The organism is Allobosea sp. FG18, from assembly GCF_057809495.1.
The window spans coordinates 109,020-153,586 of the sequence record NZ_JBMDKB010000017.1; the positions used below are offsets into that span (position 1 = coordinate 109,020).

General features: G+C 66.1%; 60 protein-coding genes, 1 tRNA gene and 1 pseudogene (1 of these 62 only partly in view). 12 read left to right on the forward strand and 50 right to left on the reverse strand.

Annotated features, from left to right (window positions below):
• Both ACODTJ_RS18940 and ACODTJ_RS18945 read right to left on the reverse strand, forming a co-directional pair.
• Window positions 1–144, reverse strand: the 5' end (the start) of a protein-coding gene (locus tag ACODTJ_RS18940) for a cation efflux transmembrane domain-containing protein (protein WP_454656634.1). 573 nt of this gene lie to the left of the window's left edge; only the first 144 of its 717 coding nucleotides appear in the window; it begins with the start codon at window positions 142–144; its stop codon lies beyond the left edge, outside the window.
• Between the two features lie 107 nt (window positions 145–251).
• Window positions 252–1,013, reverse strand: a complete 762-nt coding sequence (locus ACODTJ_RS18945; protein ID WP_454656633.1) for an SDR family oxidoreductase — start codon at window positions 1,011–1,013, stop codon at window positions 252–254.
• Between the two features lie 153 nt (window positions 1,014–1,166).
• Here ACODTJ_RS18945 and ACODTJ_RS18950 point away from each other — a divergent pair, with 153 nt between their 5' ends.
• Window positions 1,167–1,964: a Kelch repeat-containing protein gene (locus ACODTJ_RS18950; protein WP_454656632.1), complete on the forward strand. Its 798-nt coding sequence runs from the start codon at window positions 1,167–1,169 to the stop codon at window positions 1,962–1,964.
• A 116-nt stretch (window positions 1,965–2,080) separates the two neighbouring features.
• On the opposite strand, the gene ACODTJ_RS18955 is transcribed toward ACODTJ_RS18950, so the two are convergent.
• The 3 genes from ACODTJ_RS18955 to lipB all read right to left on the reverse strand — a co-directional run bounded on the left by ACODTJ_RS18955 (window position 2,081) and on the right by lipB (window position 4,773).
• On the reverse strand, window positions 2,081–3,688 hold the full coding sequence (locus ACODTJ_RS18955) for a carboxyl transferase domain-containing protein (RefSeq protein ID WP_257735166.1): 1,608 nt from the start codon (window positions 3,686–3,688) through the stop codon (window positions 2,081–2,083).
• A 112-nt stretch (window positions 3,689–3,800) separates the two neighbouring features.
• Window positions 3,801–4,004 (reverse strand): hypothetical protein, encoded by a 204-nt coding sequence (locus ACODTJ_RS18960; protein WP_454656631.1) that lies wholly within the window; start codon window positions 4,002–4,004, stop codon window positions 3,801–3,803.
• A gap of 70 nt (window positions 4,005–4,074) precedes the next feature.
• A complete protein-coding gene (lipB, locus tag ACODTJ_RS18965; RefSeq protein WP_454656630.1) occupies window positions 4,075–4,773 on the reverse strand; it encodes a lipoyl(octanoyl) transferase LipB in 699 nt (232 codons plus the stop codon).
• A 137-nt stretch (window positions 4,774–4,910) separates the two neighbouring features.
• Between lipB and ACODTJ_RS18970 the strand changes: the two genes are divergently transcribed.
• The 5 genes and pseudogenes from ACODTJ_RS18970 to ACODTJ_RS18990 all read left to right on the forward strand — a co-directional run bounded on the left by ACODTJ_RS18970 (window position 4,911) and on the right by ACODTJ_RS18990 (window position 8,761).
• Window positions 4,911–5,180 (forward strand): FliM/FliN family flagellar motor switch protein, encoded by a 270-nt coding sequence (locus ACODTJ_RS18970; protein ID WP_454656629.1) that lies wholly within the window; start codon window positions 4,911–4,913, stop codon window positions 5,178–5,180.
• 126 nt (window positions 5,181–5,306) lie between these two features.
• A tRNA-Leu gene (locus ACODTJ_RS18975) sits at window positions 5,307–5,391 on the forward strand.
• A 217-nt stretch (window positions 5,392–5,608) separates the two neighbouring features.
• A pseudogene (locus tag ACODTJ_RS18980) lies at window positions 5,609–6,382 on the forward strand (glycoside hydrolase family 25 protein); the annotation flags it as partial.
• Window positions 6,383–6,703: 321 nt separating this feature from the next.
• A complete protein-coding gene (locus ACODTJ_RS18985) occupies window positions 6,704–7,672 on the forward strand; it encodes a glycoside hydrolase family 25 protein (RefSeq protein WP_454656628.1) in 969 nt (322 codons plus the stop codon).
• A gap of 96 nt (window positions 7,673–7,768) precedes the next feature.
• Window positions 7,769–8,761: a CorA family divalent cation transporter gene (locus ACODTJ_RS18990; protein ID WP_454656627.1), complete on the forward strand. Its 993-nt coding sequence runs from the start codon at window positions 7,769–7,771 to the stop codon at window positions 8,759–8,761.
• Here the strand turns inward: ACODTJ_RS18990 and ACODTJ_RS18995 are convergent.
• Complete coding sequence (locus ACODTJ_RS18995; RefSeq protein WP_454656626.1) at window positions 8,758–9,249, reverse strand: ABZJ_00895 family protein; 492 nt, start codon at window positions 9,247–9,249, stop codon at window positions 8,758–8,760. The genes ACODTJ_RS18990 and ACODTJ_RS18995 overlap by 4 nt on opposite strands.
• A gap of 230 nt (window positions 9,250–9,479) precedes the next feature.
• Here ACODTJ_RS18995 and ACODTJ_RS19000 point away from each other — a divergent pair, with 230 nt between their 5' ends.
• Both ACODTJ_RS19000 and ACODTJ_RS19005 read left to right on the forward strand, forming a co-directional pair.
• Window positions 9,480–10,652 (forward strand): isovaleryl-CoA dehydrogenase, encoded by a 1,173-nt coding sequence (locus ACODTJ_RS19000; protein WP_454656625.1) that lies wholly within the window; start codon window positions 9,480–9,482, stop codon window positions 10,650–10,652.
• Window positions 10,653–10,775: 123 nt separating this feature from the next.
• A complete protein-coding gene (locus ACODTJ_RS19005) occupies window positions 10,776–11,294 on the forward strand; it encodes a gamma-glutamylcyclotransferase family protein (RefSeq protein WP_454656624.1) in 519 nt (172 codons plus the stop codon).
• A 160-nt stretch (window positions 11,295–11,454) separates the two neighbouring features.
• On the opposite strand, the gene ACODTJ_RS19010 is transcribed toward ACODTJ_RS19005, so the two are convergent.
• The 3 genes from ACODTJ_RS19010 to ACODTJ_RS19020 all read right to left on the reverse strand — a co-directional run bounded on the left by ACODTJ_RS19010 (window position 11,455) and on the right by ACODTJ_RS19020 (window position 14,177).
• Complete coding sequence (locus tag ACODTJ_RS19010; RefSeq protein WP_488849578.1) at window positions 11,455–13,254, reverse strand: ABC transporter ATP-binding protein; 1,800 nt, start codon at window positions 13,252–13,254, stop codon at window positions 11,455–11,457.
• A 325-nt stretch (window positions 13,255–13,579) separates the two neighbouring features.
• Complete coding sequence (locus ACODTJ_RS19015) at window positions 13,580–13,753, reverse strand: hypothetical protein (protein ID WP_291657084.1); 174 nt, start codon at window positions 13,751–13,753, stop codon at window positions 13,580–13,582.
• Between the two features lie 10 nt (window positions 13,754–13,763).
• Complete coding sequence (locus tag ACODTJ_RS19020; protein ID WP_454658979.1) at window positions 13,764–14,177, reverse strand: rhodanese-like domain-containing protein; 414 nt, start codon at window positions 14,175–14,177, stop codon at window positions 13,764–13,766.
• A 134-nt stretch (window positions 14,178–14,311) separates the two neighbouring features.
• Here ACODTJ_RS19020 and ACODTJ_RS19025 point away from each other — a divergent pair, with 134 nt between their 5' ends.
• A complete protein-coding gene (locus tag ACODTJ_RS19025) occupies window positions 14,312–15,004 on the forward strand; it encodes a DUF599 domain-containing protein (protein WP_454656622.1) in 693 nt (230 codons plus the stop codon).
• Complete coding sequence (locus ACODTJ_RS19030; RefSeq protein WP_454656621.1) at window positions 15,001–15,267, forward strand: DUF3253 domain-containing protein; 267 nt, start codon at window positions 15,001–15,003, stop codon at window positions 15,265–15,267. The genes ACODTJ_RS19025 and ACODTJ_RS19030 overlap by 4 nt, the downstream gene beginning before the upstream one ends.
• A gap of 160 nt (window positions 15,268–15,427) precedes the next feature.
• Here the strand turns inward: ACODTJ_RS19030 and ACODTJ_RS19035 are convergent, their stop codons facing one another.
• From ACODTJ_RS19035 to crcB, 9 genes are all read right to left on the reverse strand, one after another.
• Complete coding sequence (locus tag ACODTJ_RS19035) at window positions 15,428–16,243, reverse strand: YdcF family protein (protein WP_454656620.1); 816 nt, start codon at window positions 16,241–16,243, stop codon at window positions 15,428–15,430.
• Between the two features lie 77 nt (window positions 16,244–16,320).
• On the reverse strand, window positions 16,321–16,827 hold the full coding sequence (locus ACODTJ_RS19040) for a lysozyme inhibitor LprI family protein (protein WP_454656619.1): 507 nt from the start codon (window positions 16,825–16,827) through the stop codon (window positions 16,321–16,323).
• Between the two features lie 50 nt (window positions 16,828–16,877).
• Window positions 16,878–17,498: a glutathione S-transferase family protein gene (locus ACODTJ_RS19045; protein WP_454656618.1), complete on the reverse strand. Its 621-nt coding sequence runs from the start codon at window positions 17,496–17,498 to the stop codon at window positions 16,878–16,880.
• A 132-nt stretch (window positions 17,499–17,630) separates the two neighbouring features.
• Window positions 17,631–19,631, reverse strand: coding sequence for an acetyl-CoA carboxylase biotin carboxylase subunit (locus ACODTJ_RS19050; protein ID WP_488849579.1), 2,001 nt, complete (start codon window positions 19,629–19,631; stop codon window positions 17,631–17,633).
• A 261-nt stretch (window positions 19,632–19,892) separates the two neighbouring features.
• Window positions 19,893–20,345, reverse strand: coding sequence for a hypothetical protein (locus tag ACODTJ_RS19055; RefSeq protein ID WP_454656616.1), 453 nt, complete (start codon window positions 20,343–20,345; stop codon window positions 19,893–19,895).
• A gap of 275 nt (window positions 20,346–20,620) precedes the next feature.
• Window positions 20,621–21,298 (reverse strand): HAD-IA family hydrolase, encoded by a 678-nt coding sequence (locus ACODTJ_RS19060; RefSeq protein WP_454656615.1) that lies wholly within the window; start codon window positions 21,296–21,298, stop codon window positions 20,621–20,623.
• Between the two features lie 74 nt (window positions 21,299–21,372).
• Window positions 21,373–21,873 (reverse strand): hypothetical protein, encoded by a 501-nt coding sequence (locus tag ACODTJ_RS19065; RefSeq protein WP_454656614.1) that lies wholly within the window; start codon window positions 21,871–21,873, stop codon window positions 21,373–21,375.
• A gap of 105 nt (window positions 21,874–21,978) precedes the next feature.
• Window positions 21,979–23,247, reverse strand: a complete 1,269-nt coding sequence (locus ACODTJ_RS19070) for an RluA family pseudouridine synthase (RefSeq protein WP_454656613.1) — start codon at window positions 23,245–23,247, stop codon at window positions 21,979–21,981.
• A complete protein-coding gene (gene crcB / locus ACODTJ_RS19075; protein ID WP_454658978.1) occupies window positions 23,244–23,627 on the reverse strand; it encodes a fluoride efflux transporter CrcB in 384 nt (127 codons plus the stop codon). Before crcB ends, ACODTJ_RS19070 begins: the two co-directional genes overlap by 4 nt.
• A 126-nt stretch (window positions 23,628–23,753) precedes the next feature.
• Between crcB and ACODTJ_RS19080 the strand changes: the two genes are divergently transcribed.
• The gene (locus ACODTJ_RS19080) at window positions 23,754–24,104 is read left to right on the forward strand and encodes a hypothetical protein (protein WP_454656612.1); all 351 of its coding nucleotides are present in this window, start codon (window positions 23,754–23,756) and stop codon (window positions 24,102–24,104) included.
• 279 nt (window positions 24,105–24,383) lie between these two features.
• On the opposite strand, the gene ACODTJ_RS19085 is transcribed toward ACODTJ_RS19080, so the two are convergent.
• The 3 genes from ACODTJ_RS19085 to ACODTJ_RS19095 are packed head-to-tail and all read right to left on the reverse strand — an operon-like array spanning window position 24,384 to window position 27,267.
• A complete protein-coding gene (locus ACODTJ_RS19085) occupies window positions 24,384–24,563 on the reverse strand; it encodes a hypothetical protein (protein WP_454656611.1) in 180 nt (59 codons plus the stop codon).
• A gap of 2 nt (window positions 24,564–24,565) precedes the next feature.
• A complete protein-coding gene (locus ACODTJ_RS19090; RefSeq protein WP_454656610.1) occupies window positions 24,566–25,873 on the reverse strand; it encodes a replication-associated recombination protein A in 1,308 nt (435 codons plus the stop codon).
• The gene (locus ACODTJ_RS19095) at window positions 25,870–27,267 is read right to left on the reverse strand and encodes a Do family serine endopeptidase (protein ID WP_454656609.1); all 1,398 of its coding nucleotides are present in this window, start codon (window positions 27,265–27,267) and stop codon (window positions 25,870–25,872) included. Before ACODTJ_RS19095 ends, ACODTJ_RS19090 begins: the two co-directional genes overlap by 4 nt.
• 186 nt (window positions 27,268–27,453) lie before the next feature.
• Here ACODTJ_RS19095 and ACODTJ_RS19100 point away from each other — a divergent pair, with 186 nt between their 5' ends.
• Window positions 27,454–27,873: a BLUF domain-containing protein gene (locus ACODTJ_RS19100; RefSeq protein ID WP_454656608.1), complete on the forward strand. Its 420-nt coding sequence runs from the start codon at window positions 27,454–27,456 to the stop codon at window positions 27,871–27,873.
• A 213-nt stretch (window positions 27,874–28,086) separates the two neighbouring features.
• On the opposite strand, the gene rplQ is transcribed toward ACODTJ_RS19100, so the two are convergent.
• From rplQ to ACODTJ_RS19245, 29 genes are all read right to left on the reverse strand, one after another.
• The gene (rplQ, locus tag ACODTJ_RS19105; RefSeq protein ID WP_047582390.1) at window positions 28,087–28,503 is read right to left on the reverse strand and encodes a 50S ribosomal protein L17; all 417 of its coding nucleotides are present in this window, start codon (window positions 28,501–28,503) and stop codon (window positions 28,087–28,089) included.
• Between the two features lie 114 nt (window positions 28,504–28,617).
• Window positions 28,618–29,634, reverse strand: a complete 1,017-nt coding sequence (locus ACODTJ_RS19110; protein WP_454656607.1) for a DNA-directed RNA polymerase subunit alpha — start codon at window positions 29,632–29,634, stop codon at window positions 28,618–28,620.
• Window positions 29,635–29,728: 94 nt separating this feature from the next.
• Window positions 29,729–30,118, reverse strand: a complete 390-nt coding sequence (gene rpsK / locus ACODTJ_RS19115; RefSeq protein ID WP_043237079.1) for a 30S ribosomal protein S11 — start codon at window positions 30,116–30,118, stop codon at window positions 29,729–29,731.
• 114 nt (window positions 30,119–30,232) lie between these two features.
• Window positions 30,233–30,601: a 30S ribosomal protein S13 gene (gene rpsM / locus ACODTJ_RS19120; protein ID WP_262333099.1), complete on the reverse strand. Its 369-nt coding sequence runs from the start codon at window positions 30,599–30,601 to the stop codon at window positions 30,233–30,235.
• A gap of 350 nt (window positions 30,602–30,951) precedes the next feature.
• Window positions 30,952–32,151 carry an ABC transporter substrate-binding protein gene (locus ACODTJ_RS19125; RefSeq protein ID WP_454656605.1) on the reverse strand — a complete coding sequence of 400 codons (1,200 nt, stop codon included), beginning with the start codon at window positions 32,149–32,151 and terminating at the stop codon, window positions 30,952–30,954.
• A 239-nt stretch (window positions 32,152–32,390) separates the two neighbouring features.
• Window positions 32,391–32,984 carry an adenylate kinase gene (locus ACODTJ_RS19130; protein ID WP_454656604.1) on the reverse strand — a complete coding sequence of 198 codons (594 nt, stop codon included), beginning with the start codon at window positions 32,982–32,984 and terminating at the stop codon, window positions 32,391–32,393.
• Window positions 32,985–34,322, reverse strand: a complete 1,338-nt coding sequence (gene secY, locus ACODTJ_RS19135) for a preprotein translocase subunit SecY (RefSeq protein ID WP_454656603.1) — start codon at window positions 34,320–34,322, stop codon at window positions 32,985–32,987.
• A gap of 258 nt (window positions 34,323–34,580) precedes the next feature.
• The gene (gene rplO / locus ACODTJ_RS19140; protein ID WP_454656602.1) at window positions 34,581–35,057 is read right to left on the reverse strand and encodes a 50S ribosomal protein L15; all 477 of its coding nucleotides are present in this window, start codon (window positions 35,055–35,057) and stop codon (window positions 34,581–34,583) included.
• A gap of 12 nt (window positions 35,058–35,069) precedes the next feature.
• The gene (gene rpmD, locus ACODTJ_RS19145; RefSeq protein ID WP_454656601.1) at window positions 35,070–35,264 is read right to left on the reverse strand and encodes a 50S ribosomal protein L30; all 195 of its coding nucleotides are present in this window, start codon (window positions 35,262–35,264) and stop codon (window positions 35,070–35,072) included.
• 10 nt (window positions 35,265–35,274) lie between these two features.
• A complete protein-coding gene (rpsE, locus tag ACODTJ_RS19150) occupies window positions 35,275–35,838 on the reverse strand; it encodes a 30S ribosomal protein S5 (RefSeq protein ID WP_047582054.1) in 564 nt (187 codons plus the stop codon).
• A gap of 145 nt (window positions 35,839–35,983) precedes the next feature.
• Window positions 35,984–36,346: a 50S ribosomal protein L18 gene (gene rplR, locus ACODTJ_RS19155; protein WP_454656600.1), complete on the reverse strand. Its 363-nt coding sequence runs from the start codon at window positions 36,344–36,346 to the stop codon at window positions 35,984–35,986.
• Between the two features lie 11 nt (window positions 36,347–36,357).
• Window positions 36,358–36,891 (reverse strand): 50S ribosomal protein L6, encoded by a 534-nt coding sequence (rplF, locus tag ACODTJ_RS19160; protein ID WP_454656599.1) that lies wholly within the window; start codon window positions 36,889–36,891, stop codon window positions 36,358–36,360.
• 38 nt (window positions 36,892–36,929) lie between these two features.
• Window positions 36,930–37,328, reverse strand: a complete 399-nt coding sequence (gene rpsH / locus ACODTJ_RS19165) for a 30S ribosomal protein S8 (RefSeq protein WP_047582049.1) — start codon at window positions 37,326–37,328, stop codon at window positions 36,930–36,932.
• Between the two features lie 14 nt (window positions 37,329–37,342).
• The gene (gene rpsN, locus ACODTJ_RS19170; RefSeq protein ID WP_199085556.1) at window positions 37,343–37,648 is read right to left on the reverse strand and encodes a 30S ribosomal protein S14; all 306 of its coding nucleotides are present in this window, start codon (window positions 37,646–37,648) and stop codon (window positions 37,343–37,345) included.
• Window positions 37,649–37,684: 36 nt separating this feature from the next.
• Window positions 37,685–38,251 carry a 50S ribosomal protein L5 gene (rplE, locus tag ACODTJ_RS19175; RefSeq protein ID WP_454656598.1) on the reverse strand — a complete coding sequence of 189 codons (567 nt, stop codon included), beginning with the start codon at window positions 38,249–38,251 and terminating at the stop codon, window positions 37,685–37,687.
• Entirely contained in the window at window positions 38,244–38,561 is a 318-nt protein-coding gene (rplX, locus tag ACODTJ_RS19180) for a 50S ribosomal protein L24 (protein ID WP_454656597.1), read from the reverse strand. The genes rplE and rplX overlap by 8 nt, the downstream gene beginning before the upstream one ends.
• Window positions 38,561–38,929 (reverse strand): 50S ribosomal protein L14, encoded by a 369-nt coding sequence (gene rplN / locus ACODTJ_RS19185; RefSeq protein WP_038365406.1) that lies wholly within the window; start codon window positions 38,927–38,929, stop codon window positions 38,561–38,563. The genes rplX and rplN overlap by 1 nt, the downstream gene beginning before the upstream one ends.
• A gap of 209 nt (window positions 38,930–39,138) precedes the next feature.
• On the reverse strand, window positions 39,139–39,381 hold the full coding sequence (gene rpsQ, locus ACODTJ_RS19190) for a 30S ribosomal protein S17 (RefSeq protein ID WP_199085553.1): 243 nt from the start codon (window positions 39,379–39,381) through the stop codon (window positions 39,139–39,141).
• A gap of 10 nt (window positions 39,382–39,391) precedes the next feature.
• The gene (gene rpmC / locus ACODTJ_RS19195) at window positions 39,392–39,604 is read right to left on the reverse strand and encodes a 50S ribosomal protein L29 (protein WP_047582036.1); all 213 of its coding nucleotides are present in this window, start codon (window positions 39,602–39,604) and stop codon (window positions 39,392–39,394) included.
• A gap of 11 nt (window positions 39,605–39,615) precedes the next feature.
• Window positions 39,616–40,029, reverse strand: a complete 414-nt coding sequence (gene rplP / locus ACODTJ_RS19200) for a 50S ribosomal protein L16 (RefSeq protein ID WP_038365403.1) — start codon at window positions 40,027–40,029, stop codon at window positions 39,616–39,618.
• A gap of 18 nt (window positions 40,030–40,047) precedes the next feature.
• The gene (gene rpsC / locus ACODTJ_RS19205) at window positions 40,048–40,779 is read right to left on the reverse strand and encodes a 30S ribosomal protein S3 (RefSeq protein ID WP_454656596.1); all 732 of its coding nucleotides are present in this window, start codon (window positions 40,777–40,779) and stop codon (window positions 40,048–40,050) included.
• A 10-nt stretch (window positions 40,780–40,789) separates the two neighbouring features.
• Window positions 40,790–41,173 (reverse strand): 50S ribosomal protein L22, encoded by a 384-nt coding sequence (gene rplV, locus ACODTJ_RS19210; protein WP_377838321.1) that lies wholly within the window; start codon window positions 41,171–41,173, stop codon window positions 40,790–40,792.
• 3 nt (window positions 41,174–41,176) lie between these two features.
• Complete coding sequence (rpsS, locus tag ACODTJ_RS19215) at window positions 41,177–41,455, reverse strand: 30S ribosomal protein S19 (protein ID WP_047582029.1); 279 nt, start codon at window positions 41,453–41,455, stop codon at window positions 41,177–41,179.
• Window positions 41,456–41,463: 8 nt separating this feature from the next.
• The gene (gene rplB / locus ACODTJ_RS19220; RefSeq protein WP_488849580.1) at window positions 41,464–42,306 is read right to left on the reverse strand and encodes a 50S ribosomal protein L2; all 843 of its coding nucleotides are present in this window, start codon (window positions 42,304–42,306) and stop codon (window positions 41,464–41,466) included.
• 10 nt (window positions 42,307–42,316) lie between these two features.
• Window positions 42,317–42,628, reverse strand: a complete 312-nt coding sequence (locus ACODTJ_RS19225) for a 50S ribosomal protein L23 (RefSeq protein WP_047582026.1) — start codon at window positions 42,626–42,628, stop codon at window positions 42,317–42,319.
• The gene (rplD, locus tag ACODTJ_RS19230; protein ID WP_061967347.1) at window positions 42,625–43,245 is read right to left on the reverse strand and encodes a 50S ribosomal protein L4; all 621 of its coding nucleotides are present in this window, start codon (window positions 43,243–43,245) and stop codon (window positions 42,625–42,627) included. The genes ACODTJ_RS19225 and rplD overlap by 4 nt, the downstream gene beginning before the upstream one ends.
• Window positions 43,245–43,973 carry a 50S ribosomal protein L3 gene (rplC, locus tag ACODTJ_RS19235; RefSeq protein ID WP_454656594.1) on the reverse strand — a complete coding sequence of 243 codons (729 nt, stop codon included), beginning with the start codon at window positions 43,971–43,973 and terminating at the stop codon, window positions 43,245–43,247. The genes rplD and rplC overlap by 1 nt, the downstream gene beginning before the upstream one ends.
• Before the next feature lie 124 nt (window positions 43,974–44,097).
• Window positions 44,098–44,406 carry a 30S ribosomal protein S10 gene (gene rpsJ / locus ACODTJ_RS19240; RefSeq protein WP_043237115.1) on the reverse strand — a complete coding sequence of 103 codons (309 nt, stop codon included), beginning with the start codon at window positions 44,404–44,406 and terminating at the stop codon, window positions 44,098–44,100.
• A gap of 69 nt (window positions 44,407–44,475) precedes the next feature.
• Window positions 44,476–44,567: EF-Tu C-terminal domain-related protein (locus tag ACODTJ_RS19245; protein ID WP_488849582.1), on the reverse strand; the 92-nt coding region annotated here is incomplete at its 5' end.

A 44,567-nucleotide genomic window follows, 5' to 3' on the forward strand; every position in this document is an offset into this window, starting at 1 on the left:
CTGGATCAGGATGCCGAGCGCGATGCCCCAGATGGTGAGCGTGTAAGCGCGGGCAGTCCTGCTATTGACGCCTTGACCGTCATGGTCGGGCTTGTCCCGACCATCCACGTCTTCAGGAGCTTGCGGCAGGCTGGCAGCTGACAAGGTCGCGCTCCGATGAGAGCTTCGTCTGTCTCATGCCCTTGGTAGCGGCGGCAAGACGTGGATGGTCGGGACAAGCCCGACCATGACGATAGCGGCTGTCGTTGCCCTCACCCCCGTCCGACGAGCGGCGCCTTGGTCGCCATCACGGTGACGAACAGCACGTTCGCCTCGGGCGGCAGGCCGGCCATGTGCAGCACGGTCGTCGCGACATGCTCGACATCCATCACCGCCTCGACCTTGATCGTGCCGTCCGCCTGCGGCACTCCCGTCGTCATCTTGCGCGCCATTTCGGTCAGCGCGTTGCCGATATCGACCTGGCCCACGGCGATGTCGTATTTGCGCCCGTCGAGCGCCGCCGTCTTGGTCAGGCCCGAGATAGCATGCTTCGTCGCGGTGTAAGCGACGGAATTCGGCCGCGGCGCATGGGCCGAGATCGAACCGTTATTGATGATACGCCCACCCTGGGGCACCTGGTCCTTCATCGCCTTGAAGGCGGCCTGGGTGCAGAGGAACGGCCCGGTCAGGTTGGTGTCGACGACCTTCTGCCAATCCTCCAGCGAAAGGTCCTCCAGCAGCACGCCGCCCGGCGCGTTGACGCCGGCATTGTTGAAGAGAACATCGACGCGGCCGAAGGCTTCCTTCGTCCTGGCGAACAGGTTCTCGACCGAGGCCTTGTCGGTGACGTCGGTCGGCACGGCGAGCGCACGGCCCTTGTCGACGCCGGAGAGCTGGATCGTCTCTTCGAGCGCATCCGCCCGGCGGCCGGCCAGCACGGTGCGATAGCCGTCCTTCAGGAAGGCGATGGCGACCGAGCGCCCGACGCCCGAACCGGCGCCGGTGATGATCGCGACCTTGTTATGTCCCGCCATGCGTTTCCCCGTGTTTCCCTAGACCTAAATCGTTTGAGATGGCGTCCGACCATAACGGGCGAAACCGCCCAGGGGAACCACGGGATGGCCTGCGCTCCATGCGCTTGCCGCCCGCCATCCGTGCCGTATCGTTGTAGTCGGGAGGACGACGCGATGACCAGCCTGAACCGCCGCCATCTGCTTGCGGCCGGCGCCGCCGCGCTTGCCAGCCCGGCATTGGCCCAGCAGCAGGGCCACGAGCATCACGGCCCGCAATACGAGCGGCTCAGCCAGCCCGGCCGCATCGAGAAGCCGCCGCTGGCGGCAACGCAGAACGTCTTCGATTCGCCGGCCCCGAAAGCCGCCACGCCGGGCCGCTGGAGCGCCAAGGCGCCGCTGCCGCTGCCCCGCTCGGAAATGGCCTGGGCGACCGCCTTCGAGGACAAGATGCATGTCGTCGGCGGCTATGGCGAGCAGCGCACGGACCGGGCCTATCACCATGTCTACGACGGCAAGGCCGACAAGTGGAACGACGGCGCACCGCTGCCCCAGGGCGCCAACCATGTCGGCGTCGCCTTCCTCGACGGCAAGCTCTACGCCATCGGCGGCTTCCTCGAGCAGAACCGCAAGCCACATCCGCGCTGCTTCACCTACGATCCGAAGGCTGACCGCTGGGCCGAGATCGCCGCCCTGCCCCGTGCCGCCGGATCGACCGCCGTCGTCGGCCTCGGCGGCGTGCTGCATGTCATCGGCGGCGCGATCGGCGACACCACCGAGACAAAGCGCTCGATCGACTGGCATCTGGTCTACGACCCCAAGGCCGATCGCTGGAGCGAGCGCAGGCCGATGCCCACCGCCCGCGACCACACCGGCACGCTCGCCATCGGCAGCCTGATCCATGTCGCCGGCGGCGGCCCGGTCATGGGGGGTGGCGTGCAGAGCGCCGTGCACGAGGCGTTCTCGCTGGGGTGACGCACAAACCAGCCGTCATGCTGGGGCTTGACCCGAGCATCTCGGAAGCCAGTGCCCTCTCGTCCTGAGATTCTCGGGTCTTCCTGCGGTCCCCCGAGAATGACGCGCGGACGATCTCACATCCGGAACACGCCGAACTTCGTCTCGGGCACCTCGGCGTTGAGCGTCGCCGAGAAGGCCAGCGCCAGCACGCGGCGCGTCTCGGAGGGCAGGATGATGCCGTCGTCCCAAAGCCGCGCCGTCGCGAAATAGGGCGAGCCTTCTTCTTCGTAGCGGTTGCGGATCGGCGCCTTGAAGGCCTCCTCGTCGGCGGCCGGCCAGCTCTTGCCCTCGGCTTCGATATTGTCGCGGCGCACGGTCGCGAGCACGCTCGCCGCCTGCTCGCCGCCCATCACCGAGATCCGCGAGTTCGGCCAGGTGAACAGGAAGCGCGGCGAATAAGCCCGCCCGCACATGCCGTAATTGCCTGCGCCGAAGGAGCCGCCGACCAGCACGGTAATCTTCGGCACCCGCGCCGAGGCCACCGCCGTGACGAGCTTGGCGCCGTCCTTGGCGATGCCGCGCGTCTCGACATCGCGCCCGACCATGAAGCCGGTGATGTTCTGCAGGAAGAGCAGCGGAATCCGCCGCTGGCAGCACAATTCGATGAAATGCGCGCCCTTGACCGCGCTTTCCGAGAACAGGATGCCGTTATTGGCGATGATGCCGACCGGAATGCCGTGGATGCGCGCGAAACCCGTCACCAGCGTCGTGCCGTAGAGCTTCTTGAACTCGTCGAACTCCGAGCCGTCGACGAGCCGCGCGATCACCTCGCGGATGTCGTATTGCTTCTTGAGGTCGGTCGGCACAACGGCTTCCAGCTCGGCCGGATCGTAGAGCGGCTCGACCGGCTCGGCGATGTCGATATCCGGGCGCTTCACGCTGTTGAGGTTGCCGGCGATCCGCCGGGCGATCGCGAGCGCATGGGTGTCGTCGCCGGCGTAGTGATCGGCGACGCCGGAAAGGCGGGCATGCACGTCGGCACCGCCGAGATCCTCGGCCGAGACGACCTCGCCGGTCGCCGCCTTCACCAGCGGCGGGCCCCCGAGGAAGATCGTGCCCTGCTTCCGGACGATCACCGTCTCGTCCGACATCGCCGGCACATAGGCGCCGCCGGCGGTGCAGGAGCCCATCACCACCGCGACCTGCGGAATGCCCTCGGCCGAGAGCGTCGCCTGGTTGTAGAAGATGCGGCCGAAATGCTCGCGATCAGGGAAGACCTCGGTCTGGTGCGGCAGGTTCGCGCCGCCGGAATCGACGAGGTAGATGCAGGGCAAGCGATTCTCACGGGCGATCTCCTGCGCCCGCAGATGCTTCTTCACCGTCATCGGATAGTAGGTGCCACCTTTGATCGTCGCATCGTTGCAGACGATCATGCATTCGCGGCCGGCGACGCGGCCGATGCCGGCGATCATGCCGGCGGCATGGACATCGCCCTCATACATGCCGAAGGCGGCGAGCGAGCCGATTTCGAGAAAGGCCGAGCCCGGATCGGTCAGCCGCAATACGCGCTCGCGGGGCAGAAGCTTGCCGCGCGCCGTGTGGCGTTCGCGGGACTTGGCATTGCCGCCGAGCGCGGCGGTGGCGCGATGCTGCTGGAGTTCGTCGCGCAGGCCGGCCCAGGCTTCGGCATTGGCGCGCGTCTCGGCCGAATTCAGATCGACCTTGCTCTCGATGACAGGCACGGGCGCGCTCCTCGGTAACAATCTCTGCCGAGTTTATGGCGCGCCGCGTCGAAAACGCCAACCGGCGCGGACGCACGGACGCGGCCGTGCAAATCCGCGCCGCTGGATCGGCTCATTCCTGCATCTTGTTGATCGAGCCCGTGACGGACGGCGCCGCGACGGCGCCGATCGCGCCGCCGGCAATGGCCCCGATCGGCCCGCCGACGAGCGCGCCGGCTCCCGCGCCGGCCGCGGCGCCGGCAATGCGCTGGTCGGTCGTGTTGCAGCCTGCGAGCAGCAGGGCGAGGCCGCCTGCCAGGAAAAAGCTTCGCATCATGGTCCCCATCTTCAACCCAACCCCGAGGGCGAAGATGGCGGCGCCATGGCTAACGGTTGGTAAATCAGGCCTAAACTGTCGGTCCGAACACGCGCTCGAACGCCTCGCGCAGCACCGAGTCGACCTCCGGCATCGTCACCGGCAGCCCGAGATCGACGAGCGAGGTCACGCCATGCTGGCTGACGCCGCAGGGCACGATACCGTCGAAATGCGACAGGTCTGGCTCGACATTCAGCGAGATGCCGTGGAACGAGACCCAGCGCCGGACGCGGATGCCGATCGCGGCGATCTTGTCCTCGATGCCGGCGCCCTTGGTGGGCCGGCGGACCCAGACGCCGACGCGGTCCTCGCGCCGCTCGCCCCGAACATTGAAATCATCGAGCGCGCCGATCAGCCAGCCTTCCAGCGCGGCAACGAAGCGGCGCAGGTCCGGCTGGCGGCGCTTCAGGTCGAGCATGACATAGGCCACGCGCTGGCCGGGGCCGTGATAGGTGAACTGCCCGCCCCGCCCGGAGCGGAACACCGGGAATCGCTCCGGCGCGATCAGGTCCTCGTCGCGAGCCGAAGTACCGGCAGTATAGAGCGGCGGATGCTCGACCAGCCAGACGCGCTCGCGCGCCAGCCCGTCCGCGATCAGCCCGGCACGGGCCTCCATCTCGGCGACGGCCTCGTCATAGCCGACGAGCCCTTCGCTCACGACCCACTCGACCGGCTCGGACACCCCTTCCGGCAGGAAGGAGACGGCCAGTTCTTCACGCATCTTCACCATGGCTTAACCATGTTCCGCTCAAAGTTTCCGGGCTGGCGACACACCGGCACGGCCCTCGCAACGCCTCTTGCGCCCAAAACCGGCAGGCAGGCAAGTTTCGCTGGTCCAATTCTGAAGTAGGGTTCCGGAGACAGAACTTGAAGGCCGATCTCGATCTCGTCCCGGTGGAACTCACGGTGGTGCTCGGCCAGACACAGATGCCGATTTACAAGCTGCTCCGCCTCGGCCGCGGCGCCATCATCGAGCTGAACACCAGCGAGACCGACGAAGTCCAGATTCTCGCCAACAACCACCCCTTCGCCAAGGGAATCGTCGTGGTCAGCGGCGCGCGAATCTCCGTCGAGATCACCCAGATGCTCAAGCGCCCGACGATCTACACCCTGCAGACCGTCGCCGACGCCGCCTGAATCGCCCCGTCCTGGGGAAAAATCGCGCTTCTGCGTTTTTCCTTCATGACGCTCTTGTGGCGGCGGATTCGATTTGCTAGATCGGCGCCGCTCCCTGGTTGCACCGCCCGCAACCGGAACCGAGCTGCGGTCGTGGCGGAATTGGTAGACGCACTACCTTGAGGTGGTAGCGGGGAGACCCGTGGAGGTTCGAGTCCTCTCGACCGCACCAAATTCGGATGAAAGTCCAGCGAAAGGCGACCTTCGGGTCGCCTTTCGCGTTTCCGGGCGATACCAACCGCTTCGGCTCAAATCTTCAGGTTGCGCGTCAACCGCGATTCGCCTCGCCGCCAGGCCCCGGCTTCGTTCCGCCCAAGATCGGGCTGACAGATGGCAGAACTTTGGTAACGTAAACCGGCCGTCAAGCATTCCCAGCAATTCTCCGCGACATGAACGCTCGCCGCATGCCTCGCTTCCGTGCCCTGTCCCTTCTGGCCGCTGCCGCTTTCGCCGTGCTCGGCGGCTGCGTGGCGCTCGACAACTACCCGTCGAAGGGCGATGCCCGGCCGCATCCGGGCGTCGCGGCAGCGCATCAATATCCAATCCACGGCATCGATATCTCGCGTTGGCAGGGCGAGATCGACTGGAACGCCGTCAAGGCGGCCGGCACCCGCTTCGTCTACATGAAGGCGACCGAGGGCGGCGACCATGTCGATCCGACCTTCCGCCGCAACTGGGAGGGCGCGCGCCGCGCCGGCATCGCCCGCGGCGCCTACCATTTCGTCTTCTGGTGCCGCCCGGCCCATGAGCAGGCGGTCTGGTTCAAGCAGCAGATCCCGAACGATCCCGATGCCCTGCCGCCGGTGCTCGATGTCGAGTGGAACGGCCATTCGCGGACCTGCCCGCAGAAGATCGACCGCGAACTCGCCCGCGAGAAGATCGCGCTCATGCTGACCGAGCTGGAGCAGCTCACCGGCAAGAAGCCGGTGATCTATACCGACATCACGTTCCATCGCGAGGTGCTGGAGGGGCAGTTCAACAACTACCCCTACTGGATCCGCTCGACGGCGGCGTTGCCGGAAACCCGCTACAACAACCGCCCCTGGGCCTTCTGGCAGTTCACCACGACCGGCCGCGTGCCGGGCATCCGTGGCGATGTCGATCGCAACGCCTTCTTCGGCAGCGAGAGCCAGTTCGCCAGCTGGCTGCGCGGCGAATACGACATCGGCACGCGCCGCTGGGACAAGCGCGAAGGGCCGGCACAGCCGGCACCGGTCCAGCAGGCGCCGCTGCCTCCCCCTGCCGCTCCCGAGCCGCAGGAGCCGAGCGACGTGCCCATCGCGCGCATCCCCGGCAGCGTGCCCCCCGTCGCCTCGACCATGCGGGCCATCGACAACCAGGTCGAGCCCGTCGTTCTCGACTGAGCGGACGCGCCGAACCGCGCCGGTTAACCAAGGCTGAAATTCATTGTTCGACTGCGCCGCAATTCTAACCGGCGCTTAACCACGCTCCCCGCATCTGGACCTGTGATGCGGGAGAGACACATGCCAGCGCGCAAGCTGACCAGCGGACGGATCGGGCTCAAGGCCCTCGCCTTCATGGCCCTGATGATAGGTCTCGTCGAACCGGCGCAGGCGCTCTATCCGAAGAAGGGCGACAGCTCGCCCCATCACGGCGTCCGCGATGCGCGGCGCAAGGTGATCCAGGGCATCGACGTCTCCCGCTGGCAGGGCGAAATCGACTGGGCCCGGGTCAAGGATGCCGGCACGCGCTTCGCCTTCATCAAGGCGACCGAGGGCGGCGACCACCTCGATCCGAATTTCAAGCGCAATTGGGCCGAGGCGAAGAAGCACGGCGTCGCCCGCGGCGCCTATCACTTCGTCTGGTGGTGCCGCTCGGCCAAGGATCAGGTGCGCTGGATCAAGAAGCACATCCCGCGCGACCCGGACGCCCTGCCGCCGGTGCTCGATGTCGAATGGCAGAACGACTCGCAATGCACCCGCAAGATCTCGAAGGAACTGGCCATGGCCAAGATCAACGAGATGCTCAAGGGCCTGCGCGAACACACTGGCAAGAAGCCGGTCATCTATACCGACATCAACTTCCACGAGGACGTGCTGGAGGGTGAGCTCAATGACCACCCGTTCTGGCTGCGTTCGACGGCGGCTCCATTGGCGAAGCGCTATGAGCGCGACCGCTGGGAGTTCTGGCAGTTCACCACCACCGGTCGCGTGCCGGGCATCACCGGCGATGTCGACCGCAACGCCTTCTTCGGCAGCGAGCGCGAGTTCGAAGCCTGGCGGCAGGGCCGCTTCGACATCGGCACGCGCAAATGGCATGGCGGCGAGCCCAGGATCGCGGCGCGGGCGCCGACGCCCACTCCGGCGGGCCTGCGTGCGCCCAGCGACGCTGGCGGCACGAAGCTGAAATTCGCCCCGCCCGGCCGCATCCCGAACGCACGCACGGCCGATAACCGCCGCGCCGACGCAACCGGCTCGATCAGGCGCGACTGAGCCACCTTTTGCCGGCTGTCATGCCGCCGTCATATCCGCGGCGCCCTTAGGCGCCGCGCTGCCGGATCGGCCCCGCAGTGTCAGCGGAAGCCCGGCATGCTCAGCGATCTCCAGTCCCAATCCGGCATCATCTGGGCCTATCGCTTCGACGCGGACGGAGCGCCCAGCCGCATTCCCCGCGACGAGATGCCGGAGCTCGCCCCGACTGAGGGCTTCGTCTGGCTCCATCTCGATCTCGTCCACACGCGGGCCCAGAGCTGGATCGCCGAGCAGGAGCTGCCGGACGCGACGCAGGAAGCCTTCCTCTCGCATGAGCCGCACCAGCGGCTCGACCATTCCGCCAATCTCGCCTGGGGCGTCTCGCACGACCTGATCCGCGACATCGCCGACAAGTCCGAGGATGTCGGCGCGCTGCGCTGGATCATCGGCGAGAAGTTCCTGCTGACCGGCCGGCGCGAGGCGCTGCACTCGATCCGCATGACCGCCGAGGCGTTGGATCGCGGTGAACCGGCCGCGAGCCCGGCCGGGCTCTTCGAGCAGATCATCGAATACATCATCGACGACGTCACCGACGCGGTGGTGCGTCTCGTCGACGAGACCGATAGCGTCGAGGACCATATCCTGCTCGACCGCCTGCATGACGGGCCGCAGCGCGTCGGCTCGATCAGGCGCACGGCGGTCCGGCTGCATCGCCAGCTCAGCGGCCTGCATGTCCTGTTCCGTCGCTTCGCCGAGACCCAGTCCGGCCGCAGCGCGCCCGATGCGGTCAAGGGCGCAGCCTCGCGATTGCTCCAGCGCGTCGACGGCCTGCATCACGATGTCCAGTCTGTACAGGACAGGGCGCGGCTGTTGCAGGACGAGATCGCGGCCCGCTCGGCCAGCCGCACCAATCGGCAGCTCTATGTGCTCTCGCTGCTGACGGCGCTCTTCCTGCCCGCGACCTTCATCACCGGCCTGTTCGGCATCAATGTGAAGGGCCTGCCCTGGGTCGAATCGGAGGCCGGCGCCTTCTTCGTGGCGCTGACCTGTCTCGCCGCCGCCCTGCTGACCCTCGTCCTGCTCCGGCGCCGGGGCGTGATCGGGAGCTAGGCATCACTCTTCGCGGCCTGCCGCTGCGCCCGCTTCTCCTCGGCCTTGGCGCCCCAGAAGATCGCAGCACGGATCAGCAGGAATTCCAGCACGAAGATCCCGGTCAACGCGCCGGCAATGAGCATCTGATCGCTGCTGCGGTATCGCGCGATGCTCGCGAATCCACCGGGCATGAAGCCCGCGATGACGAGGACGAAAACAGCCTGCAGCACGAAGGTCGCGAGCGCGCAGAGCAGCGCGACGGACCATGCACGGCCGGACGGCGGACGGGCCTGCTCGCGCTTGAACCAGATCTGGCCGGCCCACGAACCAGCGCTCCAGACCAGGATCAGGCCCAGCGCTCCCATGCTGCCCGGAGCCGCGTTGAAATAGGCCTCCAGAGCGATGACCACCACATTGAGGATGATCACCGCGACAACCAGGAAGGCGGTGTAGCGCAAGACGAGAGCGCCGTTGGAAATGGGCGATGCGATCGACGGCAGGGACATTCGGAAGCTCCAGGCAGGCATGGTCCAATCCGCCGGCTACGATGGTTGGCAACGCCGGTAAAGCCCCGAGCTCTGCACAAGGGACAGGCTCATCGGGCGGCGGACCGGTGCAAAACCGCCCACACCGCCCTCTGATCCGCTCGGCCTGACACCGGCATTCCCGACCTGTAAGCTCGCGACAAAGCGGCCCCGTTCGGGCTGCACAAAGCTATTCGAGCCGGGAGGACATCATGCTCGTCAACGCGCCGCGCCCGTTCAATTTCGACCTCGGCGAGACCGCCGACGCGATCCGCGACACCGTCCATGCCTTCGCGCAGGAGAAGATCGCGCCGCGCGCCGAGGAGATCGACAAGACCAATCAGTTCCCGCGCGATCTCTGGCCGGAAATGGGCGCGCTCGGCCTGCACGGCATGACGGTCGATGAGGAGCATGGCGGCACGGGCTTGGGCTATCTCGAGCATTGCATCGCGGTCGAGGAGGTCTCTCGCGCCTCCGCCTCCGTCGGCCTCTCCTACGGCGCCCACTCGAATCTCTGCGTCAACCAGATCAGCCGCAACGGCAACGAGGCGCAGAAGCGCAGATACCTGCCGAAGCTGATCTCGGGCGAACATGTCGGCGCGCTCGCCATGTCCGAGCCGGGCTCTGGCTCCGACGTCGTCTCGATGCGGACCCGCGCCGACAAGAAGGGCGACCGCTACGTCCTCAACGGCAATAAGATGTGGATCACCAACGGCCCGATCGCCGAGACGCTGGTCGTCTACGCCAAGACCGATCCCGAGGCCGGCCCGCGCGGCATCACAGCCTTCCTGATCGAGAAGGGCATGAAGGGCTTCTCACCCCATCAGAAGCTCGACAAGCTCGGCATGCGTGGCTCGGATACCTGCGAGCTCGTCTTCCAGGATTGCGAGGTGCCGGAGGAGAATGTGCTCGGCACGGTCGGGCGCGGCGTCAACGTGCTGATGTCGGGCCTCGACTATGAGCGCGTCGTACTGGCGGCAGGCCCCCTCGGCATCATGCAGGCGGCGCTCGACGTGGTCATGCCCTATGTCCACGAACGCAAGCAGTTCGGCCAGTCGATCGGCGAGTTCCAGCTCGTCCAGGGCAAGGTCGCCGATATGTATGTCGCGATGAATTCCTGCCGGGCCTATGTCTATGCCGTCGCCAAGGCCTGCGACCGTGGCGAGACCACCCGCGAGGACGCCGCCGGCGCCATCCTGATCGCGGCCGAGAAGGCGACGCAGGTCGCGCTCGACGCGATCCAGCTCCTCGGCGGCAACGGCTATATCAACGACTACCCGACCGGCCGCCTGCTGCGCGACGCCAAGCTCTACGAGATCGGCGCCGGAACGAGCGAGATCCGCCGGATGCTGATCGGGCGGGAACTGTTCAACAAGACGAAGTGAGAAGCTCCGCCGTCATGCTCGCCCTTGTGGCGAGCATCCACGTCTTGACCGCGCCCCTCGAAAGGCGAAGACGTGGATGGTCGGGACAAGCCCGACCATGACGGAAAGCGCGCAGTCGAAACGATGCCCCTCTACTTCGCCTACGGCCTCAACATGGACCCGGACGGGATGGCGCAGCGCTGCCCGAAGGCGCAGCCGCTCGGCCCGGCCCGCCTGCCCCGCCATCGCTTCATCGTCACCCGCGACGGCTACGCCTCGGTAATCCGCGATCCCCGCGAGGAGGTCCATGGCGTGCTCTGGGACTGCTCGCTCAGCGACATGCGCGTCCTCGACAAGTTCGAGGAACTCGCCAGCGGGCTCTATGTGAAGATCAGCCAGCCGGTGATCGTGCCGGGCGGAGCCAAGCGCGCGCTGATCTATATCGGCCGCTCGGCCGATCCGGGGCGGCCGCGCCCAGGCTACATGGAAGCGGTCATCGCCGGGGCGAAACACTACGGCCTGCCAGAGACTTACGTCGCCGGCTTGAATCGTTTTCTGACCAAGCCGAATCTCGATCTGAAGGGCTTGAATCAGGATGCGAGCGCGCCGCTCCCGCCCGGCCCGGTGAAGGGCGTGCGGCCAAGGGCGCTGGCACCGAAGTAAGCCTTTCCTTCTCCCCTTGCGGGAGAAGGTGGCTCCGCGCAGCGGAGACGGATGAGAGGTCGCACAACCTCAAACGCCAGCGCAACGACGCTAACGATGAAGGTCGTGAGACCCCTCACCCCAACCCTCTCCCGCAAGGGGAGAGGGGGTAGGTCGAGTCTTACGCCGCCAGCCCCTTCGCCAGCTCGCTGACCTGCTTCTCGAACAGCGCGCGATAGGCGCCGTCCTGGCGGGTCAGCAGGGCCTCGTGCGGCCCCTCCTCGATCACCCGGCCGCGATCGAAGACCAGGATGCGGTCCATGGCCCGCACCGTCGAGAGGCGGTGCGCGATCACGATCGTGGTGCGGCCTTCCATCAGGCGCTCGATCGCCTGCTGGATCAGCGCCTCCGACTCCGAATCGAGGCTCGAGGTCGCCTCGTCCAGGATCAGGATCGGCGCATCGGCCAGGAAGGCGCGGGCCAGCGCGACACGCTGGCGCTCGCCACCCGAGAGCTTGATGCCGCGCTCGCCGACGAGCGTCGCGTAGCCCTTGGGCAGGCGCATGATGAACTCATGCGCGTTGGCGAGCTTCGCCGCCTGCTCGACCTGCGCCAGGCTCGCGCCCGGCCGGCCATAGGCGATGTTGTCCGCCAGCGAGCGGTGGAACAGCACCGGCTCCTGCTGCACGATCGCGATCTGCTGGCGCAGCGACGCCTGCGTGACATCGGCGATATCCTGCCCGTCGATCGCGATCCGGCCCCCGGTGACGTCGTAGAGCCGCTGCACCAGCTTGACGAAGGTCGTCTTGCCGGAGCCCGAGCGGCCGACGAGGCCGACCTTCTCGCCGCCACGGATGGTCAGCGAGAAATCGCGGTAGAGCGGATCGTGATGCCCACCGTAATGGAAGGTCACGTCCTCGAAGGCGATCTCGCCCGCGGTCACGCCCATATCCACCGCACCCTTCCGGTCCGGCACGCCATAGGGAAGATCGTGCATCCAGACGAGCTCCTCCATGTCATTGACCGAGCGCTGCAGGTTGTGGACGTGCTGACCGACATCGCGCAGATAGCCATGCACCACCGCATAGGCCGTCAGCACGAAGGCGACGTCGCCGGGCGAGGCTTGCCCGTTCGCCCAGAGCCAGATCACGAGACCGATCACCGCCGCGCGCAGAAAGAGCAGCACGATGTTCTGGCCGGTGCCCGACCAGGTCCCGCGAATCCAGGCGCGCCGCGTCCTGCGGCTCCACTTGGAGACGACCGTCGCCAGCCGCAGGTCCTCGCGGGCCTCGCCGCCATAGGCCTTCACCACCGGGTTGCAGGTGATGGCATCGGCCAGCGAACCGCCCAGGCGCGTGTCCCAGGCATTGCCGAGCCGGGCGGCCGGCGCGACGAAGCGCAGCGAGAGCGCCAGCGTCAGCCCGATATAGGCCAGTGCACCCAGCGCCACGACGAGCCCCATCGCCGGCCAGTGCCAGGCCAGCACCGCCGTCATGCCGAGCAGGATGACCAGCGACGGCAGGAGCGCGATCAGAACGGTGTCGGTCAAGAGGTCGAGCGCCCACATGCCGCGCGTGATCTTGCGAACCGTCGAGCCCGCGAAGTTGTTCGCGTGCCAGTCGGTCGAGAAGCGCTGCAGGCGCGCGAAGGCCTCCTGCGAGCCGTCGCTCATCGTGCGCAGCGTCATCGTGGTGATGCCGGTGAAGGCGAAATGCCGCCCGACCACCATGATGGCGGCGAGCACCATCATCGCGCCGAGCGCCCAGAGCGCCGCCTCCGCGCCTCCGGCGCTGGCACCACCCGCCACCGCATCGACGAGGCGGCCGGCATAGACCGGCGTGAACAACTCGGCGAGCGTCGCGACGATGGTGACGCCGGCCACCCAGGCGACCTGCCCGGGCTGGCGTGCCCAATGCTTGAAAGTGAAGCCGAGAACGGCCCGGAACGGCTCGCGCCGCCCGGTTTGAGTATCATGAGACATAGCGTCATTCGGCGCCAGGACGGCAGCCGACTCCGAATCAGGCGAAGACGACGACGCGCGCCGGCTTCGGCAATGAAAGAAACTGGTTTGAAAAAAGGCTCAGGAGACTGCCCCGGGGGCGGGCCTCGTGCGAGACCGACCTAGTGCCGGGTTGGTCGCATGGGAGTGGCTGCGATGTTGATGAATTTCATTCAGCCCTCCCTTTCTTGAGTTGGAGCCAAGGTGAAGGAAGGTGCCTGATTGTAGGGCAGCGCGCAAGCCCGCCTCCCATGCAATGGCTGCACGAGGCGTCTTCGCTCAATTCAAGGCGGAGTAGCGCGTCGGCTTACCAGAACAGCGCCACCAGACGCGCCGCGATCACCAGCAGGAAGGCCGCGATGATCGTGCCCAGCACCTGTTGGCGCTTGGCGTGGTTGGGCCATCGCCGCGCGAGCAGCCTGCCCAGCGGCTTGCGGAAAACGAAGGCCGCGACCAGCAGAACGATGACGTAGTGGGACAAGGTCTAAGTCTCAGGCCTTTTTGTCGGCCGGGGCCGTATCGACCGGCGCACCGGCCTTCTTCCAGGCGCCGAAGCCGCCGGCCACATGCGCGACCGGCTTCAGGCCCATCTCCTGCGCGGCTTGTGCGGCCAGCGCCGAGCGCCAGCCACCGCCGCAGAAGAAGACGAAGCGCTTGTCCTGCTGGAAGACCGGCTTGGCATAGGGGCTTTCCGGGTCGATCCAGAACTCCAGCATGCCGCGCGGGCAATGGAAGGCACCGGGCATCCGCCCTTCCCGCTCCAGCTCGCGCGGATCGCGCAGATCGACGAAGACCACGGCATCACTTCCGTGCAGCGCCTGTGCCTCCGCGATCGACAGCGTCTCGATCCGGCTTTCGGCCTCCGCGACCAGCGTCTTGTAGCCCTTGGTGATGGTCTGCGGCACGATCATGCCCTCCCCGATTCCGGCCGCACCGTGACGGCTCACCGCTACAGCGTCAATGCCGCCCGGCTTGTCGCCCGCGCGGCTTCGTCACAAGCTGCTTGCCTCTCCGGCTCCCGAAATGGCAGAGCGGCAGCATGCTCGGTTTCAGCAATCTGGACGTCATCGCGCTCGCGTTCTTCGCGATCTCCTGGGTCGGCTATCACTATGCGGTCGAGCTTGGGCCGCATGCCGCCCGGACGCTCAACATGCGGATGAACCTGCGCCGCGCCCGCTGGATCAACGAGGCGGCGGGCCGCGAGGTGCGGATCGTCGACACGCAGGTGATGGGCGGACTGCAGAACGGCACCGCCTTCTTCGCCTCGACCTCGCTGATCGCGATCGGCGGCACGCTCACTCTCCTGAACTCGACCGAGCGCGTGGTCGCGATCTTCAGCGACCTGCCTTTCGTGCCCGTGACGCTGCGCTCGGTCTGGGAGATGAAGGTGATCGGCCTCACCGGCGTCTTCGGCTACGCCTTCTTCAAGTTCGCCTGGGCTTACCGGCTGTTCAACTACTGCGTCATCCTGCTCGGTGCCCTGCCGCCCTTCGACAGCAAGGACGCGAAGGCGATGGCACATGCGGTCCATGAAACCGTGGAGATGAACATTGCCGCCGGCCGGCATTTCAACCGCGGCCAGCGCGCCTTCTTCTTCGCGCTCGCCTATCTCGGCTGGTTCCTCGGGCCGGTCACCTTCATCGGCTTCACCGCTGCGGTGCTGGTCGCGATGTATCGCCGCCAGTTCGCCTCCGACGCCGCCCGCGTCTTCAAATATCCGAGCCAGCCATGAGCATCGAACCCGAAGCGATCGAGAGCGCGATCCTCGACCTGCTCGCCCAGCGCGAAGCGGGTCTGACGATCTCGCCGATGGATGTCGCCCGCCGCCTCGGCGGCGACCATCCCGACGGCTGGGGGCCGTTGATGCAGCCCGTGCGCCGGGCTGCCGTGAAGCTGATGAAGGAAGGCCGGCTGGTCATCACTCGCAAGGGCCGCCCGGTCGACCCCGACGATTTTCGCGGCGTCTATCGGTTGGTGCTGCCGGTTATGTCTTGAGACCGACCCGATTTTCCGCGGAAACACGCGGGTCATCCCGGGCTTGACCCGGGATCCATTCCGGAACGCTTCCGATCAAGGTTCAGGCATGGATCCCGGATCTTCGCTTCGCTACGTCCGGGATGACCTGTGTTTCCCAAGGAGGGCGATTGGCTCTGACTTACGGCGCCGGGAAGAGTTCGTCCGTATAGCCCGCGAGCCGATACGCCACGAGGCCGACCCACTCCTTGAAGCCGTTATCGGCGATTTCGAGCCCGCGGGGTGCCCGGCTGTACGGCCGGATGAAATCGTCGGGCTCGCCGCTTGTCCAGTAATCGACCGGGAAGGCCTCGACCGCGAACCCGGCCTTGCGGAACACACCGATCGAGCGCGGCATATGCCAGGCCGAAGTCACCAGGAGCCAGCGCTCGCCGGGCTTGGGGTCGACGAGCCTGCGGGTGAAGGCGGCGTTCTCGCGCGTGTTGCGTGACTTGTCCTCCAGGATGAGCCGGGCGGGCTCGAGCCCCAGCCCCTCGAACAGCAGCTTGGCGCCATCCGCTTCGGTCACGGTCGTTTCCGAGATCAGGTTGGCCGCGCCGCCCGTGAAGACGATCTTGGCCTGCGGATGCAGCCGCGCCAGTTCCACCGCCTTGGTCATGCGCGCCGCCGAGGAGTTCATCGCGACATCGCCGCGCGCGACGCCGACGGCGCCGCCGAGTACGACGATCCCGGTCACCGGGCCTTTGCGGGCATCCTGCTGCGGGAAGCGATCCTCCAGTGGCCGCAGCACGATGCGCGGCAGCGGGCTGAAGGCCATGAGCCCGAGCGCGATCAACGAGATCAATCCGATCCAGCGCGCCGGGCGGGCAAGGCGCGTGAAGGCCAGCAGCCCTGAAAGCCCGGCAAGCAGGATCGCGAAATTCACCGGCGACAGGACGAACCAGACGACCTTTGAGAGAACGAAGAACATCGCGCGGCCGGACTGAGGACAGATCACTCAAATTCTATCGGCAAATACTGACGGCTTTCTGAACCGGGATACCCTGAAACTACGCTCGGGAATGGCGAGTGCTGTCAGCGAATGATCTGCGGCGGCGATTGCGGGCGCCGCCCGCCGGCCTGCGGCAGGGCTTTCGCGAGCTCGATCGCCCGGCCGGCGACCTCGCGCAATTCACAGCCCGCCTGCCGCCCGGCTTGCAGCGCCTCACGCTGGGTCGCGCCATAGAAGGCACATTTCTGCGTGACATAGCTCTCCCAGGCGAGCTGCAACGCCGCTAGCCGGCTGCGCTGGCCGGCATCGAGGGCGCGTCCCGTGACTTGCAGCGCGAGCGTCAGGCGCTCGCGCCACGCCGCCTCCTCGCGCCGGGCACAGGCGGCTTCAGCCCCGCGCGGATCGTTGCTGGCGGCCCGTACGCAGGCCACTGCCACCGCGCCGATACAGGCCGAAGGCGAGGACCCGCTGTCGCGCAGACAGCCGGAGAGCGCCGCGAGATCGGTCCGTAGCGTCGGTGACGTTTGTGCCACCGCAGGCGCGGTCGCAGCGAGGCTGCACAGGAGCAGGATCGTCCGAAAGGCGCTCATCCCGCTATCATGCCAGCGACTGCGCCCGGATCAAGCGGGGCGTTGCGATCTCACGCGATCGGCAACGGCAGCGCGGCCTGCGCTGCCGGCCGGGCGAAGAGCGTTTCATACCAGCGCTGGACACGAGGCCTCGCGATCCGCTCCACCGGCATGTTGAGCCAGCGATGCACACCGCAGCCCACCGCGATATCCGCCATGCCAAAGCGCTCGCCGGCCAGGAAGGGCCGGTCGGCCAATTGCGCCTCGAGGATCGCCATCAGCACCTCGGCACGGGCAACGCCGTCGGCGATCACCTTTGGCTCGGTGAAGGCCGGCACCTTGCGCACCACGCCCCAGAGCACCGGCGCCAATGCCGGCTGCAACTCGGACTGCATCCAGTCGATCCAGCGATCGGCCAGGACGCGCCGGGCGGGATTCTCCTCCCAGAGCACACCCGAGGCATAGCGGGCCGCGAGATAGCGCAGGATGCTGCTCGACTCCCATAGGACGAGCTCGCCGTCGCGCAGCACCGGAATCTGGCGGTTCGGGTTCATTGCCGCGAATTCGAGGGTGTCGAGCCCACCGAAAGGCCCGCCGACATCGATGCGCTCGAAGGCCTGCTCGGCCTCGCCCGCGGCCCAGACCACCTTCTGGACGTTGATCGAGCTCAACCGGCCCCAGATCGTCAGCATGAAACCCTCCGGACCGTCATGCTCGCCCTTGTGGCGAGCATCCACGTCTTGAACACAACTTTGATGAGCAAAGACGTGGATGGTCGGGACAAGCCCGACCATGACGGCAGAGCCGCGTCCTGCATCATCCGCTCAGGCGAATTCCATGATGACGGCGTCGACGGCGAGCGAATCGCCCTCCTTCGCCAAAATCTTGGCGATGGTGACGTCCTTCTCGGCGCGCAGGACGTTCTCCATCTTCATCGCCTCGACCATGGCGAGCGGCTCGCCGGCCTTGACCTCCTGGCCGACCGCGACCGAAATCGCCTTGACCAGGCCCGGCATCGGGCAGAGCAGGAACTTGCCGGTATCGGCAGCGACCTTCTCCGGCATCAGCGCGGCCAACTCCGCTTCGCGCTGCGTATAGACATGGGCATTGGCATAGGCGCCGGCATGGCCGAGCGCGACGCCGTTCAGGATCGGCCGGACCTGCGCCGCGACCTTCACCCCGTCGAGCGTGCCATGCCAGACCGGCTCACCCGGCACCCAGTCACTGGCGACGCTGACGCTGCGGTCGGCAAAGGCGATGACCACCGCCCCGCCCTGCTCCGTAACCTCGCCCTCGAAGCGCTCAGGCCCGAGCTGCACGATGCGCAGCCGGTCGAAGGCGACCTTGCGCCAGCCCTCCATCTGCGCCGAGACGTTGCGCTTGCGCTGGTTCATGCGGTGGTCGCAGGCGATCGCGATCGCAGCCATGCGCTGCGCCGTCTCACCCTGCGGCACCGGCAGCGAGAAGCCCTCGGGAAACTCCTCGGCGATGAAGCCGGTCGAGAGATTGCCGGCGATCCAGCGCGGATGCTGCATCACCGCCGCGACGAAGGGGATGTTGTGGCGGATGCCGTCGATGGCGAAGGCATCGAGCGCGCGCGCCTGCGCCTTGATCGCCGCCTCGCGCGTCGGCGCGTGCGTGACGAGCTTGGCGATCATCGGGTCGTAATAGATCGAGATCTCGCCGCCCTCGAAGACGCCGGTATCGTTGCGCACCATCGCTTCGCCATCCGGCCCCTCGCTCGGCGGCCGGTAGGTCACGAGCCGCCCGGTCGAGGGCAGGAAGTTGCGCGTCGGGTCCTCGGCATAGACTCTGGATTCGACCGCCCAGCCATCGAGCTTCACATCCGCCTGCGTGATCGCGAGCTTTTCGCCATAGGCCACGCGGATCATCTGCTCGACGAGATCGATGCCGGTGATCATCTCGGTCACTGGGTGCTCGACCTGCAGACGCGTGTTCATCTCGAGGAAGTAGAAGGACTTGTCCTGGCCGGCGACGAACTCGACCGTGCCGGCCGAGTCGTAGTTGACCGCCTTGGCCAGCGCGACCGCCTGCTCGCCCATCTTGCGGCGGGTCGCCTCGTCGAGCAGCGGCGACGGCGCCTCCTCCAGAACCTTCTGGTTGCGGCGCTGGATCGAGCATTCGCGCTCGCCGAGATAGATGACGTTGCCGTGCTTGTCGCCGAGAACCTGGATCTCGATATGGCGGGGATCGACGATGAACTTCTCGACGAAGACGCGGTCGTCGCCGAAGGAGGACGCCGCTTCCGACTTGGCGCGGGCAAAACCCTCAGCGACTTCGCCGGCCGAATGGGCGATGCGCATGCCCTTGCCGCCGCCGCCGGCCGAGGCCTTGATCATCACGGGATAGCCGATCTCGTCGGCGATGGTCACCGCATGCTCGGGGCTCTCGATGATGCCGAGGAAGCCCGGAACGGTCGAAACCTTGGCGGCGGCCGCTGCCTTCTTCGACTCGATTTTGTCGCCCATCGCGGCGATGGCGCCGGGGTTCGGGCCGATGAAGACGATGCCGTTATCCTTCAACGCCTGGGCAAAGGCCTCGCGCTCGGACAGGAAACCGTAGCCGGGATGCACGGCCTGCGCGCCCGTCTGCTTGCAGGCGTCGATGATCTTGTCGATCAGGAGGTAGGACTGGGCGGCGGGTGCTGCGCCGATATGCACGGCCTCATCGGCCATTTCGACATGCAGAGCGTCGCGATCCGCATCGGAATAGACGGCGACCGTCTTGATACCCATGCGCCGCGCCGTCTTGATGACACGGCAGGCGATCTCGCCGCGGTTCGCGATCAGGATCTTCGAGAACATGCGCGGCCACTCCCGGCTTCAGACCAGACTGCAATAACCGGGGTCTATGGGATGCCGCAACTGCCGTCCACCGATGCGAAAGTCGGCTATCGGCCAAGCCGTTGTGCAAGGATGCGCAGGCCGGGGCTGTCTTCGGTCCGGCCGGATCTCCGAAATCGCCATCATCGAAAGCCGGCGGCGGAGCAATCCCGCGTGGAGGAAGCTCCACGGTTTGGGTTCGCTCCGCCGACAAAGATATCTGGAGCGAGCTGAAGAACGGGCTCAGCTCGCCAGCAGGACGACGCGGGGAGCGGCGCCGACGCCGGCCCGGACCACGTCCTTCGCAGCGCCCTTGGCAAAGGCGAAGGCGAGCAGCGTCTCGTCGCAATGCTCGGCTTCGCGGGCGATCTCGTTGGCGATGCGCTGGGCCGTCGTGGTCGGGCCCTCGCCGGCCGAGAGCGTCGTGACCAGCCAATGCGCCTTGTCGCGGTCGATCACGCCGGTCGGGCGGTTCTCCCAGACGGCGAAATCGACGACCAACGCCACGAGGTAATCCGCATAGGCCTTGCAGTTGAGCGGCACGGCCCGGTCAAGCGCAATGAGAACATCGACGATGTCCCGCGTGATGACGATGTCGCTCAAGATATTGCGTTGAAGCATCTTGACGTCTTCTTCGTCGATCGCGCGACGATCCATCACGCGATCGACGAATTCACGAAGCTCACGATCCATCATGTTCGAACCCCTGTCCGGCGTTGTTTTGGGCCGGTATGTTCCTGTTGTGGGAACACCATGCCTCTCGCCTCGCCATCAGGTGGTTAACGCGCAAATCTGAACGGTTATTCAGGTTAAACGGAGCTGAGTCGGCGTGGTTGCGAGGATGTTACTGAGGCGCGGGCCGCGGCCGGAATCTTGCCGGCGAACGGCAGCGGCCGAGCGGGCGGACAGGAGGCTGCACAGGCAGGTTCGGGGCGGTGACAGCTACGCCCCGTAAGGCAAGGCGTCGGGCTCTACGCCGCCACGGCCTTCGACAGCCCGAGCGCCGCCGGCAGCTCCGGGAATTCGCGCAGGACATACCGCGCGCCGAGCGTCACCAGCTTCTCGACTGGCTGGAAGCCCCAGGATACGGCGACGGGCACCACGCCGGCGGCCACCGCCATCTCGATATCGAAGGAGCTGTCGCCGACCATCGCAGTACGCGCGGGCGCAGCTCCGGTCTCAGCCATCGCCCGCTGGATCATGCCGGGATGCGGTTTCGAGGGCGCGTCGTCCGCCGACTGCACCGTGTCAAACAGGCCTTGCCAGCCATGCCGGGCGACGATGAATTCGGCTCCCTTGCGCGACTTGCCGGTGGCGATGCCGAGTTTCAGCCCGCTCTGGCGCTTCAGCTCGGCCAGCGTCTCGGCAACACCCGCGAAGAGCGGCTCATCCAGCGACGGATCGGTCTCGGCCCGCACCCGCATCCCGCTGAAGACCTGGCGATAGGTCTCGGTCAGCACGTCGTCGGGCTCCGCGAGCCCGGCAAGCTGCGCCATTGCGATGTCCAGGGTCAGCCCGACGATGCCGAGCCCGGCCTCACGCCCCGGATGAACCCGGCCGCAACGCTTGAATGTCTCGTATTGCGCTTCGAGGATGATCGCCTCGGAATTGATCAGCGTGCCGTCGAGATCGAAGATGATGAGGTCCATGCCGGCGCTTTAGCGCGGATCGCCCCGGCAATCCACTGCCAGCCCGGCATGGCGTCATCCCACCTGCCGACGGCTCAGCCCTTGGCCTCGCGGGCGCAGGCATCGACCGCCTTGCGCAGATCGGCGCCGTCGAGCCCCTTGGAGCGCGCCTCCTTGCGGCATTCGGAGCGCTGTGCGAGGTCCGGCCGCTTGCCGTTGAAGCAGGCCGTCAGCGCCGCGATGCGCTCGGAACCCTGCAGCTTGCGCCCGTCGACCTCGTCCTTGCAGGCGGCCCGCACCGCCACCGCCGTCGGCTTGCCGTCGCGGGTCACGCCGTCACGGGCATAGAGCTGCACGCCCGGAAACTTGCCCTGCATGCAGATGCGCATCGCCGCGCGCAGGTCGTCGCCGGTCAGCGCGATGTTCTCGGATACGCAATCCTGCCGGGCCTTGGCCCGTTCGGCCCGCGGAATCGGCTCGTCCGCAGATGTGGCAGCAAGTGTCGGCGCAGGCGCCTTGGCCGGCGCGGCATTCTGCGCCTGGGCGGTTCCGCAAAAGCCGAGAACGAAGGCGGTAACGATCAAAACTGAACGCATGGTCAGCCCCTCCCGATGATGAGAACATAATTAGAACAGAAAGCGCTTTGTTCCGCAACTGTTCTCTTACGATTCGTCATCAGCCAAGGAGAGGCAGGTGAGGCGTCACTCGTCCGGCGCCTCGACGATCGGGTCGTAGGGCGCGTCGTCGAAGCCGAGCAGGTTCCAGCTCTGGCGCATATGCGGCGGCAGCGGCGCGCTGACATCGATCGTGCCCTTGCCGCGCGGATGCGGCAGCACGATCCGCCGCGCCAGCAGATGCAGCTTGTTCTGGATGCCGCCGGGCAATTCCCAATTCTGGATGTTGAAGTATTTGGGGTCGCCGATGATCGGGTGGCCGATATGGGTGGTATGGGCGCGCAGCTGATGCGTACGCCCCGTCACCGGCTTCAGCGAGAGCCAGGCGAGCTTCTGCGCCGCCGTCTCGACCACCGCGTAATAGGTCACGGCATGCATCGCGCCGTCCTCGCCATGCTTGGCGACGGCCATGCGCTGGTCGCCGTCATAGGCCTCCTCGCGGGCGAGATAGGTCGAGATCCGGCCCTGGCGGACGCGCGGCACGCCGACGACCAGCGCCCAGTAGACCTTGCGGGCCGAGCGTGAGCGGAAGGTCTTGGCCAGCGTCGCCGCCGCGAAGCGCGATTTTGCGATAACGAGGCAGCCGGCCGTGTCCTTGTCGAGCCGGTGGACGAGGCGCGGCTTCTGCCCGTCCTTGGCCGTCAGCGCTTCCAGCATCTGGTCGACATGGCGCGTCGTGCCCGAGCCGCCCTGCACGGCGAGCCCCGCCGGCTTGTTGAGGACCATGACGTCATCGTCCTCGTAGAGCGTGATCGAGCGCAGGAAGCCGATCGTGTCGGCATCGGCCTTGGCCGAGCGCGGCCGCTCGGCCTGCTCCTCCAGCTTGAGCGGCGGGATGCGCACAGTCTGGCCCTCTGTGAGCCGGTCCTTGCTGTCGGCACGCTTGCCGTCGACCCGCAACTCGCCCTTCCGGACGATGCGCTGGATATGGCTGAAGGAGAGCTGCGGGAAACGCGCCTCGAGGAAGCGGTCGATCCGCATCTCGTTCTCGTCCGGCGTCACCACGAGCTGCTGCACGCCGGTCGAGAGCACCTGCGCCGTCTCGGCCTTCACCTGCGCACGGGTCGGCTTGGGAGCTTCCTCCACCGGCCGCGGGCGAACGGGGCGTTGAACGCGCTCCTCGCTGCCGGCCGGGCGCGCCGCGGCGCGTCGCCGGGCATCATGGCTCGGCCGCTTGCCGCGCGGGGCACCGGCAGATGGCGGCTTGCCCCCACGAGAGGCATTGCCGGTGCCCTTGCTGCCCGTGCCTTTGCCGCCGGCGCCCTTGCTGCCGGGGCCTTTGCCGCCCGTCTTCATGACATGCTCCGCATCATCGCGAGGCCACCGACCAGCGCCGCCAGCGACAGCACGACCGAGCCGATCACATAAGTGGCCGCCAGCATCGCCTCGCCGCGCTCCCAGAGCAGGACGGCATCAAGCGAGAAGGCCGAAAAAGTGGTGAACCCACCGAGGATGCCTGTCGCCAAGAACAGGCGCAGGTCCTGCGGCACGCCCTCGCCGGCGCGGAAGGCGAACCAGCCGGCGACAAGCCCCATCAGCGCCGAGCCGATGACGTTGATGGCCATGGTGCCATAGGGAAAGCCCAGGCCGAACCAGCGCGGCGAGACGACATTGATGCCGTGGCGCAGGGCGCCGCCGATGCCGGCGCCTAAAAAAACAAAAGCGGTGGAGATCATCGCTGTGGAATAGAGCGCACAGCCGCCTTGCACAAACGAAATCCGCCGCAATTGCACGGCTCCGTGCGGTCGGGCGGGAAGATCGGTGTCGGAAATCGACCGATCGCAGCGACGGGAATGGAAGCGATGGCTCTTCAGGCTCGGATCGGCGGCGCTGGACTGCTCGCCGTCATGATCATCTTCGGCAGCATGGCTGCCTTCGCCCAGCAGGGCGGCAGCGCGGACACAGACTGGCCGACGGAGAAATGCAACCGCTACAGGAAGGCCTATGACCAGTCGATCGCGCGGCTCGGGAAGAAGGGCCTGGGACTGGACTTCCTTGCCAGCCACGACGCCTTTCTCGCGTCGAACTGCCAGGCGCGCGCCGACGTCTGCGCCCGCAGCAAGGAGGAGCTGGAGCTCGCCAACCGGCTCGTGGTGATGGCGATGAACGCCGGCATGGCGAGCACCTTCCTGCCGTTCAACTGCCGGAGCTGAGCGCTGCCTCGGGAATCTGCTGGCTTTAAACGGAACCATACCGTCATTGCGGGGCGCCGCGCAGCGGCGAGCCCGGAACCCATGAACACGTCTGTCCGTCATGGTCGGGCTTGTCCCGACCATCCACGTCTTCAGCTATGCCGTACGGTATCCGAGACGTGGATGCTCGCCCCAAGGGCGAGCATGACGAACTGGATTCGCCTCGTGTTCATGGCTTCCGGGCCCAGGCTGCGGCGTGCCCCGGAATGACGGCGATGGTTCCGCGTAAATCAGCAGGCTCTAGGAGCCCCTGCGCCGCCGCAGCCAGGGATGCACATAGAGCTCGAAGGCGATGGTCAGCACGATGAAGACCAGCGCGATCACGAAGGCCACGACCCAGTAGGAGACATCGTCCTTCGGGACGAACCAGCCCGCGATAATCGAAGGCACGATCAGGAGCAGGCGCGCCAGCAATTGCATCCCTATTCTCCCCGCTCCTGCCGCAGCCGTTCCCAATATTCCAGCCGCTTGCGGATCTCGCGTTCGAAGCCGCGCTCGGGCGGGTCGTAGAAGCGCTGCCGGCCAAGCGCATCCGGCCAGTAGTTCTGCCCGGAGAAGGCGTCGGGCTGATCGTGGTCATAGGCGTAGTTGGCGCCGTAGCCCTCCTCGCGCATCAGCTTCGTCGGCGCGTTGAGGATGGTCTTGGGCGGCGTCAGCGATCCCCGCTCCTTCGCGACGCGAACCGCCGCCTTGTAGGCGGTGTAGGCCGCGTTCGATTTCGGCGCGGTCGCGAGATAGATCACGCAATTGGCCAGCGCGAGCTCGCCCTCCGGCGTGCCGAGCTGCTCATAGGTCTGCGCCGCCGCGCGGGCATGCAGCAGCGCCTGCGGATCGGCGAGCCCGATATCCTCGACCGCCATCCGCACCAGCCGCCGCGCCAGAAAGCGCGGGTCCTCGCCGGCATCGAGCATGCGTGCGAAATAATAGAGCGCCGCGTCCGGGTCGGAGCCGCGGATCGTCTTGTGCAGGGCGGAGATCAGGTTGTAGTGGCCGTCCTGCGCCTTGTCGTAGATCGGCGCGCGGCGCTGAATGACGTCGGATAGGCCATGCTCGTCGAGGATTTCGCCCGGCTTCGCTGCCCGCCAGATTTCCTCTGCCAGCGTCAGCACGGCGCGGCCATCGCCATCGGCGAAGCGCGCCAGCGCCAAGCGCGCCTCCGGCGTCAGGGGCAGTTCCCGGCCCTCCAGAACCTCGGCGCGACCGAGCAGGAAGAGCAGCGAGCCTTCGTCCAGCGACTTGAAGGTCAGCACCCGCGCCCGCGACAGCAGCGCCGCGTTGAGCGCGAAGGACGGGTTCTCTGTGGTCGCCCCGATCAACGTGATCGTGCCGTCTTCCATGACGGGCAGGAAGGCGTCGAGCTGGGCGCGGTTGAAGCGATGGATCTCGTCGACGAAGAGCAGCGTGCCCCGCCCGCCCAGCCGGCGCCCGCGCGCCGCCTCGAAGACCTTCTTGAGATCGGCGACGCCGGAGAAGATCGCGCTGATCTGCTCGAAGCCGAGATCGACCAGACCGGCGAGCAGCCGCGCCACCGTCGTCTTGCCGGTGCCGGGCGGGCCCCAGAAGATCAGGCTGCCGACCGTGCCAGACGCGACAAGCCGCGTCAGCGCGCCGTCCGGCCCGGTCAGGTGCTCCTGGCCGGCAACTTCGGCGAGCGTCGTCGGCCGCAACCGGTCGGCGAGCGGCCGCGGGCCGGACTTGTCCAGCCCCGAGGCTGCGAACAGATCGCTCACCCCGGAAAGACCGAGGTGATCGTCTGGCCATTGCGGATGATCGTCACCTCCCAGGCACGCCTGCGATCCCTCAGGATCGCCTCGACCTCGCGCGAAGTGGTCATCTGCTCGCCGTTCAGCGCCTTGATGATGTCGCCCCTCTGGAAGCCGACATTGGCAGCGGTGCTACCTTCCTCGATCTCGCTGACCACGACGCCATCATTGCCCGTCTCGATCGAAAGCTCTTCGGCCAGCGCTGGCGACATGTTTCCGACCGTCAGGCCTGCGAGCGGGGAGCGGCTGGTGAGCTTCACCATGTCGCGCGGCCGGGTCTCGGGCGCTGCGACGAGCTTGACCGGGATCGAGATGCGCTTGCCGCCCCGCAACACGCTGAGCATCGTCGTCCCGCCGATCGGCCGGGTCGCGAAGCGATAGCCGAAGGATTCGGGGTCATCGACATTGACGCCGTCGACCGAGAGAATGACGTCCGAGCGCTTGAGGCCTGCCTGATCGGCTGGGCCCTTGTCGACGACGCTGGCGACGACAGAGCCGGCAGGGCGGTCGAGGCCGAGACCGTCGGCAACTTCCGCCGTCAGGCTTTGCAGCCGCGCCCCGAACCAGGGCCGTTTGACCGTCTTGACCCCGGCCCTGGCGCTGTCGACGACGAGGCGCACCATCGCCGAAGGAATGGCGAAGCCGATGCCGACGCTGCCGCCGGAGCGCGAATAGATCGCGGTGTTGATGCCGACGACGCGGCCGCGCATGTCGATCAGCGGCCCGCCCGAATTGCCGGGGTTGATCGCGGCATCGGTCTGGATGAAGGACTGCGCGTCGCCGACGCCGATCTGCGTGCGGGCCAGCGCCGAGACGATGCCCTGCGTCACCGTCTGGCCGACGCCGAAGGGATTGCCCATGGCGAGCACGATGTCGCCGATCTGCAGCTCGTCGGTATCGGCGAGCTCGATCGCGGTCAGATTCTTCGCATCGGCGAGCTTGAGCACGGCGAGATCGGTGCGCGGATCGCGCAACAGGATCGTGGCCTCGACCTCGCGCTTGTCGGCGAAAGCGACCTTCACCTCGCTCATGTTCTCGATGACGTGGTTGTTCGTCACCACGAGGCCGGCGCCGGCATCGACGACGACGCCGGAGCCGAGCGAGCGCTGCACCCGCTCGCGCGGCACGCCGAAGCCGCCATCGCCGAAGAAGCGGCGGAAGAACGGATCGTCCATGAACGGGTTCTGCGGGCGCTTCTCGACGCGCGCGCCGTAGACGTTCACGACCGCGGCCTGCGTCTGCTTGACCAGCGGCGCGAAGGAGAGCGTCACCTGCTCGCGCGTCTCGGGCACCTGGCGGGCCTGGCCGAGCGCCGGCCACGGCGCCACGCCGGCCATCAGGGCGCCCGCGAGGGCAGCCATGGCCAGGGTCTTCCGATGTGTTGCGGGGCGGTGGATCATGCTCGTCCTCGTTCAGAGACAAAAAGCGCCGGCACGGAGTTTTCCGTTCAGGCGAGACACCCGCTATACCCATGCAGAGCCCTGCGGTTCCCGCAGCGGCATCCCCCAACCCGATATGGCCTTTCATGGCCGGATAGGAAGAGCAGGATGAGCCTGATTCGGCTTGTGTACGCCAGCGAGAGCCGGCTCGTCGACGCCAATCGCCGCTCGGAGCTGGACGGCATCCTGGCAAGCGCCCGCCGCTTCAACGACCAGAACGGCATCACCGGCTTCCTCTTGGCGACGGACGGCGCCTTCGCGCAGGTGCTGGAGGGTCCGCGCGACAGCGTGATGGAAACCTATGGCCGGATCGTGGTGGACGTGCGCCACGCGGCATTCAGGCTGCTCGAGGAGGAACCGATCGCCGCCCGCTCCTTCCCCGGCTGGGCCATGGGCATCGCCGAGCGCGACGAGACGACCAGCTTCATCTTCGGCCTCTACGGCGTCTCGCCTGAAGCCGATCTCCACGCTCAGCCCCTGGAAACACTCGTCGACCTCGCAGGCGAGCTTGCCCGACGGCCGGGTTGAAGCTCCTACAAATGATCGCAAATCCGCTGAACCACGCCGTCATCCCGGGCGTGCCCCGAGATCCATCGTAAAGCGCAGAGCCCTCCGATGGATCCCGGATCTCCGCTTCGCTGTGTCCGGGATGACGACGTTGCCTGGCAGCTCCTCCGGCCCGACCAAAGAAAAAGGCGGCCCGCGAAGGCCGCCTTTTCCAATTCTGTCTGAAGAAGCCGATCAGGCGGCTTCGTCTTCCGCCGTGAAGACCGGGCCGGAATCCTTGCCCTTGGCGTCGACGTCGCGGTCGACGAACTCGATGATCGCCATCGGGGCGTTGTCGCCGAAGCGGAAGCCCGCCTTCATAATGCGGAGATAGCCACCGTTGCGCTCCTTGTAACGCGGGCCGAGGACCGCGAAGAGCTTGCCGACCAGCTCGACATCCTTGATCTGCGCGATCGCCTGACGGCGGGCGTGCAGGTCGCCGCGCTTGCCGAGGGTGACGAGCTTCTCGACGACCGGACGCAGGTCCTTGGCCTTCGGCAGGGTGGTGGTGATCTGCTCGTGCTTGATCAGGGCTTGGGCCATGTTGGCGAACATCGCCTGGCGATGCTCGGCCGAGCGGTTGAAACGACGACCGCGGAAACCGTGACGCATTGTTTGGCTCCTTCGTTGCTTACGGCCGCCGTGCCACGGTACGGCCGTTCGTTATGCTCCGGCTCTTGTGAGCCGGGCGGGGTTGGCGCGGGATGCCTCCCGCGCCGTTGGGGCTCAGTAGTGCTCTTCGAAGCGCTTCGCGAGCTCTTCGATGTTCTCCGGCGGCCAGCCCTGGACGTCCATGCCCAGGTGCAGGCCCATGGTCGCCAGCACTTCCTTGATCTCGTTCAGCGACTTGCGGCCGAAGTTCGGGGTGCGCAGCATCTCGCCCTCGGACTTCTGGATGAGGTCGCCGATATAGACGATGTTGTCGTTCTTGAGGCAGTTCGCCGAGCGGACCGAGAGCTCGAGCTCATCGACCTTCTTGAGCAGCGCCGGGTTGAAGGGCAGCTGCGGCGCGGTCGAGACGGCCTCTTCCTTGCGCGGCTCCTCAAAGGTGATGAACACCGCGAGCTGGTCCTGCAGGATGCGGGCGGCGAGCGCCAGCGCGTCCTCGGGCGAGACCGAGCCGTTGGTCTCGATCGCCAGCGTCAGCGAGTCCTTGTCGAGGTTCTGGCCCTCGCGGGTGTTCTCGACGCGGTAGGAGACCTTCTTGACCGGCGAGTACAGGCTGTCGACCGGAATCAGGCCGATCGGCGCGTCCTCGGGACGGTTCTGCTCGGCCGGGACATAGCCCTTGCCGGTGTTGACCGTGAACTCCATGCGGATCTCGGCCCCGTCGTCCAGCGTGCAGAGCACGAGGTCGGGGTTCAGGATCGCGACGTCGCCGATGGTGTTGATGTCGCCGGCGGTGACGGTGCCCGGGCCGGACTTGCGGAGCGTCATGCGCTTCGGGCCCTCGCCCTGCATCTTGACCGCAATGGCCTTGATGTTGAGGACGATGTCGGTGACGTCCTCACGGACACCCGGAATCGAGGAGAACTCGTGCAGAACGCCGTCGATCTGGACGGCGGTCACCGCCGCGCCCTGGAGCGACGACAGCAGCACGCGACGGAGCGCATTGCCGAGCGTCATGCCGAAGCCGCGCTCGAGCGGACGCGCGATCACGGTGGCCTGACGCTTCGGGTCGTCTCCGACCTTCACTTCGAGCTTGTTCGGCTTGGAAAGATCCTGCCAGTTCTTGCTGATCACGACCGCACTCCTGGTGCTGAATTCTTCTGGCGGCCACCGCCGCCCCGGACAGGCGCCCGCCCCTGCGGGCGCCTTCAAGGCTACAAGTCAGGCGTCAGACGCGACGGCGCTTGCGCGGACGGCAGCCATTGTGCGGGATCGGCGTCACGTCGCGGATCGAGGTCACGGTGAAGCCCGCGGCCTGGAGAGCGCGAAGAGCCGACTCGCGGCCCGAACCCGGACCGGTCACCTCGACCTCGAGGGTGCGCATGCCATGTTCGGCAGCCTTGCGGGCGGCGTCCTCGGCGGCGACCTGAGCGGCGTAGGGGGTCGACTTGCGCGAACCCTTGAAGCCCATCGTGCCGGCCGACGACCACGAGATCGTGTTGCCCTGCGCGTCGGTGATGGTGATCATGGTGTTGTTGAACGAGGCGTTCACATGCGCGACGCCGGAGACGATGTTCTTGCGTTCGCGACGACGGACGCGCTGGGCTTCCTTGGCCATATCTCTTCTTCCATCCTTCAGGCGCGCCCGTCATGCCAGGCGCTGGGGATGCCGGCGGCCCGTGAGCGGACCGGCCGGCGTATTGACAACGGGCCGACTAGCGGCCCGCCGAAATCACTTCTTCTTGCCGGCGATCGGCTTCGCCTTGCCCTTGCGGGTACGGGCGTTGGTGTGCGTGCGCTGGCCGCGGACCGGCAGCGAGCGGCGATGGCGCAGGCCGCGATAGCAGCCAAGGTCCATCAGGCGCTTGATGTTCATCGAGACTTCGCGGCGCAGATCGCCCTCGACGAGGTAGTCGCGGTCGATCGTCTCGCGGATCTGCAGGACTTCGGCATCGGTCAGCTGGTTGACGCGGCGCTCGGCGGCGATGCCGACCTTCTCGCAGATCTCCTGGGCCTTGGCCGAGCCAATGCCGTGGATGTACTGCAGGCCGATGACGACGCGCTTGCCGGTGGGAATGTTGACGCCCGCGATACGAGCCATGGTCTCATCTCCATGTCGGCCGAAGCACCCGATGGCACCCCGGCGGTGGGAAAAACCCTGCGTCCGGTGGAGGCCGGCTCATGCAGAGCGTTGAACGGTTCCACGCGATAATGCGACGTCGTCCCTTCTCGCGAAGGCAACGGCATCGCTCCCATGAAACCGGATGGCGGCTCGTTAACCGGTTGGGCACAACGAGTCAACCCGCAGCAACCAAGAAACATGCCAAGGCAAGCGGAAGCGGCCGAAGCACTGCGAGGTCAAGGCGGTAGCCGAGCCCGCTATATAAGGGCTCCGTCATTCCGGGCAAGCGGCGTGGCCGTGCCCCGGAATGACGTGCTCACGGATGCCCCTTACTTCTTCACCAGACTGCACTTGCTCTCCGAGAGCGGCGCGATGATCTCGGCCGCCGGAATCTTGCGGACGACCTTGAAGTAATCCCACGGCGCCTTCGAATCGGTGGGCTTCTTCACCTCGACCAGCAGCATATCGTTCATCAGGCGGCCGTCCTCGCGAACCTTCGCGCCGCGCGCGTAGAAGTCCTCGACCGGCAGTTCCTTCATCTTCGCCGCGACCGCAGGGCCCGCTGCCGTACCGGCCGCCTTCACCGCCTTGAGATAGTGCAGCACCGAGGAATAGACGCTGGCCTGGATCATGCCGGGCATCTTCTTGGTCCGCGCCATATAGCGATCGGCGAAGTCGCGGCTCGGCTTGTCGGCGTCATGGTAATAGGCGGTGGTGGTGATCAGCCCCTTGGCCTTGTCGAGGCCGAGGCCGTGGACGTCACTGAGCACCACGACCATCGCCGCGAGCTTCTGCCCGCCATCGACCAGGCCGAACTCGCCGGCCTGCTTGATCGAGTTGATCGTGTCCGTGCCGGCATTGGCGAAGGCGACGATCTTGGCCTTCGAGGCCTGCGCCTGCAGCAGGAAGGAAGAGAAGTCGGGCGTCGAGAGCGGCGCGCGCACCGTGCCCAGCGTCTTGCCGCCATTTGCCTTGACCGTCGACTCGATATCCGCCGTGAGCTGATGGCCGAAAGCGTAGTCGGCGGCGATGATGTACCAGCTGTCGCCGCCCTCGCGCAGCACCGAAACCGCAGTGCCCTTGGCCGAGGTCGCCGTGTCGAAGGTCCACATGAAGCCGGTCGGCGAACAATCCTCGTTGAAGAGGCGCGTCGTAGCCGGGCCGTTATAGAGGGCGATCTTCTGCTTTTCCTTGGCGATGCCGGCCACCCCCAGCGCAACGGCGGAGTTGGTCAGGTCCGCGATCGCGGTGACGCCATCGACATCGTACCAGCGCCGGGCCAACCCGACGGCGATGTCCGGCTTGTTCTGATGGTCGCCCGCGACGATCTCGATCGGCTGGCCGAGCACCGAGCCACCAAAATCCTCGATCGCCAGCTTCGCCGCCTCGACCGAGCCCAACCCGCCGAACTCGGCGTAGTTGCCGGACTGGTCGTTGAGGATGCCGATCTTCACCGCGTCCTGTGCGCGTGCCGCCGCCGGCATCAGCGCCAGCGTGCTCGCGACCAGCAATGCTCCAAACCTCGTCATGCGCCTGCTCCCTGTCCTGCCTCCGGACCAAGAAAGCCGCTTCGCCTTCCGGTCGACGGATGCTTGCCACCGCTTCGCGCGGATTGGGTCTCAGCACATCCGCCGGGCATGAGCCTGTCAACGCACAGGCGGAGCGAGAAAAGGCAAAGGCATCAGCGCAAAAGCGCACCGTAGAAACGAAGAACCCGGCCAGACCGTGAGGTCCGCCCGGGTTCGAAACAAGCTCCGGCGAGTTTCGGTCAGCCCTGGGCGGCGACCGAAAGTGCGTCCGTGATCGCCTGCGAGACGCTGTCGATCGGCTGCATGCCGTCGATGGCGGTCAGCTGGCCGCGCTTGTCGTAATAGGGAGCGACCACAGCCGTATCGCGGTTATAGGCTTCGAGCCGGGTCTTGAAGACTTCCGGGTCATCGTCCTTGCGCACCGGCTGCCCGGCCGCCCTCGCCTCCTCGGCGCGGCGAACGATGCGGTCGACGAGCTTGGTCTGATCGACCTTGAGCTCGAGCACGGCGTCGAGCTTCAGGCCCTTGCCGTCGAGCATCTTATCCAGCGCCTCGGCCTGAGCCAGCGTCCGCGGGAAGCCGTCGAGAATGAAGCCCTTCTTGGCATCCGCCTCTTCGATACGGTCGGCGACGATGCCGATGACGATCTCGTCCGAGACCAGCCCGCCCGCGTCCATCACCGCCTTGGCCTTCTGACCGACCGGCGTACCGGCGGCGACGGCTGCACGCAGCATGTCACCGGTGGAAAGCTGCGGAATGCCGTGCTTCGCGACGATGCGCGCCGCCTGAGTGCCTTTACCCGCCCCCGGCGGCCCCAGGAAAATCAACCGCATTTAGCGCCTCGCTCCTCGCAACTTGGCCTTCTTGACCAGCCCTTCGTACTGATGGGCCAGCAGGTGCCCGTGAACTTGCGCCACGGTGTCCATCGTCGTCGTCACCACGATGAGCAGCGAAGTACCGCCCAGCAGGATGATCGGGATCTGAGCATAGGTGATCATGAACTCGGGGATAAGGCAGACGATCGTCAAATATCCTGCGCCCAGAACGGTGATGCGCGTCAGGATGCGATCGATATGCTCGGCGGTCCGCTCGCCCGGGCGGATGCCCGGCATGAAGCCGCCATGCTTCTTGAGATTGTCGGCCGTCTCGACCGGATTGAACACGATCGCGGTGTAGAAGAAGCAGAAGAAGATGATCAGCGCCGCGTAGAGGATCATGAACGCCGGCCGGCCATGGGCGAGATAGGTCGCCATCGTCGACAGGAAGCCGGTGCCGCCCGAGGCTTGCTGGAAGCTGGCGACGGTCGTCGGCAGCAGCAGCAGCGACGAGGCGAAGATCGGCGGAATGACGCCGGCGGTGTTGAGCTTCAGCGGCAGGAACGAGGTCTGGCCCTCATACATGCGGTTGCCGACCTGGCGCTTCGGATAGTTGATCAGCAGGCGGCGCTGGGCGCGCTCCATGAACACGCAGAAGGCGATGACGCAGACCGCCATCACAAGCACGCCGAGCAGCAGGCCGGTCGAGATCGCGCCCTGGCGGCCGAGCTCGAAGGTCTGGGCGAGCTGCGAGGGGAACTCGGCGATGATGCCCGCGAAAATGATCATCGAGGTGCCGTTGCCGATGCCGCGGCTGGTGATCTGCTCACCCAGCCAGAGCAGGAACATCGTGCCGCCGACCAGCGTGATCGTGGTCGAGAGCAGGAAGAACGGCCCCGGCTGCAGCACGAGGTTGCCAGAACCCTGGAGGCCGACGCCGATCGCATAGGCCTGGAACACGGCCAGCACGAGGGTCAGGTAGCGGGTGTACTGGTTCAGGGTCTTGCGGCCCTGCTCGCCTTCCTTCTTCAGCGCCTCGAAGCTCGGCACCACGCTGGAGAGCAGCTGCACGATGATCGAGGCCGAGATGTAGGGCATGATCGCCAGCGCGAAGATCGCGAGGCGCCCGACCGCGCCACCGGAGAACATGTTGAACATGCCGAGCATGCCGGACTGCGTCTGGCGGAACAGGTCGGCCACCGCATCCGGGTTCATGCCGGGCAGCGGGATATAGGTGCCGAGCCGGTAGATGACCAGCGCGCCCAGCGTGAACCAGATTCGCTTCTTGAGTTCATCCGCCTTGGCGAAGGCCCCGAAATTGAGGTTCGCCGCAAGCTGTTCAGCCGCCGATGCCATGCGTCCGGTCCCTGGGTCTCAAACTGGTCCTAGATCATCGCGCGTCCCACCGGACGCGGTAACGATGATCTGTCTCATTGTCGGAGCATCGGATTGATCCGAAAAGTGGATTCCACTTTTCGGTCCGATGCCCTGGAAGCACGTTTCCCAACGCACGCGTGGTGCTGTCTGCGGATTCGTGCCTTGCGTCAAACAGTCAAACGGCGGCCAAGGCGCTGGGCCCGGCCGCCGTTCGCAAACGTCATGTAGGCGTTCGGATCACGCCTGTGAAGCGGCAGCCAGAATCTTGACCGAACCGCCAGCCTTCTCGATCGCAGCGACGGCCGACTTGGACGCGCCGTACACCTCGAAGGCAAGCTTGGTCTTGAGCTCGCCGACGCCGAGAATCTTGACGCCGTCCTTGGCCTGGCGGGTGATGACACCGGCGGCGACGAGCGCCTCGATGGTCACGGTGCCCTTGGCATCGAGCTTGCCGGCTTCCACCGCCTGCTGGATCCGGCCGAGGTTCACCTCGTTCAGGTCCTTGGCGAACAGGTTGTTGAAGCCGCGCTTCGGCAGGCGACGATACAGCGGCATCTGGCCGCCTTCGAAGCCCTTGATGGCGACGCCGGCGCGCGAGGTCTGACCCTTCACGCCGCGGCCACCGGTCTTGCCCTTGCCGGAGCCAATGCCACGGCCGACACGCATGCGCTGCTTCAGAGCGCCTTCGTTGTCACGGATCTCATTGAGTTTCATGTGTCGCCCTCCTCACTTCGCGTCGACGACGCGGACGAGGTGCTTCACCTTCTCGACCATGCCACGCACCGCGGGGGTGTCCTGGAGGGTCGAGCGGCGGCGGATCTTGTTCAGGCCGAGACCGATCAGGGTCTGGCGCTGGGTGGCCTCGCGGCGGATCGGCGAACCGGTCTGCTCGATGGTGAAGGTCTTCTCAGCCTTTGCCATGATGTCCCCCTCACGCTTCCGCGGCCGCATCCGTGCCGGCATCGCGGCGACGGGTCTGCAGGGCCGAAACCTTGAGCGAGCGACGAGCCGCGACCGAGCGCGGGCTGTCCTCGTTCTTCAGCGCGTCGAAGGTGGCGCGCACGAGGTTGTACGGGTTGGAGGAGCCGAGCGACTTCGACACGACGTCCTGCATGCCGACCGCCTCGAAGACGGCGCGCATCGGGCCGCCGGCGATGATGCCGGTACCGGCCGGAGCCGCGCGCAGCACGACCTTGCCGGCGCCGTGGCGGCCCTGCACGTCGTGATGGAGGGTACGGCCCTCGCGCAGCGGGATACGGACGAGGCCGCGCTTGGCAGCTTCCGTCGCCTTGCGGATCGCCTCAGGAACTTCACGAGCCTTGCCGTGGCCGAAGCCGACGCGGCCCTTCTGGTCGCCGACGACGACGAGCGCGGCGAAGCCGAAGCGACGACCACCCTTCACCACCTTGGCGACGCGGTTGATGTGGACGAGCTTGTCCACGAATTCGGAAACTTCCGTTTCCCGATCTTTACGCTCACGCGGCTCTCTAGCCATGTGTCTGTCCTCTTACTTGCGCGGACGAGGATCGAAGCCCCGCCGCTCGCTCGAGCCTAACCCCGTGCATCATTGCCCGGAGAAGCCAGTAAACAGGCGTCGCCCGGCCAGCGTATGACGCCGGGCCGGGCGAAACCCGATAACCTCAGAAGCTGAGGCCGCCCTCGCGGGCTGCATCGGCCAGCGCCTTGACGCGACCATGGTACATGTACGGGCCGCGGTCGAAGACCACTTCCGTCACGCCGGCCTTGACCGCGCGCTCGGCGACGATCTTGCCGATCTGGCCGGCGGCCTCGACATTCGCGCCGGACTTGATCTGCTCGCGCACATCCTTGTCCCGCGACGAGGCGGAAGCGAGGGTGACCCCGTTCACGTCGTCGATGACCTGGGCGTAGATCTGCTTGCCGGTGCGATGCACCGACAGGCGCGGGCGACCATTGGCAACGGCCTTGATCGCGCGGCGGACGCGGGCCTTGCGGCGCGCAGTCACATCGTTCTGCTTGCTCATGGCTGGCGTCCTTACTTCTTCTTGCCTTCCTTGCGGAAGATGAATTCGCCGGCGTACTTGACGCCCTTGCCCTTGTAGGGCTCGGGGCCACGATAGTCGCGGATCTCCGCGGCGGTCTGGCCGACGACCTGCTTGTCGATGCCGGTGACGACGATCTCCGTCGGCTTCGGCGTCACGATCGCGACACCGGCCGGGATTTCGTAGTCGATGTCGTGGCTGTAGCCGAGCGACAGCTTGAGCACCTTGCCGTTGACGGCGGCCTTGTAGCCGACGCCGTTGATCTCGAGCTTCTTCTCGAAACCGGCAGTGGTGCCGATGACGAGATTGTTGATGCGGGCGCGCGAGGTGCCCCAGAGCGCACGGGCGCGCTTCGACTGCGAACGCGGCTGAACCGCGATCGCGCCGTCCTCCAAGGCGACCGAGACGTCCTCGGGAACCTCGAAGGAGAGCTCGCCCTTGGAGCCCTTGATCTTGACCAGCTGGCCGGTGACCGAGGCGGTGACGCCCGCGGGAACCGAAACCGGCTTCTTACCGATACGAGACATTTGGATCTCTCCTGAAAGTGAGCGGGGCGCCTGTAAGGTCAGAAGACCTTGCAGAGCACTTCGCCGCCCACGTTCTGCTCGCGGGCCACATGATCGGCCATCACGCCACGCGGGGTCGAGACGATCGTCACGCCAAGGCCATCGGCCACGCGCGGCATGGTCTCGACCGACGAGTAAACGCGGCGGCCGGGCTTCGAAACACGCGAGATCGACCGGATGACCGGCTGGCCCTCGTGATACTTCAGCTCGATGTCGAACTCCGTCCGGCCGTTGCCGAACTCGGTCTGGCTGTAGCCGCGGATGTAGCCCTCGGACTGCAGCACGTCGAGCACGCGAGCGCGCAGCTTCGAGCCAGGGGTGGAAACGCGGGACTTGCGACGCATCTGCGCATTGCGGATGCGGGTCAGCATATCGCCGAGCGGATCAATGATTGCCATTGTTCCAGTCCTCCTTACCAGCTCGATTTCACGAGGCCGGGAACCAGCCCCTTGTTACCGAGCTCACGCAGCGCGACACGCGACATCTTGAGCTTGCGATAGAACGCGCGCGGACGGCCCGTCACTTCGCAGCGGTTGCGAATGCGGATCTTCGCCGAGTTGCGCGGCAGTTCGGCCAGCTTCAGGCGGGCGAGGAAACGCTCGTCCATGGGCTGGTTGTCGTCATTGGCGATCGCGAGAAGACGAGCCCGGCGGCCGGCGAATTTCTTCACCAGCTTCCTGCGGCGCTCGTTGTTCTCGACGGAGCTTTTCTTAGCCATCGATCTCTCCTGGTTTCCGCGTATGAACGCTTAGGTTCACTGCCGGAACGGGAAGTTGAAGTGCTTGAGCAGGGCGCGTGCCTCGTCGTCCGACTTCGCAGTCGTGCAGACGATCACGTCCATACCCAGGACCTGGTCGACCTTGTCGTAGTTGATCTCGGGGAACACGATGTGCTCCTTGATCCCGAGCGCGAAGTTACCGCGCCCGTCGAACGACTTGGGGTTGAGGCCCCGGAAGTCGCGCACGCGCGGCAAGGCGATGGTGACGAGCCGGTCGACGAACTCGAACATCTTGGTCTTGCGCAGCGTGACCTTGCAGCCAACCGCCATGTTTTCGCGCAGCTTGAAGCCAGCGATGGCGAGGCGGGACTTGGTGATGACCGGCTTCTGGCCGGCGATCAGAGCGAGGTCGCCAGCGGCAACGTCGACCTTCTTACGGTCGGCAGTCGCTTCACCAACGCCCATGTTGATGACGATCTTCTCGATCGCCGGCACTTCCATGACGTTCTTGTAGCCGAATTCGGCGATCATCGCGGGACGAACGACGTCCTCGTAATGCTTCTTCATGCGCGGCGAGAGCGCCGCCTGCTGAGCCTCAGCCATCGATCAGATCTCCCGAACGCTTGGCGAACCGAACCTTGCGGCCGTCATCGAGCACCTTGAAACCGACGCGGGTGGCCTTGCCATCCTTGGGGTCGGCAATGGCGATGTTCGACAGGTCGATCGTCGCTTCCTTGCTGATGATGCCGCCCTCGGACTGCGCGGACTGCTTGGTGTGCTTCTTGACGAGATTGACACCGCGCACGACGGCGCGGGCATCCTTCGGCAGAACCTGCAACACCTCGCCCGACTTGCCCTTGTCGCGACCAGCGAGCACGACGACCTTGTCGCCCTTCTTGATCTTAGCAGCCATCACAGCACCTCCGGCGCCAGCGAGATGATCTTCATGTGGTTCTTGGCGCGCAGCTCGCGCGGAACCGGTCCGAAGATACGCGTGCCGACCGGCTCCTTCTGGTTGTTGATCAGCACGGCCGCATTGCGGTCGAAGCGGATCACCGAACCGTCCTGGCGCTTGACGTCCTTGGCGGTGCGAACGACGACCGCCTTCATGACGTCGCCCTTCTTCACGCGACCGCGCGGAATGGCTTCCTTGATCGAAACGACGATGATGTCGCCAATGCGGGCATAGCGCCGCTTCGACCCGCCGAGAACCTTGATGCACATCACGCGACGGGCGCCGGAATTGTCGGCGACGTCGAGATTCGTCTGCACCTGGATCATGGCCTTGATCCTTCCAATCTGTGTATCAGCGCGGTTTCCCGGCCAGCATCAGTGCCGACGGGGACTACGACTGACGGGGGTCGATCGCCCCCTGGCCTCAAACAAAACACGATCCGCAAAAGTGGTTTCCACCTTTGCGGAGAAACATGTCCGGCTTCTTTCCTGCCCCGCCCTGCCCCTGATTCGGGGCCGGGCGAAGCCGTCTCGAATCACGCCTTGGGGGCGTCCTCGAGCACAACCCAGCTTTTCAGCTTGGAAATCGGCTTGGACTCCTCGATCCAAACCGTGTCGCCGACCTTGAACGAACCCGCCTCGTCATGGGCGTGATAGTTCTTCGTGCGGCGCACCGTCTTCTTGAGCAGCGGGTGCGTATAACGCCGCTCGACCTTGACCACAACAGTTTTGTTCTGCTTGTCGCTGACGACGACGCCCTGCAGTACGCGCTTAGGCATTATTCTCTCCTCACGCGCTCGCCGCGACGGTCTTGGACCGCTGCAGCGTCTTGATGCGGGCGATGTCCTTGCGCACTTCGGTGACGCGCGCGGTGTTCTCGAGCTGCCCGGTGGCCTTCTGGAAGCGCAGGTTGAACTGCTCCTTCTTGAGCTTCAGGAGTTCGTCCTGAAGCTGGTCCGTGCTCATGGCCTTCAGGTCGGACTGACGCTGTGTGATTTTCATCTTGCCCTCCCTCACTCGGCAATGCGCTGGATGAAGCGCGTCTTGATCGGCAGCTTGGCGGCGCCGAGACGGAGCGCCTCGCGGGCGATCTCCTCGGACACGCCGTCGAGCTCGAACATGATCCGGCCCGGCTTGACCTTGGCGGCCCAGAACTCGGGCGAACCCTTGCCCTTACCCATGCGGACTTCGGTCGGCTTCTTGGAAACCGGCACGTCCGGGAAGATGCGGATCCAGACACGGCCGACGCGCTTCATGGCGCGGGTGATCGCGCGGCGGGCCGCCTCGATCTGCCGGGCGGTGACGCGCTCGGGCTCCTGGGCCTTCAGGCCGAACTGGCCGAAGTTGAGGTCCGTGCCGCCCTTGGCGACGCCGGAGATGCGTCCCTTGAACTGCTTGCGGAACTTGGTGCGTTTTGGTTGCAGCATGGCTCTTCTCGATCAGCCTTACGCAGCCTGCTCGCGACGATCGCGATCGCGGTGATCACGGTCACGACCGCTGGAGCGGCCGCCTTCGTCGGAAAGGCGCTTGTCCTGGGCCATCGGGTCGTGTTCCAGGATCTCGCCCTTGAAGATCCAGACCTTGATGCCGCACGTCCCGTAGGTCGTGAAAGCGGTGGCGACGCCGTAGTCGACATCGGCGCGCAGCGTATGCAGCGGCACGCGGCCCTCACGATACCATTCGAGGCGGGCGATCTCGGCGCCGCCGAGACGGCCCGAGCAGTTGATGCGGATGCCCTCGGCGCCGAGACGCATCGCCGACTGCACGGCGCGCTTCATGGCGCGTCGGAAGGCGACGCGGCGCTCGAGCTGCTGAGCGATCGAGTCGGCGACGAGCGTCGCGTCGATCTCGGGCTTGCGCACCTCGACGATGTTGATCGTCACGTCGGCCTTGGTGAGCTTCGAGACTTCCTTGCGGAGCTTCTCGATGTCAGCACCCTTCTTGCCGATCACCACGCCCGGACGCGCCGAGTGGATGGTGACGCGGCACTTCCGGTGCGGGCGCTCGATGATGATCTTCGAGACCGCGGCCTGCTTCAGCAGCTTCATGAGCGCGGCGCGGATGGCCATGTCTTCATGCAGCAGCTTGCCGTACTCGCCCTTGTTGGCGAACCAACGCGAGTCCCAGGTGCGGTTGATGCCGAGGCGAAGGCCGATCGGATTGATTTTCTGACCCATCGTTCTCTCCTCAGGCCTTGGCCGCAGCGACTTCGCGCACCACGATCGTGATGTTCGCGAAGGGCTTCAGGATGCGGGCGCCACGGCCACGGGCACGAGCGTGGAAACGCTTCATGACGAGGGCCTTGCCGACGAAGGCCTGTGCCACGACGAGATCGTCGACGTCGAGATCATGGTTGTTCTCGGCGTTGGCGATCGCGCTCTGGAGGCACTTGCGCACATCGAGCGAGATCCGCTTGCGCGAGAACTCGAGATCGGCGAGCGCGGTCGCGACCTTCTTGCCACGGATCAGCTGAGCGACGAGGTTCAGCTTCTGCGGCGAGACGCGAAGGTTGCGAGCGATCGCAGTGGCTTCGTTCTCGGGCAGCGCACGGGGGGCGGATGCTTTACCCATGGCTTACTTCCTCTTCGCCTTCTTGTCGGCAGCGTGGCCGTGGAAGGTGCGGGTCGGCGAGAACTCGCCGAACTTGTGACCCACCATCTCCTCGGACACGGACACCGGCACATGCTTATGGCCGTTGTAGACGCCGAACGTCAGACCGACGAACTGCGGCAGGATCGTGGAGCGACGGCTCCAGATCTTGATAACTTCATTACGAGCCGAGGTCCTGGCGACCTCGGCCTTCTTCAGGAGGTATCCGTCGACGAACGGACCTTTCCAAAGCGAACGCGCCATGACGGACCTCAGTTCTTCTTCTTGCGGGCGTGACGGCTCGACACGATGAACGTATCGGTCCGCTTGTTCGAGCGGGTCTTCTTACCCTTGGTCGGCAGACCCCAGGGCGTGACCGGATGACGGCCACCCGAGGTCCGGCCTTCACCACCGCCGTGCGGATGGTCGACCGGGTTCATCGAGACGCCGCGGTTATGCGGACGGCGACCGAGCCAGCGCGAGCGACCAGCCTTGCCGTCGTTCCGGTTCATGTGATCCGGGTTCGAGACGGCGCCGACGGTGGCATAGCACTGACCCGAGATCAGACGCTGTTCGCCCGAGTTCAGGCGGACGATGACGTAACCCTGGTCGCGGCCGACGATCTGAGCGTAGTTGCCGGCCGAACGGGCCAGGGCGCCGCCCTTGCCGATCTTCAGCTCGACATTGTGGACGATCGTGCCGATCGGCAGCGAACCCATCGGAGCCGCGTTGCCGGGCTTCACGTCGACCGAGTCACCCGCGACAACCGTATCACCAACAGCCAGGCGCTGCGGCGCCAGGATGTAGGCCTGCTCGCCGTCCTGATACTTGATCAGGGCGATGAAGGCGGTGCGGTTCGGATCGTACTCGAGCCGCTCGACGGTCGCCGGGATGCCGGCCTTGCCGCGACGCTTGAAGTCGACGAGACGCAGCGTGCGCTTGTGACCACCGCCGCGGAAGCGGACGGTGACGCGGCCGGTGTTGTTGCGGCCGCCCGAGGAGCTCTTGCCCTCGGTCAGCACCTTGACCGGCTTGCCCTTGTAGAGCTCGCTGCGGTCGACGATCACGAGCTGGCGAAGGCTCGGCGTGATCGGCTTGAAATGTTTCAAAGCCATGATGCTTCCCTCACAGGCCCGTGGTCACGTCGATGGAGTGGCCCTCTTCGAGGGTCACGACCGCCTTCTTGACGTCCGAACGCTGGCCGGGACGGCCACGGAACATCTTGACCTTGCCCTCGGTGACGATCGTGTTGACGCTCTTCACCTTGACGTCGAAGAGCTTCTCGATCGCCGCCTTGATCTGCGGCTTCGTTGCGGTCTTGGCAACCTTGAAGACGACCTTGTTATGCTCCGAGAGCATCGTCGCCTTCTCGGTGATGACCGGCGCCACGATCACATCGTAGTGGCGCGGGTCGAGGTTCTTGGCGGACTGGCTCATTTGAAGCGCGCCTCCAGCGCATCGACGGCCGCGCGCGTCAGGACGAGCTTGTCGCGACGCAGGATGTCGTAAACGTTGATGCCCTGGACCGGCAGCACGTCGACATTCGGGATCGAGCGAGCGGCCAGGCCGAAGTTGGTATCGATCTCGGCGCCGCCGATGATCAGCGCGCTCGACAGGTCGAGCTTGCCGAAATGGCCGAGCAGCACCTTGGTCTTCGGCTCGGAGAGCGTGGCATCGTCGATCACGATGATGCCGGCGTCCTTCGCCTTGGCCGAGAGAGCGTGGCGCAGAGCCAGCGCACGGACCTTCTTGGGAAGATCATGACCGTGGTCGCGCAGGACGGGGCCGAAAGCCTTGCCGCCGCCGCGGAACTGCGGAGCCGAAGCCGCGCCGTGGCGAGCGCCGCCGGTGCCCTTCTGCTTGTAGATCTTCTTGCGGGTGCGATCGACTTCCGAGCGGCCCTTGGACTTGTGAGTCCCGGCGCGGCGCTTGGCGAGCTGATAGCGGACCATGCGGGCGAGCAGATCGGCGCGCGGCTCGAGGCCGAACACCTCATCCGACAGCTCGACCGAACCGGCCGACTTGCCCTCGAGAGTGGTGATATCGAATTTCATCACGCGTTCTCCTCAGCCTGGGCCGCAGGAGCCTCATCCGCCTTGCCCTCGCCGGAAACCTTGAACTTGCCCGGCAGCGGCGCATCCTTCGGCAGGGCGCGCTTGACGGCGTCACGGACGTGAATCCAGCCGCCGGCGACGCCAGGAACGGCACCCTCGACGAGGATCAGGCCGCGCTCGACATCCGTCTGGACGACGCGCAGGTTCTGCGTGGTGACGCGCTCGGCGCCGAGATGGCCCGGCATCTTCTTGTTCTTGAAGGTCTTGCCCGGGTCCTGACGGCCACCGGTCGAACCGATCGAGCGATGCGAGACCGACACGCCGTGCGTGGCGCGCAGACCGCCGAAGTTCCAGCGCTTCATACCGCCGGCGAAACCCTTACCGGTGGTGGTGCCGGAGACATCGACGAACTGGCCGACGACGAAGTGGTCCGCGGTCAGCTCGGCGCCGACAGGGATCAGCGCGTCATTGCTGACGCGGAACTCGACCACCTTGCGCTTCGGCTCGACCTTGGCGACCGCGAAATGACCGCGCTCGGCCTTCGAGACATTCTTCACCTTCGCCTGAGCGGAGCCCAGCTGCACGGCCACATAGCCGTTCTTCTCGATCGTGCGATGCGCGACGACCTGGCAGTTGTCGAGCTTCAGCACGGTGACCGGGATGTGCTCGCCGGCATCCGTGAAGATGCGGGTCATCCCGACTTTCTGTGCAATCACACCGGAACGCATCGGTGCATACCTTCCTTTGGGGTCATGTCCATCCGGGGTCGCCGGAAACAGAGGACCCGTTTAATCGGATCCGAAGATGGTCCGACGAAGTGGAAACCGCTTCGTCGTTCAGACCATCTCCGACTTAAAGCTTGATTTCGACGTCGACGCCGGCGGCGAGATCGAGCTTCATGAGGGCGTCGACCGTCTGGGGGGTCGGGTCGACGATATCGAGAACCCGCTTGTGGGTCCGCATCTCGAACTGCTCGCGCGACTTCTTGTCGATGTGGGGCGAGCGGTTGACGGTGAACTTCTCGATGAGCGTGGGCAGCGGAATCGGTCCGCGGACCTGGGCGCCCGTCCGCTTCGCGGTCGACACGATCTCGCGCGTCGAAGCGTCGAGGATGCGGTGGTCGAACGCCTTGAGGCGGATCCGAATGTTCTGACCGTTCATGGTCTCAATTCTCCGTGACGTGAGAAAAGGCAAAGGCCCCGAAGGGCCCCTGCCCCTCACGCAAACGCGTTACGCGATGATCGAGGCGACGACGCCGGCGCCGACGGTGCGGCCGCCTTCGCGGATGGCGAAGCGGAGCTTCTCTTCCATCGCGATCGGGG

Excerpts from the sequence above, each read along its gene's own strand:
- rplB (WP_488849580.1), bottom strand. The coding sequence starts at position 42,306 with ATGGCTTTGAAACATTTCAAGCCGATCACGCCGAGCCTTCGCCAGCTC.
- lipB (WP_454656630.1), bottom strand. The coding sequence starts at position 4,773 with ATGGTGAAGATGCGTGAAGAACTGGCCGTCTCCTTCCTGCCGGAAGGG.
- ACODTJ_RS19010 (WP_488849578.1), bottom strand. The coding sequence starts at position 13,254 with ATGTCTCATGATACTCAAACCGGGCGGCGCGAGCCGTTCCGGGCCGTT.
- rplC (WP_454656594.1), bottom strand. The coding sequence starts at position 43,973 with ATGCGTTCCGGTGTGATTGCACAGAAAGTCGGGATGACCCGCATCTTC.
- ACODTJ_RS19060 (WP_454656615.1), bottom strand. The coding sequence starts at position 21,298 with ATGGACCTCATCATCTTCGATCTCGACGGCACGCTGATCAATTCCGAG.
- ACODTJ_RS19130 (WP_454656604.1), bottom strand. The coding sequence starts at position 32,984 with ATGCGGTTGATTTTCCTGGGGCCGCCGGGGGCGGGTAAAGGCACTCAG.
- ACODTJ_RS19125 (WP_454656605.1), bottom strand. The coding sequence starts at position 32,151 with ATGACGAGGTTTGGAGCATTGCTGGTCGCGAGCACGCTGGCGCTGATG.
- ACODTJ_RS19005 (WP_454656624.1), top strand. The coding sequence starts at position 10,776 with ATGCCCCTCTACTTCGCCTACGGCCTCAACATGGACCCGGACGGGATG.
- ACODTJ_RS19100 (WP_454656608.1), top strand. The coding sequence starts at position 27,454 with ATGAGCCTGATTCGGCTTGTGTACGCCAGCGAGAGCCGGCTCGTCGAC.
- rpsC (WP_454656596.1), bottom strand. The coding sequence starts at position 40,779 with ATGGGTCAGAAAATCAATCCGATCGGCCTTCGCCTCGGCATCAACCGC.
- ACODTJ_RS19225 (WP_047582026.1), bottom strand. The coding sequence starts at position 42,628 with ATGAGCCAGTCCGCCAAGAACCTCGACCCGCGCCACTACGATGTGATC.
- rplX (WP_454656597.1), bottom strand. The coding sequence starts at position 38,561 with ATGGCTGCTAAGATCAAGAAGGGCGACAAGGTCGTCGTGCTCGCTGGT.
- ACODTJ_RS19065 (WP_454656614.1), bottom strand. The coding sequence starts at position 21,873 with ATGCGTTCAGTTTTGATCGTTACCGCCTTCGTTCTCGGCTTTTGCGGA.
- rplE (WP_454656598.1), bottom strand. The coding sequence starts at position 38,251 with ATGGCTGAGGCTCAGCAGGCGGCGCTCTCGCCGCGCATGAAGAAGCAT.
- ACODTJ_RS19070 (WP_454656613.1), bottom strand. The coding sequence starts at position 23,247 with ATGAAGACGGGCGGCAAAGGCCCCGGCAGCAAGGGCGCCGGCGGCAAA.
- rplR (WP_454656600.1), bottom strand. The coding sequence starts at position 36,346 with ATGAGCAAGCAGAACGATGTGACTGCGCGCCGCAAGGCCCGCGTCCGC.
- ACODTJ_RS19055 (WP_454656616.1), bottom strand. The coding sequence starts at position 20,345 with ATGATGGATCGTGAGCTTCGTGAATTCGTCGATCGCGTGATGGATCGT.
- crcB (WP_454658978.1), bottom strand. The coding sequence starts at position 23,627 with ATGATCTCCACCGCTTTTGTTTTTTTAGGCGCCGGCATCGGCGGCGCC.
- ACODTJ_RS19095 (WP_454656609.1), bottom strand. The coding sequence starts at position 27,267 with ATGGCTGCCCTCGCGGGCGCCCTGATGGCCGGCGTGGCGCCGTGGCCG.
- rpsJ (WP_043237115.1), bottom strand. The coding sequence starts at position 44,406 with ATGAACGGTCAGAACATTCGGATCCGCCTCAAGGCGTTCGACCACCGC.
- ACODTJ_RS19000 (WP_454656625.1), top strand. The coding sequence starts at position 9,480 with ATGCTCGTCAACGCGCCGCGCCCGTTCAATTTCGACCTCGGCGAGACC.
- rpsK (WP_043237079.1), bottom strand. The coding sequence starts at position 30,118 with ATGGCCAAGGAAGCCCAGCGCGTCCGTCGTCGCGAACGCAAGAACATC.
- rplN (WP_038365406.1), bottom strand. The coding sequence starts at position 38,929 with ATGATCCAGGTGCAGACGAATCTCGACGTCGCCGACAATTCCGGCGCC.
- rplF (WP_454656599.1), bottom strand. The coding sequence starts at position 36,891 with ATGTCTCGTATCGGTAAGAAGCCGGTTTCGGTTCCCGCGGGCGTCACC.
- rplP (WP_038365403.1), bottom strand. The coding sequence starts at position 40,029 with ATGCTGCAACCAAAACGCACCAAGTTCCGCAAGCAGTTCAAGGGACGC.
- ACODTJ_RS19040 (WP_454656619.1), bottom strand. The coding sequence starts at position 16,827 with ATGAGCGCCTTTCGGACGATCCTGCTCCTGTGCAGCCTCGCTGCGACC.
- rplO (WP_454656602.1), bottom strand. The coding sequence starts at position 35,057 with ATGAAACTCAATGAGATCCGTGACAACGAAGGCGCTCTGAAGCAGCGC.
- ACODTJ_RS18985 (WP_454656628.1), top strand. The coding sequence starts at position 6,704 with ATGCCAGCGCGCAAGCTGACCAGCGGACGGATCGGGCTCAAGGCCCTC.
- ACODTJ_RS19030 (WP_454656621.1), top strand. The coding sequence starts at position 15,001 with ATGAGCATCGAACCCGAAGCGATCGAGAGCGCGATCCTCGACCTGCTC.
- rpmD (WP_454656601.1), bottom strand. The coding sequence starts at position 35,264 with ATGGCAAAGGCTGAGAAGACCTTCACCATCGAGCAGACCGGTTCGCCG.
- rpsN (WP_199085556.1), bottom strand. The coding sequence starts at position 37,648 with ATGGCTAAGAAAAGCTCCGTCGAGAACAACGAGCGCCGCAGGAAGCTG.
- rpsS (WP_047582029.1), bottom strand. The coding sequence starts at position 41,455 with ATGGCGCGTTCGCTTTGGAAAGGTCCGTTCGTCGACGGATACCTCCTG.
- rplD (WP_061967347.1), bottom strand. The coding sequence starts at position 43,245 with ATGAAATTCGATATCACCACTCTCGAGGGCAAGTCGGCCGGTTCGGTC.
- ACODTJ_RS19045 (WP_454656618.1), bottom strand. The coding sequence starts at position 17,498 with ATGCTGACGATCTGGGGCCGGTTGAGCTCGATCAACGTCCAGAAGGTG.
- ACODTJ_RS19080 (WP_454656612.1), top strand. The coding sequence starts at position 23,754 with ATGGCTCTTCAGGCTCGGATCGGCGGCGCTGGACTGCTCGCCGTCATG.
- ACODTJ_RS18960 (WP_454656631.1), bottom strand. The coding sequence starts at position 4,004 with ATGATGCGAAGCTTTTTCCTGGCAGGCGGCCTCGCCCTGCTGCTCGCA.
- rpmC (WP_047582036.1), bottom strand. The coding sequence starts at position 39,604 with ATGAAAATCACACAGCGTCAGTCCGACCTGAAGGCCATGAGCACGGAC.
- rpsH (WP_047582049.1), bottom strand. The coding sequence starts at position 37,328 with ATGGCAATCATTGATCCGCTCGGCGATATGCTGACCCGCATCCGCAAT.
- rplQ (WP_047582390.1), bottom strand. The coding sequence starts at position 28,503 with ATGCGTCACGGTTTCCGCGGTCGTCGTTTCAACCGCTCGGCCGAGCAT.
- ACODTJ_RS18990 (WP_454656627.1), top strand. The coding sequence starts at position 7,769 with ATGCTCAGCGATCTCCAGTCCCAATCCGGCATCATCTGGGCCTATCGC.
- rpsQ (WP_199085553.1), bottom strand. The coding sequence starts at position 39,381 with ATGCCTAAGCGCGTACTGCAGGGCGTCGTCGTCAGCGACAAGCAGAAC.
- secY (WP_454656603.1), bottom strand. The coding sequence starts at position 34,322 with ATGGCATCGGCGGCTGAACAGCTTGCGGCGAACCTCAATTTCGGGGCC.
- ACODTJ_RS19085 (WP_454656611.1), bottom strand. The coding sequence starts at position 24,563 with ATGCAATTGCTGGCGCGCCTGCTCCTGATCGTGCCTTCGATTATCGCG.
- rplV (WP_377838321.1), bottom strand. The coding sequence starts at position 41,173 with ATGGGTAAAGCATCCGCCCCCCGTGCGCTGCCCGAGAACGAAGCCACT.
- rpsE (WP_047582054.1), bottom strand. The coding sequence starts at position 35,838 with ATGGCTAGAGAGCCGCGTGAGCGTAAAGATCGGGAAACGGAAGTTTCC.
- ACODTJ_RS18945 (WP_454656633.1), bottom strand. The coding sequence starts at position 1,013 with ATGGCGGGACATAACAAGGTCGCGATCATCACCGGCGCCGGTTCGGGC.
- ACODTJ_RS19050 (WP_488849579.1), bottom strand. The coding sequence starts at position 19,631 with ATGTTCTCGAAGATCCTGATCGCGAACCGCGGCGAGATCGCCTGCCGT.
- ACODTJ_RS18950 (WP_454656632.1), top strand. The coding sequence starts at position 1,167 with ATGACCAGCCTGAACCGCCGCCATCTGCTTGCGGCCGGCGCCGCCGCG.
- rpsM (WP_262333099.1), bottom strand. The coding sequence starts at position 30,601 with ATGGCTCGTATCGCGGGCGTCAACATTCCCACCGGCAAGCGCGTCGTC.
- ACODTJ_RS19025 (WP_454656622.1), top strand. The coding sequence starts at position 14,312 with ATGCTCGGTTTCAGCAATCTGGACGTCATCGCGCTCGCGTTCTTCGCG.
- ACODTJ_RS18995 (WP_454656626.1), bottom strand. The coding sequence starts at position 9,249 with ATGTCCCTGCCGTCGATCGCATCGCCCATTTCCAACGGCGCTCTCGTC.